This is a genomic window from Cellulomonas sp. P1_C4 (assembly GCF_056406355.1).
In genome coordinates this window covers 112,876-158,481 of the sequence record NZ_JBFUAI010000010.1, presented here as the reverse complement: position 1 = coordinate 158,481, position 45,606 = coordinate 112,876, and the positions used below count along the sequence as shown (strand labels likewise).

54 protein-coding genes (1 of these 54 only partly in view) are annotated in these 45,606 nt (G+C 73.0%); 19 read left to right on the top strand and 35 right to left on the bottom strand.

Annotation, left to right across the window (positions count from 1 at the left end; genetic code table 11):
* The 7 genes from AC1DYZ_RS10085 to AC1DYZ_RS10055 all read right to left on the bottom strand — a co-directional run.
* Positions 1 to 572 (bottom strand): YihY/virulence factor BrkB family protein (locus tag AC1DYZ_RS10085; RefSeq protein ID WP_477065063.1); only part of this gene is annotated, 572 nt, incomplete at its 3' end.
* A 77-nt stretch (positions 573 to 649) separates the two neighbouring features.
* The gene (locus tag AC1DYZ_RS10080) at positions 650 to 1,243 is read right to left on the bottom strand and encodes a DUF3618 domain-containing protein (protein WP_477065062.1); all 594 of its coding nucleotides are present in this window, start codon (positions 1,241 to 1,243) and stop codon (positions 650 to 652) included.
* Positions 1,240 to 1,650, bottom strand: a complete 411-nt coding sequence (locus tag AC1DYZ_RS10075) for a phage holin family protein (protein WP_477065061.1) — start codon at positions 1,648 to 1,650, stop codon at positions 1,240 to 1,242. The genes AC1DYZ_RS10080 and AC1DYZ_RS10075 overlap by 4 nt, the downstream gene beginning before the upstream one ends.
* A complete protein-coding gene (locus tag AC1DYZ_RS10070; RefSeq protein WP_477065060.1) occupies positions 1,647 to 2,318 on the bottom strand; it encodes a hypothetical protein in 672 nt (223 codons plus the stop codon). The genes AC1DYZ_RS10075 and AC1DYZ_RS10070 overlap by 4 nt, the downstream gene beginning before the upstream one ends.
* Before the next feature lie 317 nt (positions 2,319 to 2,635).
* Positions 2,636 to 3,400 carry a GAF and ANTAR domain-containing protein gene (locus AC1DYZ_RS10065; protein WP_477065059.1) on the bottom strand — a complete coding sequence of 255 codons (765 nt, stop codon included), beginning with the start codon at positions 3,398 to 3,400 and terminating at the stop codon, positions 2,636 to 2,638.
* Positions 3,397 to 4,077, bottom strand: a complete 681-nt coding sequence (locus AC1DYZ_RS10060; protein ID WP_477065058.1) for a GAF and ANTAR domain-containing protein — start codon at positions 4,075 to 4,077, stop codon at positions 3,397 to 3,399. The genes AC1DYZ_RS10065 and AC1DYZ_RS10060 overlap by 4 nt, the downstream gene beginning before the upstream one ends.
* Before the next feature lie 338 nt (positions 4,078 to 4,415).
* On the bottom strand, positions 4,416 to 5,114 hold the full coding sequence (locus tag AC1DYZ_RS10055) for a hypothetical protein (RefSeq protein ID WP_477065057.1): 699 nt from the start codon (positions 5,112 to 5,114) through the stop codon (positions 4,416 to 4,418).
* A gap of 193 nt (positions 5,115 to 5,307) precedes the next feature.
* Between AC1DYZ_RS10055 and AC1DYZ_RS10050 the strand changes: the two genes are divergently transcribed.
* Both AC1DYZ_RS10050 and AC1DYZ_RS10045 read left to right on the top strand, forming a co-directional pair.
* On the top strand, positions 5,308 to 6,429 hold the full coding sequence (locus AC1DYZ_RS10050) for a sensor histidine kinase (protein ID WP_477065056.1): 1,122 nt from the start codon (positions 5,308 to 5,310) through the stop codon (positions 6,427 to 6,429).
* Entirely contained in the window at positions 6,426 to 7,073 is a 648-nt protein-coding gene (locus AC1DYZ_RS10045) for a response regulator (RefSeq protein ID WP_477065055.1), read from the top strand. Before AC1DYZ_RS10050 ends, AC1DYZ_RS10045 begins: the two co-directional genes overlap by 4 nt.
* Positions 7,074 to 7,197: 124 nt before the next feature.
* Here the strand turns inward: AC1DYZ_RS10045 and AC1DYZ_RS10040 are convergent, their stop codons facing one another.
* Positions 7,198 to 7,947, bottom strand: a complete 750-nt coding sequence (locus AC1DYZ_RS10040; protein WP_477065054.1) for a VOC family protein — start codon at positions 7,945 to 7,947, stop codon at positions 7,198 to 7,200.
* 132 nt (positions 7,948 to 8,079) lie between these two features.
* On the opposite strand from AC1DYZ_RS10040, the gene AC1DYZ_RS10035 reads away from it, so the two are divergent.
* Positions 8,080 to 8,730, top strand: a complete 651-nt coding sequence (locus tag AC1DYZ_RS10035; RefSeq protein WP_477065053.1) for a dihydrofolate reductase family protein — start codon at positions 8,080 to 8,082, stop codon at positions 8,728 to 8,730.
* Here the strand turns inward: AC1DYZ_RS10035 and AC1DYZ_RS10030 are convergent.
* A complete protein-coding gene (locus AC1DYZ_RS10030) occupies positions 8,700 to 9,932 on the bottom strand; it encodes a PP2C family protein-serine/threonine phosphatase (RefSeq protein WP_477065052.1) in 1,233 nt (410 codons plus the stop codon). The two genes, AC1DYZ_RS10035 and AC1DYZ_RS10030, sit on opposite strands and share 31 nt — an antisense overlap.
* A 172-nt stretch (positions 9,933 to 10,104) precedes the next feature.
* Here AC1DYZ_RS10030 and AC1DYZ_RS10025 point away from each other — a divergent pair, with 172 nt between their 5' ends.
* Entirely contained in the window at positions 10,105 to 10,977 is an 873-nt protein-coding gene (locus AC1DYZ_RS10025) for a phosphotransferase enzyme family protein (protein ID WP_477065051.1), read from the top strand.
* 9 nt (positions 10,978 to 10,986) lie between these two features.
* Here AC1DYZ_RS10025 and AC1DYZ_RS10020 read toward each other — a convergent pair whose 3' ends face one another.
* Positions 10,987 to 11,352: a VOC family protein gene (locus AC1DYZ_RS10020; protein WP_477065050.1), complete on the bottom strand. Its 366-nt coding sequence runs from the start codon at positions 11,350 to 11,352 to the stop codon at positions 10,987 to 10,989.
* A gap of 33 nt (positions 11,353 to 11,385) precedes the next feature.
* The gene (locus tag AC1DYZ_RS10015; protein WP_477065049.1) at positions 11,386 to 12,072 is read right to left on the bottom strand and encodes a DNA alkylation repair protein; all 687 of its coding nucleotides are present in this window, start codon (positions 12,070 to 12,072) and stop codon (positions 11,386 to 11,388) included.
* A 132-nt stretch (positions 12,073 to 12,204) separates the two neighbouring features.
* Here AC1DYZ_RS10015 and AC1DYZ_RS10010 point away from each other — a divergent pair, with 132 nt between their 5' ends.
* The 4 genes from AC1DYZ_RS10010 (at position 12,205) to AC1DYZ_RS09995 (ending at position 15,152) form a co-directional block, all read left to right on the top strand.
* The gene (locus AC1DYZ_RS10010) at positions 12,205 to 12,684 is read left to right on the top strand and encodes a hypothetical protein (protein WP_477065048.1); all 480 of its coding nucleotides are present in this window, start codon (positions 12,205 to 12,207) and stop codon (positions 12,682 to 12,684) included.
* A gap of 76 nt (positions 12,685 to 12,760) precedes the next feature.
* Complete coding sequence (locus AC1DYZ_RS10005; protein ID WP_477065047.1) at positions 12,761 to 14,161, top strand: sensor histidine kinase; 1,401 nt, start codon at positions 12,761 to 12,763, stop codon at positions 14,159 to 14,161.
* Positions 14,154 to 14,786 (top strand): response regulator, encoded by a 633-nt coding sequence (locus tag AC1DYZ_RS10000; protein ID WP_477065046.1) that lies wholly within the window; start codon positions 14,154 to 14,156, stop codon positions 14,784 to 14,786. The genes AC1DYZ_RS10005 and AC1DYZ_RS10000 overlap by 8 nt, the downstream gene beginning before the upstream one ends.
* A gap of 99 nt (positions 14,787 to 14,885) precedes the next feature.
* Positions 14,886 to 15,152, top strand: coding sequence for a GlsB/YeaQ/YmgE family stress response membrane protein (locus AC1DYZ_RS09995; protein WP_477065045.1), 267 nt, complete (start codon positions 14,886 to 14,888; stop codon positions 15,150 to 15,152).
* A gap of 8 nt (positions 15,153 to 15,160) precedes the next feature.
* Here the strand turns inward: AC1DYZ_RS09995 and AC1DYZ_RS09990 are convergent, their stop codons facing one another.
* Together AC1DYZ_RS09990 and AC1DYZ_RS09985 are read right to left on the bottom strand one after the other, a co-directional pair.
* Positions 15,161 to 16,294 carry a DNA polymerase ligase N-terminal domain-containing protein gene (locus tag AC1DYZ_RS09990; protein WP_477065044.1) on the bottom strand — a complete coding sequence of 378 codons (1,134 nt, stop codon included), beginning with the start codon at positions 16,292 to 16,294 and terminating at the stop codon, positions 15,161 to 15,163.
* Between the two features lie 40 nt (positions 16,295 to 16,334).
* Positions 16,335 to 16,811: a PPOX class F420-dependent oxidoreductase gene (locus AC1DYZ_RS09985; RefSeq protein WP_477065043.1), complete on the bottom strand. Its 477-nt coding sequence runs from the start codon at positions 16,809 to 16,811 to the stop codon at positions 16,335 to 16,337.
* A 59-nt stretch (positions 16,812 to 16,870) separates the two neighbouring features.
* Between AC1DYZ_RS09985 and AC1DYZ_RS09980 the strand changes: the two genes are divergently transcribed.
* Positions 16,871 to 17,383 carry a tetratricopeptide repeat protein gene (locus AC1DYZ_RS09980; protein ID WP_477065042.1) on the top strand — a complete coding sequence of 171 codons (513 nt, stop codon included), beginning with the start codon at positions 16,871 to 16,873 and terminating at the stop codon, positions 17,381 to 17,383.
* Between the two features lies 1 nt (position 17,384).
* Here AC1DYZ_RS09980 and AC1DYZ_RS09975 read toward each other — a convergent pair whose 3' ends face one another.
* Positions 17,385 to 18,347: an EamA family transporter gene (locus AC1DYZ_RS09975; RefSeq protein ID WP_477065041.1), complete on the bottom strand. Its 963-nt coding sequence runs from the start codon at positions 18,345 to 18,347 to the stop codon at positions 17,385 to 17,387.
* Positions 18,348 to 18,429: 82 nt separating this feature from the next.
* Between AC1DYZ_RS09975 and AC1DYZ_RS09970 the strand changes: the two genes are divergently transcribed.
* The 3 genes from AC1DYZ_RS09970 to AC1DYZ_RS09960 are packed head-to-tail and all read left to right on the top strand — an operon-like array spanning position 18,430 to position 20,431.
* Positions 18,430 to 18,984, top strand: coding sequence for a CGNR zinc finger domain-containing protein (locus AC1DYZ_RS09970; RefSeq protein WP_477065040.1), 555 nt, complete (start codon positions 18,430 to 18,432; stop codon positions 18,982 to 18,984).
* The gene (locus tag AC1DYZ_RS09965) at positions 18,981 to 20,009 is read left to right on the top strand and encodes a LacI family DNA-binding transcriptional regulator (protein WP_477065039.1); all 1,029 of its coding nucleotides are present in this window, start codon (positions 18,981 to 18,983) and stop codon (positions 20,007 to 20,009) included. Before AC1DYZ_RS09970 ends, AC1DYZ_RS09965 begins: the two co-directional genes overlap by 4 nt.
* A gap of 8 nt (positions 20,010 to 20,017) precedes the next feature.
* A complete protein-coding gene (locus tag AC1DYZ_RS09960; RefSeq protein ID WP_477065038.1) occupies positions 20,018 to 20,431 on the top strand; it encodes a nitroreductase family deazaflavin-dependent oxidoreductase in 414 nt (137 codons plus the stop codon).
* 63 nt (positions 20,432 to 20,494) lie between these two features.
* On the opposite strand, the gene AC1DYZ_RS09955 is transcribed toward AC1DYZ_RS09960, so the two are convergent.
* The 5 genes from AC1DYZ_RS09955 to AC1DYZ_RS09935 all read right to left on the bottom strand — a co-directional run bounded on the left by AC1DYZ_RS09955 (position 20,495) and on the right by AC1DYZ_RS09935 (position 23,480).
* A complete protein-coding gene (locus AC1DYZ_RS09955) occupies positions 20,495 to 20,806 on the bottom strand; it encodes an SHOCT domain-containing protein (RefSeq protein WP_456824752.1) in 312 nt (103 codons plus the stop codon).
* Positions 20,807 to 20,840: 34 nt separating this feature from the next.
* Positions 20,841 to 21,290, bottom strand: a complete 450-nt coding sequence (locus AC1DYZ_RS09950; protein WP_456824751.1) for a DUF6325 family protein — start codon at positions 21,288 to 21,290, stop codon at positions 20,841 to 20,843.
* A gap of 271 nt (positions 21,291 to 21,561) precedes the next feature.
* Positions 21,562 to 22,005, bottom strand: a complete 444-nt coding sequence (locus AC1DYZ_RS09945; RefSeq protein WP_477065037.1) for a Rieske (2Fe-2S) protein — start codon at positions 22,003 to 22,005, stop codon at positions 21,562 to 21,564.
* Position 22,006: 1 nt separating this feature from the next.
* On the bottom strand, positions 22,007 to 22,573 hold the full coding sequence (locus AC1DYZ_RS09940; protein ID WP_477065036.1) for a DUF6529 family protein: 567 nt from the start codon (positions 22,571 to 22,573) through the stop codon (positions 22,007 to 22,009).
* A gap of 31 nt (positions 22,574 to 22,604) precedes the next feature.
* On the bottom strand, positions 22,605 to 23,480 hold the full coding sequence (locus AC1DYZ_RS09935; protein ID WP_477065035.1) for a sigma-70 family RNA polymerase sigma factor: 876 nt from the start codon (positions 23,478 to 23,480) through the stop codon (positions 22,605 to 22,607).
* A gap of 168 nt (positions 23,481 to 23,648) precedes the next feature.
* On the opposite strand from AC1DYZ_RS09935, the gene AC1DYZ_RS09930 reads away from it, so the two are divergent.
* A complete protein-coding gene (locus AC1DYZ_RS09930) occupies positions 23,649 to 24,038 on the top strand; it encodes a VOC family protein (protein ID WP_477065034.1) in 390 nt (129 codons plus the stop codon).
* Positions 24,039 to 24,082: 44 nt separating this feature from the next.
* Here the strand turns inward: AC1DYZ_RS09930 and AC1DYZ_RS09925 are convergent, their stop codons facing one another.
* A complete protein-coding gene (locus AC1DYZ_RS09925) occupies positions 24,083 to 24,598 on the bottom strand; it encodes a COG4315 family predicted lipoprotein (RefSeq protein ID WP_477065033.1) in 516 nt (171 codons plus the stop codon).
* A 149-nt stretch (positions 24,599 to 24,747) separates the two neighbouring features.
* Here AC1DYZ_RS09925 and AC1DYZ_RS09920 point away from each other — a divergent pair, with 149 nt between their 5' ends.
* Both AC1DYZ_RS09920 and AC1DYZ_RS09915 read left to right on the top strand, forming a co-directional pair.
* Positions 24,748 to 25,254, top strand: coding sequence for a sigma-70 family RNA polymerase sigma factor (locus tag AC1DYZ_RS09920; protein WP_456824745.1), 507 nt, complete (start codon positions 24,748 to 24,750; stop codon positions 25,252 to 25,254).
* Complete coding sequence (locus AC1DYZ_RS09915) at positions 25,251 to 25,985, top strand: anti-sigma factor family protein (RefSeq protein WP_477065032.1); 735 nt, start codon at positions 25,251 to 25,253, stop codon at positions 25,983 to 25,985. Before AC1DYZ_RS09920 ends, AC1DYZ_RS09915 begins: the two co-directional genes overlap by 4 nt.
* A gap of 1 nt (position 25,986) precedes the next feature.
* On the opposite strand, the gene AC1DYZ_RS09910 is transcribed toward AC1DYZ_RS09915, so the two are convergent.
* From AC1DYZ_RS09910 to AC1DYZ_RS09875, 8 genes are all read right to left on the bottom strand, one after another.
* Positions 25,987 to 27,537 (bottom strand): esterase/lipase family protein, encoded by a 1,551-nt coding sequence (locus AC1DYZ_RS09910; RefSeq protein ID WP_477065031.1) that lies wholly within the window; start codon positions 27,535 to 27,537, stop codon positions 25,987 to 25,989.
* A gap of 89 nt (positions 27,538 to 27,626) precedes the next feature.
* Positions 27,627 to 29,531 (bottom strand): SpoIIE family protein phosphatase, encoded by a 1,905-nt coding sequence (locus tag AC1DYZ_RS09905; RefSeq protein ID WP_477065030.1) that lies wholly within the window; start codon positions 29,529 to 29,531, stop codon positions 27,627 to 27,629.
* 13 nt (positions 29,532 to 29,544) lie between these two features.
* On the bottom strand, positions 29,545 to 30,564 hold the full coding sequence (locus tag AC1DYZ_RS09900; RefSeq protein WP_477065029.1) for an ANTAR domain-containing protein: 1,020 nt from the start codon (positions 30,562 to 30,564) through the stop codon (positions 29,545 to 29,547).
* Between the two features lie 145 nt (positions 30,565 to 30,709).
* A complete protein-coding gene (locus AC1DYZ_RS09895; protein ID WP_477065028.1) occupies positions 30,710 to 31,054 on the bottom strand; it encodes a UBP-type zinc finger domain-containing protein in 345 nt (114 codons plus the stop codon).
* Positions 31,051 to 32,538, bottom strand: a complete 1,488-nt coding sequence (locus AC1DYZ_RS09890) for an ATP-binding protein (protein WP_477065027.1) — start codon at positions 32,536 to 32,538, stop codon at positions 31,051 to 31,053. Before AC1DYZ_RS09890 ends, AC1DYZ_RS09895 begins: the two co-directional genes overlap by 4 nt.
* Positions 32,535 to 34,208 (bottom strand): NAD(P)/FAD-dependent oxidoreductase, encoded by a 1,674-nt coding sequence (locus AC1DYZ_RS09885; protein ID WP_477065026.1) that lies wholly within the window; start codon positions 34,206 to 34,208, stop codon positions 32,535 to 32,537. Before AC1DYZ_RS09885 ends, AC1DYZ_RS09890 begins: the two co-directional genes overlap by 4 nt.
* A gap of 72 nt (positions 34,209 to 34,280) precedes the next feature.
* On the bottom strand, positions 34,281 to 34,766 hold the full coding sequence (locus AC1DYZ_RS09880) for a YbaK/EbsC family protein (protein WP_477065025.1): 486 nt from the start codon (positions 34,764 to 34,766) through the stop codon (positions 34,281 to 34,283).
* Positions 34,763 to 35,737 carry a pirin family protein gene (locus AC1DYZ_RS09875; protein WP_477065024.1) on the bottom strand — a complete coding sequence of 325 codons (975 nt, stop codon included), beginning with the start codon at positions 35,735 to 35,737 and terminating at the stop codon, positions 34,763 to 34,765. Before AC1DYZ_RS09875 ends, AC1DYZ_RS09880 begins: the two co-directional genes overlap by 4 nt.
* Before the next feature lie 62 nt (positions 35,738 to 35,799).
* On the opposite strand from AC1DYZ_RS09875, the gene AC1DYZ_RS09870 reads away from it, so the two are divergent.
* The 3 genes from AC1DYZ_RS09870 to AC1DYZ_RS09860 are packed head-to-tail and all read left to right on the top strand — an operon-like array spanning position 35,800 to position 37,218.
* Positions 35,800 to 36,270: an RNA polymerase sigma factor gene (locus AC1DYZ_RS09870; RefSeq protein ID WP_477065023.1), complete on the top strand. Its 471-nt coding sequence runs from the start codon at positions 35,800 to 35,802 to the stop codon at positions 36,268 to 36,270.
* A complete protein-coding gene (locus tag AC1DYZ_RS09865) occupies positions 36,267 to 36,863 on the top strand; it encodes a methylated-DNA--[protein]-cysteine S-methyltransferase (RefSeq protein WP_477065022.1) in 597 nt (198 codons plus the stop codon). Before AC1DYZ_RS09870 ends, AC1DYZ_RS09865 begins: the two co-directional genes overlap by 4 nt.
* A 10-nt stretch (positions 36,864 to 36,873) precedes the next feature.
* Positions 36,874 to 37,218 carry a DUF2277 domain-containing protein gene (locus tag AC1DYZ_RS09860; RefSeq protein WP_477065021.1) on the top strand — a complete coding sequence of 115 codons (345 nt, stop codon included), beginning with the start codon at positions 36,874 to 36,876 and terminating at the stop codon, positions 37,216 to 37,218.
* Here AC1DYZ_RS09860 and AC1DYZ_RS09855 read toward each other — a convergent pair.
* The 3 genes from AC1DYZ_RS09855 to AC1DYZ_RS09845 form a co-directional block, all read right to left on the bottom strand.
* A complete protein-coding gene (locus AC1DYZ_RS09855) occupies positions 37,215 to 37,490 on the bottom strand; it encodes a hypothetical protein (RefSeq protein ID WP_477065020.1) in 276 nt (91 codons plus the stop codon). The two genes, AC1DYZ_RS09860 and AC1DYZ_RS09855, sit on opposite strands and share 4 nt — an antisense overlap.
* Before the next feature lie 23 nt (positions 37,491 to 37,513).
* Positions 37,514 to 38,998 carry a malate dehydrogenase (quinone) gene (gene mqo / locus AC1DYZ_RS09850; protein ID WP_477065019.1) on the bottom strand — a complete coding sequence of 495 codons (1,485 nt, stop codon included), beginning with the start codon at positions 38,996 to 38,998 and terminating at the stop codon, positions 37,514 to 37,516.
* A gap of 144 nt (positions 38,999 to 39,142) precedes the next feature.
* Positions 39,143 to 41,935 carry a cellulose binding domain-containing protein gene (locus tag AC1DYZ_RS09845; RefSeq protein WP_477065018.1) on the bottom strand — a complete coding sequence of 931 codons (2,793 nt, stop codon included), beginning with the start codon at positions 41,933 to 41,935 and terminating at the stop codon, positions 39,143 to 39,145.
* 207 nt (positions 41,936 to 42,142) lie between these two features.
* Between AC1DYZ_RS09845 and AC1DYZ_RS09840 the strand changes: the two genes are divergently transcribed.
* A complete protein-coding gene (locus AC1DYZ_RS09840; protein ID WP_477065017.1) occupies positions 42,143 to 42,349 on the top strand; it encodes a hypothetical protein in 207 nt (68 codons plus the stop codon).
* On the opposite strand, the gene AC1DYZ_RS09835 is transcribed toward AC1DYZ_RS09840, so the two are convergent.
* From AC1DYZ_RS09835 to ligD (AC1DYZ_RS09820), 4 genes are all read right to left on the bottom strand, one after another.
* Positions 42,346 to 43,512 carry an App1 family protein gene (locus tag AC1DYZ_RS09835; protein ID WP_477065016.1) on the bottom strand — a complete coding sequence of 389 codons (1,167 nt, stop codon included), beginning with the start codon at positions 43,510 to 43,512 and terminating at the stop codon, positions 42,346 to 42,348. The genes AC1DYZ_RS09840 and AC1DYZ_RS09835 overlap by 4 nt on opposite strands.
* Entirely contained in the window at positions 43,509 to 44,069 is a 561-nt protein-coding gene (locus AC1DYZ_RS09830; protein WP_477065015.1) for a Dps family protein, read from the bottom strand. Before AC1DYZ_RS09830 ends, AC1DYZ_RS09835 begins: the two co-directional genes overlap by 4 nt.
* An 89-nt stretch (positions 44,070 to 44,158) precedes the next feature.
* Positions 44,159 to 45,037, bottom strand: coding sequence for a non-homologous end-joining DNA ligase (ligD, locus tag AC1DYZ_RS09825; protein ID WP_477065014.1), 879 nt, complete (start codon positions 45,035 to 45,037; stop codon positions 44,159 to 44,161).
* Positions 45,034 to 45,606: the 3' portion of a non-homologous end-joining DNA ligase gene (gene ligD, locus AC1DYZ_RS09820; protein WP_477065066.1), read on the bottom strand. The gene runs 348 nt beyond the window's last position; only the last 573 of its 921 coding nucleotides appear in the window; its start codon lies off the right edge, out of view; the stop codon is at positions 45,034 to 45,036. The genes ligD (AC1DYZ_RS09825) and ligD (AC1DYZ_RS09820) overlap by 4 nt, the downstream gene beginning before the upstream one ends.

Sequence of the window (45,606 nt, the reverse complement as noted above, 5' to 3'; positions counted from 1 at the left end):
CGCGCGATGCCGCCGGACAGGACCACGGCCACGACGATCGCCACCGCGAGCACGACGAGGATCACGGTGACGAGGAGCAGGACGGGGCGCAGCTTCCAGATCGGGCGGCCCTCGTCGATCTCGTAGACCCGGTTCATGCCGCGGCTGAACGCGGCGACGTAGCCGGAGGCCGACCACAGCGCCAGCACCAGCCCCAGGATGAGCGCGAAGCCGGCCGCGGGCGCCTCGGTCAGCTGGGTCAGGATCGGCTTCAGGGTGTCGTCGACGGACGAGACGCCGACGTCGCCGGCGATCTTGAGCACGTCGCCGACCATCTTCTGCGGGTCGCCCACCAGGCCGAGGACCGAGATGACGGCCAGGAGGGCCGGGGCGATCGCGAGGACCGCGTAGTAGGTGAGCGCGGCGGCCAGGTCGGTGCACTGGTCGTGGCCGAACTCCCGCAGCGTCTTGCGGGTGACGTACTGCCAGGACCGCTTGGTGATGTCGTCGGGCGAGTCCGGCTTGCGCGGGTCCTCGGGCGCCGGGGCGGTGGCCTTCTCGGTGCTGCGCGTGCTGCGGGTGTCGTGAGTCATCGACGTGTCCTCCGCTCGTGGTCGGTGCACTGCGACCACGCGGCGGGGCACCGCGCTGTGCCCCGCCGCGAGGGTTCCTAGTAGCCGGTCTGGCCGCCGTCCGCCGCGTGGGTGCCGCGGACGGTGTCGGCCGCGTCTGTCGCGTCCGAGCGCAGGTCGGCCGCAGCAGACTTGCCCTCGTCGCGCAGGGTGGCGCCGGCCTCGGTCGCCCGGTCCTTGACCGCCGTTGCCGCCTCCTGGGCAGGCTGGCGGAGGTTGTCGGCCAGCTCCTGGGCCGCGTCCTTGGCCTCCTGCACCAGGGGAGCCGCCTGCTCCTTGGCCGTCTGCGCGAGCTGCTGCTCCTGGCGGGTGCTGGGGAGCAGGGACGAGAGCAGCCACCCGGCGCCGAAGGCGATCAGACCCGCGGCGAGAGGGTTGCCGCGGGTCTTGTCCTTGGCGGCGTGCGGCAGCTGCGCGGCCGCGTCGCCGACGCTGGAGGCGGCCGACCCGGCGGTGTCGGCGCCGCCCATGACGCGGTCCTTGGCGTCGGAGACGGCGGTGCGCACCTTGTCCGCCTGCCGCGCTGCGACCTGGGTGGGGCTCACCTTGTCGGTCAGGGCGTCGACGTCCGAGCTGAGCTCGGCGCGGGTGCGCTCGATGTCCTCGCGGATCTGGTCGGGGTCGGTGCTCATGAGTTCTTCTCCTCGTGTCCTTGCAGAGCATTCGGGATCTTCTTGACGGACTCGGTGGTCTGGGGCAGCCCGGCGACGCGCCGCGACTCCGCCTTGCCGCGCAGCGCGAGGACGGCGGCGACGACCGCCCAGACGGCGGCGACGATCACGGCCGACCAGGCCAACGAGTCCATGGCGTCGCCGAGCGCCCACCACAGGGCGATCGACAGGAACAGCAGGACGAAGTGCCCGGCCACCGCGGCACCCGCGAACATCGACCCGCCCTTGGCGGCCTGCTTCGCCGACTGCCGGACCTCGGCCTTGGCCAGCTCGACCTCCTGGCGCAGGAGCGTGGAGATGTCGCGCGTGACGTCACCCAGCAGGTCTCCGACCGACTGGCGCGGGGGAGCGCCCAGCGGCTCGGTCATCGCGGGTCCCAGGCGGGAGTGCGGACCACAGGGGCCGCGTCGTCGTCCGGGAGAACGGTCTGGTCGGCGAACCGCGGCTCGTCGATCGGGTCGGCGTACGCGGGCGGCGGCATCGTGGTCGACCGCGTCGGGATGGCGGGCGGGGTGTTCGTCGGCCGCGCGGACGGAGCGTCCTTGAGTCCGCGGGTGAGGCGTCCCAGGACGACGCCTGCGCCGGCGGCGATGACCAGGAAGGTCCCCGGCCGACGACGGGCGAAGACGCGGACCTCGTCGAGAGCCTCGTCGGGACCGTGGTCGTCCAGCCAGCGGCCGAGCGAGGTGACCCTGTCGCCGATCTCTCGAGCGATGTCGGTGGCGAGGTTCTGCTCGACCGGTGCCGACGCCATCTGGGTCAGCTGGCCGCCGACGGTCGTCAATCCGCCGGCGAGCCGGCTCTGCTGGGTGCTGACCTGGCCGGAGATCTCGTCGCGGGCCTGCGACCAGAGGTCGCCGAGCTGCCGGCGAGCCTCCTGGGTCACGGCGGCGGCCTCGTCCTTCGCCTCGCCGAGCAGGTGGCCGCCGGCGTCGGCGGCCTTGCCCTGGAGATTGCTGGCCTGCTCCTTCGCGGCGTCGGTCGTGCTGCGCGGCTCGCCGGTGCGGGGGTAGCTGCTGGTGTAGTCGTCAGTCATGGTGTCGCTCGCTTCGCATGGTCTGGCGGACGGAGACGTCGAGACCGACCTGCGACGCGAGGGCGCGACGAGGCCGAGAGGGGAGTCGAGGTCGTCGCGGGCCTTCTGCCACGCGACCGTCCGCATGGGTGATCGGGGCGCCCATGGCGCTCCCGGGGTTCCAGCTGTCCGCGGTGTGCGCGCAACGCGGCGCTGCACACCTAGTCCCATGTCCGGCGACGTGTCCTGTCCCGGGCGACGGTCTGCCGGCCGACGTTCGTCGACCAGCACCACGGACGTTAAGCCCGCTGTGTGAGGCCCGCCACCCGAGGCGGCCGCTACACCCGCTGCCGGAACGTGTCGTGCTCCCGGGGCGGGCTGCCGGTGACGGCCTCGACGATGACGGCCGCGACCTCGCGCAGCTTCACCTTGCGATGCCGGGACGCGCTGCGCAGGATGGTCATGGCCTCGTCAGAGGTGCAGCGGTTCTCCGCCATGACCACCCCGATGGCTTGGTCGATCACCGCCCGGGACACGAGCGCGGCGCGCAGGTCGGCGTTCATCTCGACCTGGTCCGTGCTGCGCAGGCACAGGGCCACGGTCCGCGCGATCTCGTCGGCGTACATGTCGGCGACGGCGATCGCTGCGTCGTCCCAGGCGTGCGCCTCAGTTGCGTACAGGTTGAGGGCGATGTGCACGCCGGGGCGCACGTTGCGGGGGAGCGCGGCCGCCGAGGCGTAGCCGTTGGCCCGCGCCGCGGCCCGCCACTGCGGCCATCGGGTGTCGAGCTCGATGTCCGGGACGTGCACGAGGTGACCGACGTCGATGGACGTCAGGCACGGTCCGTCGTCGGCGGCGTACTCGACCTCGTCGCACAGCGCGGCCGGCGGGTCGCTCGCCGCGACCAGTGTGGGGCGCCCGTCGCGGCGCAAGGTGATCGTGGCCGAGGTCGCGGTGCCGACGTTACGCGCGGCGGCCTGGGCGACGCCCTCCACGAACTCCTCGACGCCGGCGGTGCCCAGCAGCAAGGTCTGGAGCTCGGTGATCGCGTGGATCCGGGCGGTCTCGTTCATGGTCGACTCCTCCTCGCGGTTGTCAGTCATGCGCCCACCACGGTCCGGGCGACGTCGGCGTCCTGGAGCCCGGCCCGCGCGGCCGCGCTGTGCAAGACCGTCCGGGCCTCGTCGATGCCGATGCGTCGGGAGTGGGCGAGGATCCCGAGCGCCTGGTCGATCACGGCGAGCTCCTCCAGGTGCGCGGGCGCGACGACTGCGTCGTCCAGCGAGCGGAAGGCGAGGTCCGCGTTCGAGATGGCCTCGTGAGCGCTGGCCCCGACGATCGTGGCGAGCTGAGCCTCGTGGCCGCGGAACGCTCGCGGTCGTGCCGCGTAGAAGTTCACGGTGCCGATGAGCGTCCCGTGGTCCAGGACGGGCAGCGACAGCGAGCTGCGGACGCCGCGGCCGGCTGCGGTGGACGCGAACTGCTGCCACCGGTCCTCGTCGAGGATGTCGTCGATCCCGACGACGACGTCCTCGCGCCCCGCATGCAGGCACGGACCGTCGTCCAGGTACTGGGCGGAGTCCATGACGGCCGAGTCCTCGGCCGTCGCGACCACCGTGAAGGTGAGGTCCTCGGCGCCCAGGCAGTAGCTGAAACCGAGACACGACGGCACCTCGGCCGCGACTCGGTCACCCGCGTCGGCCACGACGGCGACGAGGTCGGTGTCCGACGACTCGCCGAGTCGTCGCAGAACCTCGATGGTCTGCGGCAGCAGCTGCATGGCACCTCGATAGGGCTCGCCATCGGCCAGTGCGGCTGCATCACGCTGGGCGATCGACGCTACGCCGCCCGTGCCGCGGTCGCTCGCCGACTCGCGACACCGCCCGCGATGGGGCGAGGCCCGCCATAGTGGGGCGATGAGCAGGTCGCGGACGGCTGGGTCGTCGTCGCAGCGTTGGTCGGCATCGCTGCCGCCCTCGTCGGCAACTGGTGGACTGTCGCTGCGATGGTCTTGCTGACTGCGGGCCAGGTCGCCAGCGAGCGACACGAACGTCGCCGCGCGTGATCTGCACCTGTGCAGATCACCGCGCTACCCCCGTCCTGGCCGCCGTGCGCCCCTTACACGGTCGGGCGGTGGCGCAGCCAGTGCCAGGCGAGCGCGCCGATCCACAGCTCGAACGCGATCGTGCTCAGGGCCAGCACGGGGAAGAGCCCTCCGACCGTCAGGGTCGCGCTGCCGACGAGGCTGACGGGGATCAGGGCGGCACCCGTGCGACGCAGCCAGGGCGCCGCGTTCTCGGCCCGCAGCCCGAGCACGATGGCGCCGATGAAGAACACGCGGGGCAAGACGGAGAAGGCGAGCGAGAACGGCGCGATCGCGTCCCAGCCGGCGAAGGTGCGCAGGTCCCCGCCGGCGGCGGCCGCCTCCAGCGTGACGTCGTGCAGCACGCCGGCGAGCGGCCAGATCAGGGCCAGCAGCGTGCCGGCCGCGACGCCGACGGTGGCGAGGACTCCCGTGCCGTCGGCCCGGCGCAGGCGCAGCTGCACCGCACCGAGGAAGCCGAGCAGGAGCATCCCGGAGATCATGAAGACGAAGTTGCCCACCTTGTAGGCCGTGTAGCCGTCGAGCATGTGGGCGCCGCGCTCGAGCGCCGGGCCGGTGGCTGAGCCGTTCGGGAGCACGAACAGGGCCATCGCGATCATGACGACGACCTGGCAGATGGGGAACGCGAGGCCGATCCGGGTGCTGATCCGGCCGACGTCGAGCGTGGCCCGGCGTGGCGTCACGGCGGTGGTGTCGTGGGTCAGGGTGGTCATCGGGGTGTCCTTCGGTCGGGCCCGGCTGGGCCGATAGTGGGTCCGGCGAGTCAGCCGGCACGGCCGACGCTAGGAATCCGCGAGCGGTCGCCACATCGACCCGTGGGCCGCTTCTGCGCTCAGCCCGGGACGACTCGGCGGTCAGCCCTCGGGGTGAGGCGCAGCGCCGCGACCTGCTCGTACGCTCACGGTTGTGAACAGCGCGCTGGACCGGTGGCTCGCCAAGGCGGGCACGACGCGGTTCGACGCTGCTCTCGCGGCCGCATTCGTCGTCACCGGGCTGGTGCAGACGATCGTCGCGCCGCTGACCGACGGTCCGCTCGGTGTCCTCTACGTCCTCGGGTCGATGCTCCCGCTCGCCTGGCGGCGCACCCGGCCGGTCGAGTCGGCGCTCGTCTCGAGTGCCTTCTGGTTCATCCCGCTCGACGGCTACCCGCTGCTCGGCTTCGTCGCGGTCCTCCTGCAGTTCTTCGCGCTCGGCACGCACGGGTCGCCGCGCCGGGCGGTCGTGCTCACCACCGTGTGGGCGGTGGTCGCGTCGGTCCTCGGCACGCTGCTCGGGCCCGAACCGCCCGTGGCGGCCGTCGGCGGTGTCCTCGCGGTGGTCGCACCCGTGCTCGTCGGGCAGGTGGTCGCGCGCCTGCGGGACCAGAACGCGCGCCTCGCGCGGCTCACCGACGAGCTGCGCGACGAGCGCCGGCGAGCCGAGGAGTCGGCGGTGGGCGCGGAGCGGGCCCGGATCGCGCAGGAGCTCCACGACGTCGTCGGGCACGAGGTCACGCTCATCGCCATCCAGGCCGAGGCGGCCCACGCGGCACTGCGGCTCGACCCGTCGCGCGCCGAGGCGCCCGTCGAGGCGATCCGGACGACGGCCCACCGCACGCTCACGGAGATCCGGGGCGTGCTCGGCGTCCTGTCACCCGACGGTGACCGCCGCGACGGTACCGAGGACGTGGCCGAGCTGTCCCGGCGGGCGGCCGACGCGGGAATCGCCCACACTCTGACCGTGCACGGGGAGCCGTGGCCCGACCAGTCACCGGCGACGGGTGCCGTGGCGCGGGTGGTCCGGGAGTGCCTGACCAACGCGGGCAGGCACGCCGCGGGGAACGCGGCCGCCATCACGGTGACCTGGATGCCCGACGAGGTCGCGGTCGAGTCCGTCAACGCGGGCGCTCCCGCGGGTGTGCCGGTCCCGGGTCGCGGGCTCACGGGGATGCGGCATCGCGCGGAGCTGCTCGGCGGCACGTTCGAGGCCGGGGTGGACAGCGGCGACTTCGTGGTGCGGATGGTCGTGCCGGCGGACGGTGCCCGGTGACCCGGGTCCTCGTCGTCGACGACCAGGACCTGGTCCGCCAGGGGCTGCGGATGATCCTCGAGCTCGCGGGGGTCGACGTCGTCGGGGAGGCGCGCGACGGCGAGGCGGCGGTGCAGGCCGCCGCGCGGCTGCGCCCGGACGTGGTGCTCATGGACCTGCGGATGCCGGGCACGGACGGCGTCGAGGCGACCCGTCGGATCGTCGCCGACGGAGGCGCGCGCGTCATCGCGCTCACCACGTTCGACGTCGACCAGAATGTGGTCGACGCGCTGCGCGCCGGAGCCGTCGGCTTCCTGCTCAAGGACGTGACGTCCGAGGGCCTCGTCGATGCGGTGCGCCGCGCCGAGGCGGGCGAGCCGGTCGTCGCGCCGGCTGTGCTGGCACGGATGATGGACCACTTCGCGGCGCGGCCGCCGGTCCCCGAGCGCCTGCCGCCGGGTCTCGCCGAGCTCAGCGAGCGGGAGCGAGAGGTCCTGGCCCTCATCGGTGCGGGCCGGTCCAACACCGAGATCGCGCACGCGCTGTTCATCAGCATGGCGACCGTCAAGACGCACGTGCGCCACGTCTTCGCCAAGCTCGAGCTGCGCGACCGCGCCCAGGCGGTGGTCGTCGCCCGCGACGCGGGGCTGACCGCGCCGAAGTAGTGCTCGAAACCGCCTCTGACCTGGGCTTTGGCACGCTGCACGTCCGCGGCGAGGCGGGCATCGGCAAGACGACCCTCCTCGATGCGGCCACGGACGGTCCGGCGGGCCGCCCCGAAGTGGTCCGTCAATGCAGGTCAGGGGGTCCCTGGGGAGATCCCAGGGGTCCCTCCCGCGCGACGCGCAGGCGGAACTCGGTGCCGTCGGGATCGGCCAGCTCGACCGCGCCGTCCTTGAGGGTGCTGAGTCGCGCGGCTCCGAGCGACGTGAGCCGGTCGACCTCCCCACCGAGGTCGGCGCCGACGAGGGCGAGATCGAACCGCTGGCGGCTCCTGACGTGCACCGGCGGCACGGGTTCACCGCCCCACGAGACCTTCGTGCCGCCGTGCGGCGACTGGACGGCGGTCTCCTCGTGCTGGTCCCACACGAGGGGCCAGCCCAGCACGTCGGCCCAGAAGAGGCCGACGTCCCGGGTGCCGTCGCAGGTGAGCTCGCCGAAGAACCCGCAGCCGGCGAGGAAGGCGTTGCCGGGCTCGATCACGCAGAGCTCGTTGCCCTCGGGGTCGGCCAGCACCACGTGCCCCTCGTCCGGGCGTTGCCCCACGTCGAGGTGGCTGGCACCGAGCCGGAGCAGGGCGTCGACCGTCGCCCGCTGGTCGGCGGGGCTGGTGCTGGTGAGGTGCAGGTGCATCCGGTTCCGACCGACCTTCGCCTCCCGGCTCGGGACGAACCGTAGGCCGAGCTGCGTCTCGGAGCCGGGCACCAGGGCTTCCCGACGGTCCCCGACCACGTCGCGTCCGAGCGCCGCGGCCCAGAAGTCGGCCAGGCGCGCGGGATCGAGGGCGTCGACGGTGAGGGCGGTCAGGCGGCACGGCACCCTCGAACGCTAGGCGCGGTCACGCGCCTGGGGCACGTCCAATTCCGGGGAGGGTGTCGGATCGGTGTGGTGCCGTTCGTGGTGCTGTTGGAAGGTGGTCATCGGGACCACCCGGGAGCTGAGGAGCATCCGATGACGAAGGTCGTGGCCATCATGTCCATGTCGCTGGACGGCTTCGTCGCCGACCCCGACGACGGAGTGTCCGAGGTGTTCGACTGGTACACCTCGGGGGACGTCGAGATCCGCACCGGTGGGTCGGAGCCCATGACGTTCACGGTGTCCGAGCCGAGCGCCGAGCACATCCGCGGTCTCACGTCCGGGCTGGGTGCCGTGCTCACCGGTCGACGCACGTTCGAGGTCGCCCAGGGCTGGGGCGGGAACCACTCGTGGGGGCCGGCGTTCGTCCTGACCCACGACATCCCGGCCGGGTGGCCGCGGCCCGACTCGACCGTCCACTTCGTCACCGACGGGCTCGAGAGCGCAGTGCGCCAGGCGAAGGACGCCGCCGCGGGGAAGAACGTCGGGGTGCACGGCGCCGACACCATCCAGCAGCTGCTCAACGCCGGTCTGCTCGACGAGATCTCCGTCGACATCGCCGCGCTGCTCCTGGGGTCCGGGGTGCGGCTCTTCGACCACCTGGCTGGCACGCCCGCCACCCTGGGCAGCCCGACGGTGATCCAGGGAGTGGGCGTGACGCACCTGCGCTATCCCGTCCGTGCGTCGGACGCCGCCCGTCGAGGGCGCACCGCGCCCTACTCGGGGGTCGGCTCGAGCGCCTTCTGACCGCTGGAGGTCCACTGGATCAGCAGCATGGTCGCGTCGTCCTGGAGGACACCGTTCTGGTGCTCCAGGATCCGACGCCCCACCCGTCGGACGATCTCGGGCAGGGGGACGCCGTCGGCGGCCTCCCGTTCGAGGAAGTCCACGAGCCGGTCGAGCCCGAAGAACTGGCGGTCCGCGTCACGGGCCTCGGTGATCCCGTCGGTGTACAGGACGAGGACGTCGTCGGGTTCGAGCCATTCCTCGGCGACGTCGGCGGCCACCCTGTCGAGACCCAGCAGGGCGCGACGCCCGGCTTCCAGGGTCTTGACCACGTGACCTCGCCGCAGCAGCAGGGGCGGTGGGTGGCCGGCCGCGACGTAGCGCAGCTCGCCCGTGTCGAGCTCGAGCGTGCCCATGACTCCGGTCGCGTAGGTCTGACCGGCGAACTCGGCAGCGACCGCTCGGTGGACCGCCTCGGTCTGCTCGAACAGCCCGTGGCCCTGGCGACGAGAGTTGCGGTACGCGGCGAGCGCGGTCGCGGCGGCGAGGCCCGAGCGCAGATCGTGGCCGGTGGCGTCGAAGATCGCGAAATGCGCCCGGGTGTCGGAGAACGCGTAGTCGAACACGTCCCCGCCGACCTCGGACGCGGGTTCCAGCCGACCGCTGATGACGACCTTGTCGGTCCCCGACGTCAGGGGCGGAAGCAGCTGCCAGATGAGCTCCGCGGAGACCGTCCTCGGCGTCTGACGACGCACCGCGTCGATGGCGTCGCCGTAGTCGTCGAGGACCGAGACCAGGTGGCCGAGCAGGTGCGCGAACGACCACAGGTCGTGCAGGAACGCGTCGTCGGCGGCCAAGCCCGGGTCCGGCACCGTGACTCGCAGGACCCCGAGGCGCTCGACCCCGTCGATGATCGGCATCCAGATCAGCGGCTCGCCGTCGACCACGGTGCTCTGCACGGTGAGCAGGCGGTACGCGCGCCCCGCGAGGGTGGAGTCGACGGCCAGCAGGTCGGGACGCGCGTGAGCGGCGCCCACCATGGGGACGAGCACCGTGTCGCTGTAGTCCGCGAGGAAGATCACGGCGTTCGCGTCGAGGTGGGAGAGCGCTGCGTCGGCCAAGTCCGGGAGCCGGTCGGGCGGTGCGAGGTGTGTGCGCTGCAGCAGGGACACCAGCGCGTCGACGATCGCGCCCCCTCGTGGATCGTCCGGCCCCGCGGTCATCACGTTGCCACCCAGATCGTCGACGACGTCCCGCCAGTCCTCACCCTAGCCAGCAGCCGCCGACAACGAATCTCGACGACTTCTCTTCTTGTCCAGCGCGGGAGCAGCCACGACGGGCAGGCTGGAGCCATGGATGCCGACGCACTCGCCACCGAGACGACGTTGCCCACGGATGTCGAGCGGGCCCGCCCGGGCCGGTGACGACGAGCTGACGATGGAGGCCTCCCAGGTTCGCCGTGCCGTGGCAGCGGCAACGTCGGTCGCATCGTCGCTCGGTCTGACGGTCGACGACGCGATCGTGCTCCACGACTCGAACAAGCTCACGCTGCGACTGGTGCCGTGCGACGTGCTGGCCCGGGTGGCGCCGGCCGCGCACCAGGTCGCTCAGCTCGAGATCGACCTTGCTCTGCAGCTCGCCGAGGCCGGCAGCCCCGTGGCTGCACTCGAGCCACGGGCCGAGCCGCTCGTCTACGAGCGCGACGGCTTCGTGGTCACGCTGTGGACGTACTACGAACCCGTGGCGCCCCGGGAGGTCGCGCCGGTCGACTACGCCCACGCCCTCGCGCGGCTCCATGMCGGGATGCGCACGGTCGACGTCGCCACGCCGCACTTCTCCGACAGGGTCGGGACGGCCCGGCGGCTCGTGGCGAGCCGCGACCGCACGCCCTCGCTCGGCGACGCGGACCGGGCGCTGCTCGCCTGGGCCCTGCGAACCCTGCGTCGCAGGATCGCCGAGCGCGGTCCCGCCGAGCAGCTGCTGCACGGCGAGCCGCACCCGGGCAACCTGCTGACGACGAAGGACAGTGTGCTGTTCATCGACCTCGAGACGTGCTGCCGCGGCCCGGTCGAGTTCGACCTCGCCCATGCGCCCGCCGAGGTGGCCGACCTCTACCCGGGCGTCGATCACGGGCTGCTGCGGGTGTGCCGCTCCCTGGTGCTGGCGATGATCACCGCGTGGCGCTGGGATCGCGACGACCAGTTCCCGGACGGGCGCGCGCTGGGGACGCAGTGGCTCGGTCAGCTCCGAGAGAGCCTGGGCCGCTGATCTCGGGGTTCACGGACCCCAGCAGAGGCAGAACGGGTGGCCGGCCGGGTCGGCGTAGACCTGGAAACCGTCGGGGGTGGAGAAGTCGTCCGCGGCCTTCAGCAGCACCGCGCCGACCGCGAGGGCGTGCTCGTGGGCGGCCTGGAAATCGTCGACGTACAGGTCGAGGTGGACCTGCTGCTGCTCGCCGTCCGGCCAGTCGGGCCGCACGTGGTTCGGGGCGAGCTGCACGTCGACCCGCGGCTCGCCGTCGACGATCACCGAGTGCCAGTCGTCCTCCACGATCACCGTGCCGCCCAGCAGCGCGGCCCAGAACGCGCTCTCGACGACGATGTCCGCCGCATCGAACACGACGACCTGCCGCCTGATCTTCATGCGGACATCGTGGACGCGAACCCCACCCGACGGCTACGCCTGCGCCTGGCGACGGACGATCTCGGTGATCCAGATCGGCGCGTAGGGGGAGGTGCAGCCGGGTGGCGTCGGGTAGTCCTTGAGGACCTCGAGGCTCTCGCCGATGCCGAGCGCGCGGGCGCGGAGCTCGGGGTGATGGATGCCGATGGTGGCCAGGCACTCGTTCATGGCCCACTGCAGGCGGTCCGGCGCGTCCTTCATCTGCGCCTCGACGAGGTCGAGGAGGGCGGGGAGGTCGAGCCCCTCCGGGGACCTCGCCACGCGGTCGCTGGTCAGCGCCCAGCCCGCGCTGGCGACCAGCGGGTCGGCGTCGGCGAACCACGCCGCGCGCAGGTCCTCGACGTGCGGGCTCTTCTTGACGACGTAGCTGATCAGCCAGTCGTGCACCTTGGGCACGCGGGCCGCGCGCAGCATGGCGTCCAGCTCAGCCGCCGTGTACTGCTTGGGCCGGCTGATGAGGATCGCGACCAGACGGGCCGCGGTGTCGCCGGTGGCCCACAGCTGCCCGGCCAGCTCGTGGTCGGTCTTGAGGCCCTTGGCGACCGCGCGCAGCCTGGTGAGGTTGACCCCGTGGTCGTCGCCGTGCCGTGCGTTCACCGCGCGGATCTTCGGGTCCTCCAGCGCGGCCAGGTCGGCGAGCACGTCGCCGACGGAGGCCTGGGTCACCGAACCGGTCGGCATGCGATCTCCCCTTGTCGTCGTCGGTGCCAGCCTAGATCCGGCGGCGGGTACTAGTACCAAGGTCCGATGGTGGGGCCGACCTCGGGTGCGGGAGAAAGGACTCCTCACCAGATGGCCGACCGAGGAGTTCTCATGAAGCGCCTGCTCTTGTTCACCGGGGCCGCGATGCTGGCCGTTGTCCCCGCGGCCGTGGGCCTCGCCGGCAACCCGAGCCTGAGCCCGTCCGTCCCGGTCGACCCGCCGAGCCAGGCCGTCGTGGTCGACGACGACGGCGGCGCGACGGACCGCGACCTGCGCACCGAGCCCGGCGACGACCGCGCGACCCAGGGCGGCGCGACGACGAGCCCGTCACCCGCCGCCGCGATCCCGACTCCGGCCGCCACGGTCGACGACCACGGCGGCCTCGTCGACCGGGACGACCGCACGGAGCCGGGCGACGACCGCGCCGCGAACGGGGGCGGTGCCGCGCCGGCACCGGCGCCCGCGGCCGACGACGACGGCTCCGGGCACGACGCCGGCGACGACCACGGAGGCTCCTCGGGCGGCGGTTCCGACGACGGCTCGGGGCACGACGCGGGCGACGACCACGGCGGACATGGCAGCGACGACTGAGCCGACCGAGCGACCTCGCGTGAGCCCCGGTGACCCTTCGCCGGGGCTCAGGGCGGGTGCCCCTAGGGTGGGCGGCGTGCCCCCGGCCGACGAGCGTCCCGACCCGACCTGGGTCACCCTCGGTCGCGGCGAGCGGGTCGTCGACGGCGGGGCTCAGCCGCCGGTGCGGACGTGGCGCGTGTTCGGTCAGCTCGTCGCGGCGGCGCTGGTGGTGCTGGCCGTCGTCGTGCTGCTCGGCCTGACGGCGAGCCGGCGGATCGCCGAGCAGGAGTCCGTGAACGACGCCGCGAGGCGCACGGACCTCGTCGCCGACGCGATCGTCCAGCCGGTGCTGCAGGACGGCATCGTCGCGTCGGACCCGGAGGCGGTCGCCGCCCTGGACGTGGCGGTGCACGACGCGGTGCTGGGGGACGCGGTCGTGCGGGTCAAGGTCTGGGACGCCGACGGCCGGATCGTGTACTCCGACGACGAGCGCCTGATGGGTCGCGTGTTCCCGCTGGGCGAGGACGAGGCGGCGGTGCTCGAGGAGCCGACCACCGAGGCGGAGGTGAGTGACCTCGACCGCCCGGAGAACGTGTACGAGCGCGGGCAGGGCAAGCTGCTCGAGGTGTACCGGCCCGTCTGGACGCCGGACGGCACGCCGCTGCTGTTCGAGACCTACAGCCGGTACGACGTGGTCACCGAGCGGTCCACCGCGCTGTGGCGAGGGTTCGCGGGGATCACCGTGACCAGCCTGCTCCTGTTCGTCGTGCTGATGCTCCCGGTGCTGTGGACGCTGGTCGACCGCCTGCGTCGGGCGCAGCAGAACCGCGAGGTCCTGCTGCAGCGCGCCGTCGAGGCGTCGGACGAGGAGCGCCGCCGGATCGCCGCGACGCTGCACGACGGCGTGGTCCAGGAGCTCGCAGCCTCCTCGTTCGCCCTGGCCGGGGCCGCGGAACGGGCCGAGCGGTCCAGCGCCCCCGAGCTGGCCGAGCCGCTGCGTGAGGCCGCCGCGACCGTGCGCGCGAGCATCAAGGGCCTGCGCTCGCTGCTGGTCGACATCTACCCCGCGAGCCTGCAGACCGCCGGCCTGGGTGCCGCGCTGACGGACCTTGTCGGCGGGCTCGCCGCGCGCGGCGTCGATGTCCGGCTGGAGCTCGCTCCGGACGGGACGAGCGATCTGTCGTCCGATCAGGAGCGCCTGATCTACCGCGTCGTGCAGGAGACGCTCCGCAACGCGCTCGCGCACGCCCACGCGTCGCAGGTGGTCGTGAGTCTCAGCCGGGAGCACGGCGCGGTCGTCCTGCAGGTCGAGGACGACGGCGTCGGCTTCGACGTGCCGACGGTGCTCGGGGAGCCGCCCGAGGGACACTTCGGTCTGCGCGTGCTCGCCGACCTCGCGGCGTCGTCGGGTGCGCACCTGGAGGTCGGCTCCGCTCCCGGCCGGGGGTGCCGATGGAGGCTGACGATGCACGGGACGGACGGGGCGCATGGCTGACGACGACGTCACGGTGCTGCTGGCCGACGACCATCACCTCGTCCGCTCGGGCCTGGCCGGGCTCGTCGACGGCGCCGAGGGGCTGCGGGTCGTCGGTCAGGCCGCCGACGGCCAGCAGGCCGTGGACCTGGCCGAGGCGCTCCACCCGGACGTCGTGCTCATGGACCTGTCGATGCCCGTGCTCGACGGCGTCGAGGCGACCCGTCGGATCGTCGCGACCCGACCGGACGCCGCCGTCGTCGTCCTCACCTCGTTCTCCGACACCGCACGGGTCGCCGACGCCCTCGCTGCGGGGGCCATCGGGTACCTGCTCAAGGACTGCGACCCGCGGGACCTGGTGGCGGCGGTGCGCTCCGCGGCCCTGGGCCACTCGCCGCTCGACCCCCGCGTCGCCCGGTCGCTGCTGCCGACGCGGACCGAGTCGCCCGCCGATCGCCTGAGCGCGCGCGAGCGCCAGGTGCTCCGGCTCCTCGGTCAGGGCATGGCCAACAAGCAGATCGGACGGGCGCTCGGGATCAGCGAGCGCACGGTCAAGGTGCACGTCGGGCACGTGTTCCGGCAGATCGGCGTGGCCGACCGGACCAGTGCGGCCCTGTGGGGCAAGGAGCACCTCAGCGACGAGTGACCGCTCGGCGTGCGCAGGTGCGTGCCGTGGTCCAGCATGCGAGTGTCCCGTCGAGCCCAGGCCGGCGCAGCTTCGTACGACTACTCGAGGAGAACGCTCATGACCCCCGCAGGCATCATCTCCGCCATCGTCATCGGCGCCATCATCGGCGCCCTGGGCCGCCTGCTGGTTCGCGGGCGCCAGAACATCTCCATCCTGGTGACGATCATCGTCGGCATCGTGGCGGCGCTCATCGGCACGTGGCTGGCCGGGCTGGTCGGCGTGCAGACCACGGACGGCATCGACTGGATCGAGCTCCTGTTCCAGGTCGTCCTCGCCGCGATCGGCGTCGCGATCGTCGCGGGAAGCGGGCGTCGGCGGGCCTGACGGCCCGGCTACCGCGTGCGTGCGTGGTCGACCGCGAGCCAGTCGGCTGAACGGGTGCCCGGGCGATACGGCGACGCTCGCCGCTTGACCAGGACGCCCGAGAGCCGGCCCTCGCGGCTCGCGGCCAGCACGTCGGCCCCGGGACCGTCGAAGGACGGGGGAGTCTGCCACGACGGGCCCGCCAGGCCGAGGCCCTCCAGGAGCCGACGCCGTTCGTCGTACGGCAGCGCGAGGGTGGAGCGCCCGTCGAGGTGGAGGACGTCGGCCACCAGGTAGACGACGGGGACGGTCCGGGCCAGGCGCCGTGCGGGGGCGGCGTCGCTGACGGCCGCGCGCTGCTGCAGGCGAGCGGCGTCGGGGGCGCCGCCGGCGTCGAGGGCGACGAGCTCGCCGTCGAGAACCACGGGCGTCGACCCGAGCTGCTCGCCCATGCCCGCGATCTCCGGGTAGGACCGCGTGACGTCGAGGTCGTCGCCGGACACGAGCCGCACGCGGCCGCCGTCGACGTACGCCACGGCGCGGCCCCCGTCCCAGCGCATCTCGTACGCCCAGCCGTCGTCGTCCGCCGGCAGGTCGCCCGGCACCGCGAGCATCGGCCGCACGCTGACCGGCAGCGGCTCCCAGTCGGGCTGGGTGGGCGGGTCCATGCGGTGCACCATCCAGGTCTTGCCGTCGTCCGGTGCGTCCGCGGCTTTGCCCCTCGGACGCGTGGCGAACAGGACGTACCGGCCCTGCACACGCTCGCCGTGCAGCACGACCTGGACCTCGCGGTCCGACCATTTCACCAGGTCGTAGGTGCCGTGGTCCCAGACGGTGACCTGCCCGCCGCCGTACTCCCCGGCGCCGATCCGACCCTCGAACGTCGCGTACTCGAGGGGGTGGTCCTCGGTGTGGACCGCGAGGTGGTTCGTCTTCTGGTCCTGCGGGAGCCCCTTGGGCACGGCCCACGAGACGAGGACGCCGTCGCGCTCCAGGCGGAAGTCCCAGTGCAGGGCGCGGGCGTGATGCTCCTGGATGACGAAGCTCCGGCCCTCGCCCGCGGGCGTGCCCGTCCCGGGTGCAGGGACGGGCTCGGGCGTGCGCGACGGGTCCCGCTTGGCGCGGTACTCCGCGAGGGGCTCCTCGGGCGTGGGATCGGGCACGTCCCGAGTCTCCCGCCGGACGTCCCGTCGGGCGAGGGCGTCAACCGTCGAGGCGAGCCGCGACGTCAGCAGGGAAGCCGCCGGTGGCGACAGGTCCCCAGCGCGTCGGCGTGATGCGGATCAACGACTTGCCCTGGACGCGCATCGCGGCGCGGTACTCCTGCCAGTCGGGGTGCTCGCCGGCGATGCACCGGTAGTAGTCCACCAGGGCGTCCTCGGCCTCCGGCATGTGCAGGACCTCGGCCTCGCCGTCGACCTGGACCCACGCGTCGCCGAAGTCGTCGGACAGCACGCAGACGCTCACCCGCGGGTCGCGCGCGGCGTTGACGGCCTTGGCCCGGCCGGGATAGGTCGAGACGACCAGGCGACCCTGGTCGTCCACGCCGCCGCTGACGGGCGACACCTGGGGTCGCCCGTCCGCACGGGTGGTGACCAGGACGAAGTGGTGCCGGTCTCGGACGAAGTCGAGCAGTCCGGCCAGGTCGACGGTGCGGGTGGTGGCGACGGTGCGGGGCATGACCCCACGCTAGGAGGTCTCCCGGTGCCGAGCACAGCCGAGGCTGGCACGATCCTCGCGTGGACCAACTCACGGACGACCTGCGGGACGCCATCGCCRCCGGGTACGCCGCCCGCGACCGCAGCGACATGGCGCCGACCATCGCGTACTTCGAGCGGCTGCTGGCCGCGCACCCGGACCACCCGGTCCTCGTGCTCGAGGTCGCCGGCGCGTACGACACGGCCGGACGCGAGGCCGAGGCGGCCGTCCGGTACGAGCGGGCTCTGGCGCTCGGTCTGGACGGCGACGACCTGCGGCGCTGCCTGTGCCAGTACGGCAGCACGCTGCGCTGGCTGGGCCGGCTCGACGAGTCCGTCGCGGTCCTGCAGGACGCCCGTGCGCGGTTCCCGGAGTCGGACTCGGTGCGCGTGTTCCTCGCCCTGACGCTCGCCGAGGCCGGTCGGACCGACGCCGCGGTGGCCCAGCTGCTGACGGTGATCACGGCCCACCCGGAGGCGACGGATCTGGGCCGCTACGCGGTCGGGCTCGGCGGCCTGGCGCGGTGGCTCGGGGACGGACGTCCGGACGAGTAGCTCAGACGACCGCGTCGACCACGGGTCGGGGAGCCGGGACGGCGGGCGCGGGCACGTCCGTCCCACGGCGGACCAGCGCGATCCCGGCGACGACGAGCACCATCCCGACGCCCTGCAGCGGGAGGGGCGCCTCCCCGACGAGGGCCCATGCGAGCAGGACTGCGACGAGCACCTCGGAGAGGGCCAGGAAGGACGCGAGGCGTTCACCGAGCAGCCGCACCGACACCGCGCTGACGCCGTACGCGAAGGCGGTCGGCACCGTCGCGACGATCAGGAGCGGCACGATCCAGTGGACCTGCGCGCCGAGCAGGTCGACGCGGACGTCGGGCGCGGCCACCGGCAGGATGCCGATGGCGACGACGAGCGCGACCGTGACCGCGCCGACGGCCATGCCGGCGCCGGCGAGGCTGATCGAGGGCAGCTCGGTGGGCTTGCCGGTGAGCGCGAAGTAGGCGGCGTTGCCGACCGCGGAGACCAGGGCGAACGCGAGCCCGATCGGGTCGAGCTCCAGGGTCCCCGTGAGGTCGAGGACGAGCACGAGACCGCCGGTCGCGAGCGCGGCGCCCACGAGGGTCGCGCGGGTCGGCGCCTGCCGCTCCCGCGCCCACCGCCAGCCCACCAGCAGCAGGGGCCCGGTGTACTCGATGAGCAGGGCGACGGCGACGGGCAGCCGGTCGACCGCGAGGTAGTACATGGTCGACGCGGTGGCCACGCCGAGCACCCCGAAGCCGAGCACCGTGCGCCACTCGTCGCGCAGCACGTACCAGCGGCCGCGCAGGGCCCACGCCGCGGGACCGGCCAGGAGCAGGGCGGCGACCGAGAGGCGTACCAGGATCGCGGCGCCGGGCGACCACCCGGCGACGAGCAGCGGCTTGACCACCGGACCGCTGGTGGCGAACGCCACGGCCGCGACGAGCCCCGCGGCGATGCCGGCGGTGCGGTTCGACGCGGTGGTCGTGGGCATCGCCGCTCTCCTGTCCGGGTATGTCATGAGTCAAGTCCGACTACACTCATGACAGTAGCCGCGGCCATCGACAGGAGTCAAAGTGGTATTCGCACCTGACACCGAGATGAACATCGCTGCGGCCGTCGAGCTGGTCAACACCGCTCGGCGCCGGGACGGGCACGACGCCATGGCGACGGTCGACGACGTGTCCGACTACTACGCGCGGTGGGGCTACACGGCGCGGCACGACGGCGACGCCGCGGAGCTGACGGGGGTCCGCGACGCCCGGGAGCAGATCTCGGTGCTCTGGGACGTGGACCGGGACGCGGCGGCCGGGCTGCTGAACGAGATGCTCGCGCGCGGGGGAGCGGTGCCCTCCCTCGCCCGCCACGACCAGTTCGACTGGCACCTGCACGGGACCGCGCCGAACGCCCCGCTCGCCACCGTGATCCTGGTGGAGACCGCGATGGCGATGGCCGACGTCGTGCGCAGCGACGAGTACGACCGCCTGCAGCACTGCGAGGCGGAGGACTGCGACGCTGTCCTCGTGGATCTCTCCCGCAACCGCTCGCGCAGGTTCTGCGACGTCAACGGCTGCGCGAACCGCGCGCACGTCGCCGCCTACCGCGCCCGCAGAGCGGAGTCGGCCTCGTGACCCACGAGCCGGGCACGACGCGTCCCGTCGTCGCGATGGATGTCGCCCGGGCCGCCGGGGTCTCGCAGAAGACGGTGTCGAGGGTCATCAACGGCGACGCGCACGTCAGGGCCGAGGTGCGCGACCGGGTGCACCGGGCGATCGCGGAGCTCGGGTACCGACCCAACCGCGCGGCCCGCAACCTGGTCCTCGGCCGCAGCCGGACCATCGGCGTGCTGTCCGTGGGGTCCACGGACTTCGGCCCGTCGGCGCTCATGGTGGGCGCCGAGCACGCAATCCGCAGCGCGCGGTACGCGATGTCGGTCATCAACACGTTCGAGGACGAGCCGGACGCGATCACGGGCGCGCTGCGCGAGCTGGTCGACCAGGGCGTCGACGGGATCGTGGTCAACGAGCCCGTCGGGCTGTTCACGCTCGCGCCGGGGGCCATCGGGAACCTGCCGGTGCTGAGCCTGTCGGGGGCATACGGCATCTCGTCGGCGGAGATCGTGGTCGATCCCGACCAGCGGGCCGGCGGCCGCCATGCGACCGAGCACCTGCTGCGTCTCGGCCACGGCACGGTGCACCACCTGTCCGGCCCGCTCGGGTGGCGTTCGGCGCGGCTCCGGCTCGACGGCTGGCGCGACGCCCTGGTCGCGGCCGGCGCCGACGTCCCCCGGGTGCTCCACGGGGACTGGAGCGCCCGGTCCGGGTACGAGCTCGCCACGACCCTGGCCGCGGACCCCGACGTCACGGCGATCTTCTGCGCCAACGACCAGATGGCCATCGGAGCGCTGCGTGCGCTGGCTGACGCGGGGCGGGACGTGCCCGGCGACGTGAGCGTGGTCGGCTTCGACGACCTCCCGGAGGCGTCGTACCTCACGCGGGCCCTCACCACCGTGCGTCAGGACCTCGCGCACGTGGCGACGTTCGGCATCCACCTGCTGATCGACGCCATCGAGAACCCGCGACCCCAGAACCGCCGCGAGCACGTCGCGGTCGAGCTCATGGTCAGAGAGACGACCGCGGCACCGCCCGGCCGCTGACACACCGATTGCGGGCGAGGTCCGTCGCGGCGCACAGTGAGCGCATGCCCGCGTCCGTCGACAGCGCCCTGCACCGCAGCCAGGTCATCGACCTGACGACCACAGGCCGTCACTCCGGTGTGCCTCGGCGGATCGAGATCTTCCTGCACGAGCTGGACGGGCAGCTGTTCATCTCCGGCCAGCCGTTCCCGCGCAAGCGCGCGTGGCTGCTCAACATCGAGGCGGACCCGCACGTCGTCGTGCATCTCAAGCGCGGCGTGACCGCCGACGTCCCGGCGACGGCTCGGGTGGTCGACGACCCGGGGGAGCGGCGTCGGCTCATCGAGGCGGCCGCCCGGCGATGGGGTAGGGACGACGTGGAGCTGATGATGGAACAGAGCCCGCTCATCGTGCTGACGGTGGCCAGGGTGCCGCCAGGCTGACTGACTCGGTACCGGAGGGCTGACCGCCCCGGGCCCGACACGCGGGCCCGGGGCAGTCTGCCGTCAGCTGGTGAGGATGCGGTTCTTCTGCACCTCGAACTCGATGTCGCTGAGGACGCCCGCGTCTCGGAGCGCGCCGAGCTGGGCGAGCTGCGCGAGCTTGGCGTCCATGTCGGCGGGCGCCGCAGCGGGTGCCGGGGCCGGGGGCGCCGCGACGTAGACGGGCTGGGGCTCGGCGTACTGCTGCTGGGGGGCCGCGGCCTCCTGCTGCGACTGCCAGCGGCCAGCCTGGCGGCGCGACACGCGGTTGGAGACGGCGGTGGCGGTTCCGGCGACGACCGCCGTGCGCGCGACGCCGCGGATCAGTCCTGGCATGTGATGCTCCTTGGTCGTGGTGGGTGGGGTCGGCTCAGCCGAGGGAGTCGGTGGCGTCCAGCGCGGCGATGACCGCCTGCACGGGGATGCGCCCGCCGGCCACCAGCTGCCCGCCTGTGCGGCGCAGCGCGACGGCGAACGGGGCGGCCCAGACGTTCTCGTAGACGAGCACGCCCGCTGCGTCACCGGGCTCGAGCGCGTTCGCGGCCTCGGCCAGGTCGTCCTCACCGAGCAGGCCGGACGAGACGCCCTCGAACACGGTCAGGTCGGCGCCGCCGTCCTCCAGCTGCTTGAGCTCGAGCGCGGAGACCGAGCCGTCGTCGTCCTTCTGGATGAACACGAGGTCGAGGATGCGGATGATCCCGCGGTCCACCAGGTCGACCAGGAGAGGGAACGCCTCACCGGTGAGCTTCGCGTGGGGGAATGCCACCACCAGGTAGTCGATCGGGCCCGTCTCCTCGAGTCCGGTCAGGTCATCGGTCATCGGCTGGTCCTCTCCCGTGCGGCACTGCTGCCGCTTCTGACGTGCGCTTCGAGGTGAACGTATCAGGGGCTTTGGGTGCCCGACAGTGGTGGTCCATCCGAATTGCGTGTCGGTCCTGAGCGGCGCCCTCGGGGTCCCGACGACGGCCCCGTGGCGCCTGGGTGCGCACGTCCGACAGGGGCTCAGCCGCGCAACGCCGCGAGGAGCGCACCCGCGGTCGCCGCGGCGCCGGCGATCCACACGAGCGTCGGCAGCCGCTGCCAGAACGTCCTCATGCGCGCACCACCTCACCGTTGGCGGTGACCTCGACGTCGACGGTCTCGAGCGGCTCGGTCGCGGGCCCCTGCACCACGGCGCCGGTCGCGGCGTCGAACCCGCTCCCGTGGCACGGGCAGCGGATCACGCCGCCGCTCACGCTGCCGACGAGGCAGCCCTGGTGCGTGCAGACGGCGTCGAAGCAGTGCACGGTCGCGCCGCTGCGGGTGAGCACGAGCTTCTCGTCGCGGAGCACCAGACCGCCACCGTCGGGGACGTCCGCGAGGGCGGCGAGGGGACCCGACCCCTTGCCGGAGCTGTCGTCGTCGCCGCCGTGGTCGTCGCCGGCGTCCGGCGGCGGGCCGAGGGCGACGAACCCCACGTACCCCGCCGCCCCGGCCACGAGAGCGACGCCCGTGCCCTCGAGCACCGCGCGGCGGCTGACCTCGGGAGCGGCCACGTCAGTAGCCCACGTACCCGGACTGGCCGAAGAACCAGTACGCGGAGCTGAACCACAGGACGACGAGCACGCCGGCGAGCAGCCCGCCCAGCACCGGCACGGTCGCGGACGGCAGCCCGCGGAGGCGCAGGGCCAGCATCTTCGCCGCGAAGACGCCGTAGAAGACGCAGCCCGCGACCGAGTGCACGAGCACCCGGGTCGACCCGTCCTCGAACCCGAGCGACCAGACGCAGTGGAAGACCACGGGGAGCGTGATCAGGAACGCGACGACGCCGGACCAGCGGTGCAGGCCGGTCACCCACCCGGGCGGGTCGGCGACGCCCGGCAGTCGCCCCCACATCGCGAGCGCGGAGAGCACCTGGACGACCACGAGCGCGGCGGCGGCCGTGGTGAGCCACGCCTTCATCTGCAGCATCCCGCTGAAGCCGAACGTCGTCAGCGCGGCGCCGTCGCCGGGGTGCACCTTCGCGTACGCCGCGAGCGCTGCGGCCACGGCCAGACCGACGGCCCCGAGCGCGGCCAGCCCCCACTGCGACGGCCGGTCGGCCGGGTGCGCGTCGGTACCCACCCGTCGATGGTGCTCCCTGACGCCCGTCCGGTCACCACCCCAGCGCGACGGGGTCGAGCTCCTGCAGGACGACCGGGTCCATGATCAGCCGGATCTCGACGATCAGGTCGTCGACGATGGTGAACGCGAACGCCGAGCGCGGGGTGCCCCCGGGTGCCCACATGGCGCCGACCGCGCCGCCCAGCAGCGCCAGCTCCGCGGTGTGCGCGCGGCCGGTGAAGTACCGGGCGACGGCGTCCGCACCGTCGGCGTCGGCGGCGTCGAACCGGGCGATGACCGCGTCGGCACGCAGCTCGACGTCGGGGTCGAGCATCGAGAGCAGCGCGTCGAAGTCACCACCACGGGAGGCGGCGAGGAACGCGTCCACGACGTCCCGCTGACGCGAGAGGTCGGTCTCGGGCGTCACGGGCGCGCCCTGGACCCGGCGCCGCGCGCGGCTGGCCAGCTGACGGGTGGCCTCGGGAGTGCGGCCGACGATGGGCGCGATCTCGTCGAACGGCAGCGCGAACATGTCGTGCAGCACGAAGGCCAGCCGCTCCGCGGGCGTCAGCGTCTCCAGGACGACGAGCATGGCGAGGCCCACCGACTCGGCGAGCACGACCTCGTGCTCGGGGTCCACCACGGCCAACTCGGCGCCGGCGCGCGGGTGCGGCACCTCGATGTCGAGCGCGTCCTCGCGGCGCGACGACCGGCTGCGCAACCGGTCGAGGCACAGTCGCGCGACGACCGTGGTCAGCCAGCCCGCGAGGTTGTCCACGCCGTCGGCGTCGGCACGGTCGAGCCGCAGCCAGGCGTCCTGCACCGCGTCCTCGGCCTCGCTGGTCGAGCCCAGCATGCGGTACGCGACCGCCCGCAGCCGGCCGCGGTTCGCCTCGAACCGCTGGGCCAGGTACTCGTCGTCGGTCATCGGGAGGTCCTTTCGCGGGGTCGTCATCATCGTGACGGATCCCGGCGGCGAGACGTGACGGGTGAGGTTGTGCACGGATGTGCAGGGCCCCTGGACGCCCGTCCGGCGGCGGCCTAGCGTCGTTGTGCCGGCCCGCCGACGGACGGCTGGCCCGCACAGGAGGCCTTCATGCTCTCCGACCACGCCGCCATGCCGGTCCTCGCCGTCAAAGACCTCGAGAAGGCACGCGCGTTCTACGAGGGGACGCTCGGGTTCACGAGCGTCGGTAACGCTCCCGAGGGCGTCGTCTACGGCACCTCGAACGGCGGGCTGCTCGTCTACCCGTCGGCCTACGCGGGCACCAACCAGGCGACCGGGATCTCGTTCCAGGTCTCCGAGGCGAGGTTCGCCGACGAGGTCGCGGCGCTGCGCAGCGCTGGCATCACGTTCCAGACGTTCGAGCTTCCTCCCGAGGCCGGCACGTGGACCGACGGGGTCCTCTCCGGCGGCGGGATGAGCGCGGTCTGGTTCGCTGACCCCGACGGCAACATCCTCAACGTCGAGGCGCACGCCGACTGACCGGGCACGGGCGGCGGCCCCCTCGGTCGCCGCCCGGCCGGTGGTCAGTCGCTGTCGATCTCCGTGCCGTCCGGGGCGATGACGTACCAGACGCTGTTGAGCCCCTGCCCGTTGACATCACCCGGGGCCTTGTCCTGGGCGAACGTGTAGATCGGCCGCCCGTCGATCGTGACCTGCATCTTGCCGTCCGTCCCGGTGATGGTGCCCACCTCGCCGGTCACGCCGGTGACGGTCGGGGTCGGGTTCTCCGTCGTGATGGCCGGCCACGCCGCCGCGCAGTCGCCCGAGCACGCGCTGGCGCCCGAGCCCTTGGTGTCCTTGAGGAAGTAGTACGCCGTCATGCCTTTGCCGTCCACGACGACGGTGCCCAGGCTCGTGTCGGCGGTGGCGAGGTCGGTCGAGGCAGCTGCCGCGGCCGGCGTCTTGGCGGCGCTGGACGCCTCGCTCGACGGTGTCGAGTCGCCGTAGCCCCCGCTGGTGTCGTTCCCTGAGCTCCCGCAGGCCGTCAGCGTGGCGGCAGCCACCAGCGCGGTGATCGAGAACAGGATGGTCCGTCTCACGATGATCTCCTCTGGTCGGTAGCGGGTCCGTGTGCCCCCGCTACCTGGACCACGGGGCCGGAGGGGTCGAGGTTCACCGTTCGATGAACCTGCGGGGGACTTGTGCCGTTGAGGGAGTAGGACGGACGAGGACGGCGGAGGGAGGCTGCGTGGGCGAGGAACCCGACGCGCTCCTGCGTGCCCTCCACCAGGCCTATGCGCGCCCGCTGCAGCACTACGTCGTGCGCCTCACGGGCGACCACGGGCTCGCGCAGGACGTCGTCCAGGAGGCGATGGTCCGCGCCTGGAAGCACCCCGACGTGCTGGCCCGCGACGAGGGTGCCACGCGGGCGTGGCTCTACACGGTGGTCCGCAACCTCGTGATCGACGACCGCCGCAGCGCCCGCCACGTGCGGGAACGCACCACGGACCAGGCGCCCGACTCACCGCAGCCCGACGCGTCGCAGGCGGTCCTCGACAGCTGGTTGGTGGCCGACGCGCTCGAGCAGCTCACGCCTGAGCACCGCGCCGTCGTGGTCGGCGCCTACTACGGCGGCAGGTCCGTCGCGGAGCTGGCGCGCGAGCACCAGATCCCCGAGGGCACCGTGAAGTCACGCATGCACTACGCGCTGCGCGCACTGCGCCTCGCACTGCAGGAGAGGGGAGTCTCGTCATGACCGGGCGGGAGGCCGACGAGCGGCGCGGCGACGACGCGTTCCGCGACTGGGACGCCGCGTACGTGCTCGGCGCGCTCGACCCCGAGGACCGACGGGCCTACGAGGAGCACCTGCGCGACTGCGCGTCGTGCCGCGCGGCCGTCGCCGAGCTGGCCGGGATGCCGGGCCTGCTGCGCATGGTCTCGCCGGACGACGCCGCGGCGCTCGGCACCGCTGCGGGCACCTCGGCGGGCGCCGAGGCGGAGGTCGTGGAGCTKGCGTCGGTGGCCCGGGCGGCCCATCGGTCCCGGCGGCGGCGGATGGTCGGGCTCGTGGCCGCGGCCGCCGCTCTGCTGGTGGTCGGCGGCGMCGCGGGGACGCTGGTCGACCGGCCCGCCGGCACGCCGCAGGCGACGGCGTCGTCCACCGCGCAGGTCACAGCGCTGCAGCTGGAACCCGTCGGCGACGTCGCGGTCAGCGCCGACCTCACGCTGGAGAAGAAGGGGTGGGGCACCCGGATCGACTGGGAGTGCCGCTACCCGGTCGCGGCGTGGCCCGACGGCGACGGCCCGACGTACGAGCTCGTGCTGGTCGACGCCGACGGGGACAGCACGGTCGTGGCGACGTGGCTGGCCCGCAACGTCGGCGCCCGGGGGCTCGGCGCGTCGTCGAGCATCGACACCGACACCATCCGCCGGGTGGAGATCCGCGTCGAGGGATCGGACGCGCCCCTCGCCGCCGCCCGGACCTAGCTCAAGCGGGCACGCGACCGTTCACCGAGATGGTGATCGCGGCCTGCTCCCCGAGCAGCTCACGCGCCGCGACCGGCAGCTGGATCCGGGCCAGCCAGCTCCCGGTGGCCGAGTCGAGGTCCTGGAGCTGCTGGTCGCTGGCCTGGTCGGGCACCCAGTCCCGGATCGCCGTGCGCAGCGACGAGTTCCAGACGGCCCACGAGCGGGGCGCGCCGCCGTCCGTCGGGAACGCGATGTCGACCACGAGCACGTCGGCCCAGTCCGCGGTCTGCTCGAGGTGGTCGAGGAAGGAGAGCAGATGGTCCTTCTTGCGCAGCGAGAGGAGCCGGAGCTGCAGGACGTGCCGCATCGTCGGGACGTCGGGGCGGGCGGCCTTCGTCGACAGGAACGTGCGCACCAGCGGCACTGGCGTGCTCGTGGTGTCGGGGGTCTTCGGCCGCTCCAGCTGGATGGGGCACAGGTGGGCGGTGCTCTGCTCGTGCAGCACCACGGGCAGGCCACGGATGGACAGGGACGCCTCCAGCTGCCACACGGTGTCGTCGTCGGGTGTGCCCGGCACCACGACGTCCGTGAGCTGAGCCCGCACCTCGACGTCGCCGAAGAGGAAGCGCTGGAGGTTCTGGTAGCCCTCCTCGGAGTTGACGATGCCGAACCGGCCGGAGTGGCTGCGGTGCACGAGCGCCCGGGGAGTGCCCCGCACGTAGGCGTTCTCGATCTGGACGAGGCCGTCGCTGCGCGCACCGACGGCCTTGGCGGACAGGCCGAGCGCCGAGGTGTAGTCGGTCGGGTTGGTCCCGACCAGGCAGAAGAACCGGTCCTTCGGGAACCCGTCGTCCGGCATCTCGGTGGCGTCCCAGCCGTCCGGCACGCGCCTCTTCGTCGAGGCCGTCGGCGTCAGGTACTGGTACATGCGGGCGGGGCCGAAGATGTCGGCCCCGGCCAGGCCGGTGAGGTCGCGCAGCTTCTCGAGGGCGCCGAAGCCGATGGCGAACTCGATCCCGCCGTGCGGCGTGGCGTACGTGAAGACCCGGTCGACGAACGCCTTGGCGGCGTCGGGCGACCCGTCGGTCTGCTCGGGTGCGACCTTCTGGATCATCGACCGCACGATCAGGCCGCCCATCGAGTGGGCGACCAGGAAGACCCGTGGCGCACCGGTCTTGCGCCGCACGAGCGTCACCAGGGCGAAGAGGCTCTCCGCGGCCCGCTCGATGCTGAAGGCGTTGGGGTCCTTGGCGAGGTTCGGCGCGAACTCGTCGTAGAACCGGTGGACCCAGATCGTCGCGGGGTCGATGGAGCTGTCGGGCCGCTGCTCGAGGTACGCACCCTGGTTGCCCTGCACGAGCAGCTGGTACCCGTGGTCGATCATCAGCCGCAGGAGCGGGCTCTCGAACTGGTGGAACGCGGGCCGGTCGGTGTCGTCGACGCGCACCTGCACCGATCCCTCGTTGAACCCGTAGAACGGGTCGTCCACGGCGGTGTTGATGCCGGAGGGTCCGCCTGCGAACCCGCGCACGTAGATCACCGGGAGCCTGCCGCCGGTCTCGTCACCCATCCGAGCACCTCCGCTCCGAGGGGCCCTCGCCCTCGCGACACTGCGAAGGAGGCGCCGGGACGCTCGTGGATACCGATCCTTCCAGCGGATCAGGCCTGTGACGAGAGGAACGGCGTGCCGGCCACCTCCAGCGTCTGCGCCGCGGGGGTCCCCGGCGGCGCGACGACCCGCAGCTGCCCGATGGTCCGCAGGAGCGACTCCAGGACGCGCACCCCGGCGCTGCCGAGGTGGATCACATCGCGCAGGTCGACCGTGACCGGGACCAGGCCGTTGCGGGACAGCCGCAGGATCTCGGCCTCGACCTGGGCTGCGGCGGCCCGGTGGTCGACGGCGCCGCCCACCCGGACCACGTGACCGTCGCTCGCGTCGGAGTGCAGCTCGAGCGGCGCGGCGGCCCGGGTCGCGGACTCGGAGACGGCGTCGGCCTGGTCGACGGGTGCCGGCCGACGAGCCGGGCACTCCAACGTCACGACGGTGCCGTCCGGTCCGGTCTCGACGGCGACCTGCAGGCCGGCGGAGGCCATCATGCTGAACCCGCGCCCGCGCTCCCCGGGATCGCGGTCGGGCTCGCGCCAGCGCCCGTGGTCGCGGACGACGACCTCGATCATGGCGTCGTCGCGGATGGTGGCGTGCACCTCCACGGCGCCGACCGGGTTGCCGTCGTTCTCGCGGTACGCGTGCTCCACGGCGTTCGCCATCACCTCGGACACGCCGAGGACGAGCGCGGAGCGGTCGCGCGAGCCCAGCCCGACCCCGAGCCCCCACGCGTCCACCGCGCCACGCACCCGCGCCAGCTGACCGGGGTCCGCGGACACGTGCAGGTCCAGAGGGGCCGGTGCTGGCCGGCGGTGGGCCGCGAGCACGGTCACGTCGTCGGTGAAGCCGTCGTCGATGAGCACCGCGGGCAGCTGCTGGCAGATCCGTCCCGCCACGGACGCGCCGGCCGACCCGTCGATGTACGCGTCGAACGCAGTGCGCTCCAGGGCGTCGAGCCCGTCGCGCAGCGGCCGGCGGATGTTCTCGACGAGCCCGTCGGTGAACAGCACGATCGCGTCCCCGTCGCGCAGGGTGGCGGTGGCGACCCGCCCCTCCGTGCGCGAGCCCAGCGGCCCGTCGCCGGTGGTCGGGAGCACCCGGGCGCCGTCGGGGCCGACGACGAGCGGTGCCGGGTGACCGCGGGTCGCGTACTCGAGCTCGCCGGTGTGCTGGTCGAGCAGCGCCACGCAGAGGGTCGCGGCGAAGGCGCCCGAGACCCGCCCGGCGAACGCCTCGACGGCCTCGAGGGCGCTCAGGATCCCGGCGCCCTCGAGGAGGCGGGCCGCGAGCACGGCCCGCAGCTGGCTCATGATCGCCGACGCCTCGACGCCGTGGCCCACCACGTCGCCGACGGTCAGCGACAGCCGTCCGTCGGGGAGCGTGGCCGAGTCGAACCAGTCGCCACCCGCGGCCTGCTCCAGGYCGGCCACGAGGTACGACGCCGCGACGTCCACGCGGGGCAGGAGGGGGACGGTCGAGGGGAGGAGCGCACCCTGCAGGCGCAGGACGACCTCACGGGCGCGCGCCAGCCGCTGGTCGGCCGTCGCGGCGCCGGCGCGCTCGAGCTGCGCGGCGCGCAGGCGCGTGGTGATGTCGATCCCCGCGGCGACGGCACCCACCAGGGTCCCGTCCGCGTCCCGCCAGGGGGTGACGGTCAGGTCGAGCCAGATCCCCGACGCCGGGTCGGACCAGTCGGCCACGAGCGACAGCTGGTCGTCGTGGAACACCCCGCCGGTGCGCACGGTCTCGGTCAGGGCCGTCACCACGCTCTGGAAGCCGGGGTCGCGCAGGTCGCGCAGGCTGACGTCGAGCAGTGTGCCCCGCTGGAAGGCGTCGCGGGCGCCGCGATTGGCCGCGACGATGCGGAGGTCGGGGGCACGCACGACGATCTGGATGCCGGGGGAGTCGTCGAAGGCTCGAAGGACGGCGTCGAGGTCGACGTACCCGTCGGACTCCATCGCGCCTCCTGTCTCAGCTCGTCGAGGCCGCCTGCCCGCGCGCGTCCCACGCGCCAGCTGCGTCCGTGTCCGAGGCCGGAGCGCTGATGACGTCCAGCCCGTGCGCTCCCGCGAGCCCGAGGCTCGCACCGGGACAGAGCACTATGCRCATCCTCACACCTGCGGACGCACTTCGCCGGTGTGCGGCGGTCAGAGCCGAGACCCCGACCGATCCCAGGTGGGAGACGTCGCGGAGATCGACGACCATCACGCCGACGGCGCGCGCGGTGATCATCAGCTGCATCACCGCGGCGGTGAGGTCGTGCGCGGTCGCGAGGTCGACCGGTCCCCGCACGCGGACGACGGGCACGTCGTCGACCGTGTCGAAGGTGATCTCGAGACCGGGGCCCGTCGGCGCGGGCACGGCCTCGGGCGCGGACGTGAGGCTGGCGAAGAAGAAGTCGTCGAGCCGCTGCCTGGTGTCGGAGCCCAGCCCGCCGCCCCCCTCGACGGCCGCGACGAGCCGCTCCGCGAGCGTCAGGAGCCGCACGTTGCGCTGCTGGGAGCCCCAGCGCAGCAGCTCGAAGGCCGCGTCACCGTCGATGCCGTAGCCGAGCATGAAGGCGCCCTTGGCCTGGTCGATCACGGCGTGCGACTTCAGCGCCTGGGTGAGCTCCTCGTTGACGCGGTGCGCCACGGCATCGCGCTGGGACGCCGTGACGTCGACCAGGAACCCGGAGACCGTACGCACGCCCTCGTCGCCCGTCTCTCCCGCGCCGGCGAGCGTGACGGACCGCTCCGCGCCGCCGAGGTCGAGGAGCCGGTACTGGCACCCGAACGGTTCCCCGTCGACGCCGCACTGTCCGAGGGCGTCCAGCACGCGCCCTCGGTCGGCGGGGTGCACGTGGCGCGACATGAGCGCGAGTGTGGGCACCACCTCGCCCGGCGCCATGCCGTGGATCCGGAACGTGCCGTCGGACCACCACCAGCGGCCCGTCGGAGCCGTGTAGCGGAACTGACCGACCTGCGCCGGGATGGGTGTGGGGGTGTGCACGACGTCCTCCGCGGTGCCCCCGTCGGGGCGGGAGCCGGCTCATGGGCTCGTGGCTGAACCCGGTGTGCGTCGAGCGGTCGTCGAGGCCGCCAACGTGCGACCCGCAGGATATGTCGGAAACGGGGGCGCAGCCCGTCGGGAGGGGTCAGTGCAGAAGTCGGCGCCAGTTGTCGGGAACTCGCCCGGCGGGGCCGGGGACGGTCTGCTCGACGGGACGGTGCTCCGGGGCGGCGAGCGGGGGACCGTCGATGTAGTCGTCGGCCGGGTAGTCCCAGAACCAGTCCTCGCCCGGCTCGAACGTCCGCACGATGGGGTGCCCGGTCTCACGGAAGTGCGCGGTCGCGTGCTGAGAGGGCGACGTGTCGCAGCACCCGACGTGTCCGCAGGTGGCACAGCGGCGCAGGTGGAACCACCAGCCCTGGGTCGCGTCGCACTCGAGGCACCCGGTGCCGCTGGGTGGCACCGACGGGTCGATGGCGGTCTCGGTCACGGCGTGGGTCCTTCCGTCGGGGAGTAGGGCAGGCGGACACGGAACTGCGTGTCGCCGGGCTCGGAGGTGACGGACAGGTCGCCGTGGTGCTTGCCGACGACGATCCGCCACGAGATGTCGAGCCCCAGACCGGTGCCGGAGCCGACGGGCTTGGTGGTGAAGAACGGCTCGAAGATGCGCCCGACGACGGCGTCGGGGATGCCCGGGCCGGTGTCCGCGACCACGACCTCGAGCCAGTCGTCGACCCGGTGGGTGCTCAGCGTGAGGGTGCCGTGGCCCTCCATCGCCTGCGCCGCGTTGTCGATGAGGTTGGTCCACACCTGGTTGAGCTCGGCGGCGAACACGTGGATCGGGGGGAGCGTGCGGTCGTAGTCGCGGACCACCGTGATCCCGTCGCCCAGCTGGCGCTCGAGCATGGTGAGCGTGCTGTCCAGCAGCTCGTGCACGTCGACCGTCTGGTCGGGCGCCCGGCCGATCTGCGAGTACTGCTTCGCGGCGCCGACCAGGTTGGAGATCCGCCCGGTGGCGTCCTCGACCTCGTTCATCAGCGACTCGGTCTCCAGCGTGTACGCCAGCCACCGGACGGCGCCCTCGAGCACCTCTTCGCCCACGCAGGACGCCACCATGTCGAGCCATGCCGGGCCGAGGTCCGCCGCGACGAAGCTGGGCGCCAGCTCCCAGCCGCCCGCGATGCGGTGGTCCTCCATCCAGTCGCCCAGCTCGTCCTCACGGTCGGACACCTCGAGGGGTGACGACACGGTCTCAGACCCGCGGGCCTTCGCCAGCGCGACGACGGCCTTCTCCTGCAGGTGGATGATCTGCGCCAGCTGCTCGCGGTCGTACGGGCCCGAGGCGATGAGCGCGAGCTTGTGCCGCATGCCCGCGACCCGCTCGCGCAGCGTGGCGGTGGCCCGCGTGGCCGCCGCGGCGGGGTTGTTCAGCTCGTGCGTCAGCCCGGCCGACAGGGAGCCCAGGGCGAGCAGCCGCTCGCGCTGGCCAATGGCCGCCTGCGAGCTCTGCTGCCCGAAGAACAGCCCCTCGAGCAGGTGGACCGCCATGGGGAACCAGTCGTTCATGAAGCCGGCGAAGTCGTCGGCGGACAGCACGTAGTAGCGCGACGGCTCGAGGACGCGCAGGGTCTGCGCGTACGTCTGCGGCACCCGGTCCGCGAGGTAGGCGGCCCATGCCCCGGCGTAGACGCCCACCTGCGAGGTGCGGGCGATCTCGACGTCGTCCACGCCCACCCGGCGGTACATCGCGAGCGAGCCCTCGAGCATGACGTAGAAGTCGGTCGCCGGGTCGCCCTCCCGGTACAGCACGCCCGGGTCGATGTGCTCGACGTGGCCGTGCCCGCAGAGCCAGAGGAGCTGCTCGTCGCTCAGGCGCTCGAACAGGAACATGGTCCGCAGCTCGTCGATGTCGCACGCCAGGTGGGTGCGGGTAGTGGTCGCGAGCGGTGCGGGGACGGGTTCGGTGGTGGTCACAGCTGCTCCAGGTAGCGGTGGACGAGCATCACGGCCATGGCACCCTCGCCGACGGCGGAGGCCACGCGCTTGGCGGACTCGGCACGCACGTCGCCGGCCGCGAAGACCCCGGGGACGCTCGTCTCCAGGTGGTACGGAGGCCGGTCGAGGGGCCAGGCGTCCGGCACCTTGCCCTCGACCAGCAGGTCGTGACCGGCACAGACGAACCCGTGCTGGTCACGTGTCACGGTGCCGTCCAGCCAGGTGGTCAGCGGGGCGGCCCCGATGAACACGAACAACCAACCGGTGTCGACGGATTCCTTCGCGCCGGTGTCGGCGTCGCGCAGGACGATCCGCTCGAGGTGGTCGTCGCCGACGGCCTCCACCACCTCGGACCGGGTGCGCACCCGGATCTTCTCGTTCTGCTCGACCTGCTCGATGAGGTAGCGGGACATCGACTGCTCCAGCGACGCGGCGCGCACGACGAGCGTCACCGACCGCGCGTGCCGCGACAGGTACATCGCGGCCTGGCCCGCGGAGTTCGCGCCGCCGACGACGTAGATGTCCTGGTCCAGGCACGCGGTCGCCTCGGTGAGCGCGGACCCGTAGTAGACGCCGCGGCCCGTCAGAGCGCCGATCCCGGGACCGTCGAGCTCGCGGTAGGCGACACCGCTGGCCACGATCACCGTGTGCGCGTCGACCGTGCTGCCGTCGTCGAACCGCACCGACCGGGCCGCTCCGTGGACCTCGAGCCCCACGGCGTCGCGGGTCATGACGATCTCGGCGCCGAACTTCAGCGCCTGCCGTCGCGCTCGGTCGGTGAGCTGCGCGCCCGAGACGCCGTCGGGGAAGCCGAGGTAGTTCTCGATGCGGGAGCTCTGCCCGGCCTGCCCACCGGTCGCGGTCCGCTCCACGAGGGCGGTGCGGAGGCCCTCCGACGCGCCGTACAGCGCGGCGCTCAGCCCCGCGGGTCCGCCGCCGATGACGACGAGGTCGTAGAACCGTTCCGACGGGCTCACGGAGAGCCCGACCTGCGCCGCCAGGTCCCCGTCGGTGGGCGCGACGAGGACGGTGCCGTCGGAGGTGACGACGACGGGCAGCGTGGCGTCGTCGGCGCCGGCGACGTCGAGCAGCACGCGGCCCTCGGGGCTGTCGCTGGCGTACCACCGGTACGGCACCTGGTTGCGGGCGAGGAACTCGCGGACCTCCGACGAGCGCGCCGACCATCGGTGGCCGACCACCTTCGTCTCGGCGACCGCCCGGGGTGGGTTCGCGGCCCACGCCTCGAGCTGCGCGTCGATCACCGGGTAGAACTTCTCCTCCGGCGGGTCCCACGGCTTGAGCAGGTAGTGGTCGAGGTCGACCACGTTCACGGCGTCGATCGCGACGTCCGTGTCGGCGTACGCGGTCAGCAGCACGCGCCGCGCCTGGGGGTAGATGTCCATGGCCTGCTCGAGGAACTCGATGCCCGTCATCGCCGGCATGCGGTGGTCCGCCAGCAGGACGGCCACCTGGTCGCCGCGCAGCTTGAGCTCGCGCAGGGCATCGAGCGCCTCGGGACCGGAGTCGGCGCGGACCACCCGGTACGCGTCGCCGTAGCGTCGACGCAGGTCACGGGCCACGGATCGCGAGACCGCCGGATCGTCGTCGACCGTCAGGAGCGCCGGCTTGCGCTCCGCCTCACCGTTCATCGGGACCTCTCCTGCGCCACGTGGTTCCCTCTCGTCGTGCCCAGTGTGTGCACTGTCCGGTTCCGACGCGCTTCAGTCGCCGACCATCAGCGCGACGCCGCCGGTGATCCGGACCAGCTCGTCGAAGGTCGTCGGGAACACCGTGTGCGGCGTCCCGCCGGCGGCCCAGACCTGCGGGTAGTCGCCCAGCGCGACATCGACGACCGTCTCCAGCGGCTGCGGGTGACCCAGCGGGGCGACGCCGCCGATCGCCTGCCCGGTCGCCGCCCGCACCTGGTCGGGCGTGGCGCGGCCGATGTGAGCCTTGCCCAGCAGCCGCGCGAGGGCGCCGGTGTCCACCCGGTGCCGCCCGCTGGTCAGCACGAGGAGCGGCCGGTCGTCGGCCCAGAAGACGAGGCTGTTGGCGATGGCGCCCACCTCGACGCCCACGGCCGCGGCGGCCTCGGCCGCGGTCCGCGCGGAGTCGGGCAGCTCCACGACCTCGCCGAGCACCCCGGCGTCCGTGAGGGCGGAGGCGACGACCCGAGAGCGGGTCGGCAGGTGGGAGAGGTCGGTCACGGGTTCTCCTTCGGCGGCAGCCGGCGACGCGGCTGGAGGCGGATGTTCGGCAGCTCAGGGGCGGGGATGCGGGCGCCGTCGTGGCCCGCGACCAGCCCGAAGCGTTCGGCGCGGCCGTCGGACTCCCAGTCGGCGCGGGCCTGGGCGATGTCGGCGTGGTTGCGGCCGACGAAGTTCCACCACATGACGAGGTCGTGCGCGAAGGGTGTACCGCCGAGCAGCATCAGTCGGGCGCCGTCGTGCGAGGTGAGCCGGACCGAGTCCCGGCCGTCGCCGAGGTACAGCAGCCCGCTCGTCGTGTGCGGCGTGCCCGCCACCTGCGCGGAGCCGCCCAGCAGCAGCACCGCGTGCTCGAAGCCGCGGACCAGCGGGATCTCGAGGTCGGCGTGCGCGTCGAGGACGATCTCGGCCCCGAGCAGCGGGGTGTGCACGCGGGCCGGGGACCAGGTGCCGTCGAGGTCGCCGATGAACACGGTGGCGCGCGCCCGCGGCCCCTCCCACACGGGCAGGTCGCCCACCTGGACGAACCCCGGCGGGCCGGCGGCCACCCCGTCGGGCAGCGCGACCCACAGCTGCACCGCGTGCAGCAGGGGCTCGACGCCGAGCGAGAACTCGGAGTGCGCGACCCCGTGCCCCGCCGTCATGAGGTTGAGCTGCCCGGGCCGGACCACCGCCTCGGACCCGACGCTGTCGCGATGCAGGATCTGTCCGGAGACCGGCCAGGTGACCGTCTGCAGGCCGGTGTGCGGGTGCGGGAGCACCTTCATGTCCACGTGCTGGGGACCGAACTCGTCGAGGAAGCACCACGCGCCGACCGTCGGCAGGGCCCGCTGGGGGAGCGTCCGCCGCACGCGCATCGCGCGCACCCCGCCGAGGGGCACGTCGCGCGCCTCGTGCAGCTCCACCACGGGTCCGTGCGAGGGCACGAGGTCGCACACTTCCGGCACGGGCCGCACCTCGAGGTTCGTCATGAGGCCACACTAGAAGTCGGACCTCACACGCGGGGGGCCTTGCGCGTCTGCACACTGTGAGCGTGAAGGAACCGTTCGAGCGGGTGGTCGTGGTCCACGGGCCCACGGTGCTGCGCGTGTGCCGTGCGGTGCTCGGCCCGGCCGACGCCGACGACGCGTGGTCGGAGACGTTCCTCGCCGCGCTCCGCGCCTACCCGTCGCTGCCCGCCGACGCCAACGTCGAGGCCTGGCTCGTGACGATCGCCCACCGCAAGGCGATCGACGTGGTGCGCCGCGCCGCCCGGCACGCCGTGCCGGTGGCGGACGTCCCGGACCGACCGGTGCGCCCCGACGGCCGCGACCTGGACCTGTGGGCAGCGCTGGCCGCGCTGCCGTCCAAGCAGCGCCAGGTGGTCGCGTACCACCACCTCGGCGGGCTGCCCTACGACGACGTCGCCGCGCTCGTCGGCGGCACGGCCGCGGCCGCGCGGCGAGCGGCGTCCGACGGTGTGGCCACCCTGCGCCGCACCGTGACCGACCAGGAGGGATCATGATCGAGATTCCCGACGTCAGCGCCGACGACCTCGCTCGCCTGCACCGCGACCTGGCGGCCCGGGCCGCCGCCGACGGGCTGCTCGACGTCGCCTACCGCACCGTCGACAGCCCCGTGGGCCGGTTGCTGCTGGCGCGCACGCCCGCGGGCCTGGTCCGGGTCGCCTTCGAGGTCCAGGACCACGACGCCGTGCTGTCCGCGCTGGCGTCCTCGGTGAGCCCCCGCGTCCTGGAGGCGCCGCAGCAGCTCGACGACGTCGCCCGCGAGCTCGACGAGTACTTCGCGGGCCGGCGCACCGCGTTCGACGTGCCGCTCGACCTGCAGCTGCTGCGCGGCTTCCGCCGGGACGTCGTCCTGCACCTGCCGGACATCGCCTACGGCCGGACCGCGAGCTATGCGGCGATGGCGACCCTCGCCGGCAGCCCGCGGGCGGTGCGGGCGGTCGGCACGGCCTGCGCGCTCAACCCCCTGCCACTCGTGCTGCCGTGCCACCGCGTGGTGCGCTCGGACGGCTCACCCGGCCAGTACGCCGGGGGAGCGGAGGCCAAGATGACGCTCCTCGAGCTCGAGACGCGTGTCGGTGTGGCGGCGTAGCGTCGTCGCCATGTGCCGGAACATCACCACGCTCCGAGGGCTCGAGCCACCCGCCACCTCGGAGGAGATCGAGGCCGCCGCGCGGCAGTACGTCCGCAAGGTGACGGGGGTCCAGTCGCTGAGCGACGCCACCCGGGAGCCCTTCGAGGACGCCGTCCGACAGGTCGCCGCCATCACGGCCCGCCTGCTCGACGAGCTGCCCGCCCGCCGGCAGCCGCCGACCACGGTGCCGCCGCTGCGACGCGCGGACGTGCAGGCGCGGATCGCCGCACGGGAGGCGCACGAGCGGGCGCACGAGCTGGGGCTGCCCCACGAGCACGAGGATGACCACGTGCACGAGCACGCCGGGGTCTAGAGGGGCCAGCGCACCAGGCGGGGGATGCCGTTCGGCGCGACGGCCGCGAGCGCCAGGAACCGGGCCTCGGCCCGGTGCAGGCGGATGTGCTCGTCGAGCGACCAGGTGGGTCCGTTGGTGAGCTCCATGCCGCACGCGCAGGCGATCGTCACCCGACCGTCGTCGGTCTGCGTCACCTGACCCACGGTCGTGTGCTCGGTGGCGGCGCGGACCTTGGCGTGGCGCATCTCGGCGCTCACGGGCTGGACGGGGTTCTCCACGGGTTCAGCCACGAGCCCATCCTGGCGCAGCAGGCTCAGTTCTCGGCCCGGATCTGCTCGTCGTCGACCAGCTGGTCGAGCTCGAACGACTCGTCCCACTCGCCGCCACCGAGGCTCGGCATCATCTCGCGCAGGCGCGGCCGCCACGCCTCGGCGTGCTCGGGGAAGCAGCGCTCGAGGAGGTCGAGCATGGTGGCGACGGCCGTCGACGCGCCCGGCGAGGCGCCCAGCAGGCCCGCGATGGAGCCGTCGGCGGACGTGATCAGCTCGGTGCCGAACTCCAGCACGCCGCCCTTGGCCTTGTCCTTCTTGATGACCTGGACGCGCTGACCGGCGGTGATGAGCTCCCAGTCGCGCGGGTGGGCCGTCGGCATGAACGCGCGGAGCGTGCGGAGGCGGTCGGTGTCCGTGGCGGTGACCTCCCCGACCAGGTACTTGACCAGGTCGAGGTTCCGGATGCCCACCGCGAGCATCGGGATGAGGTTGCTCGGCCGGATCGACCGGATGAGGTCCGTCCACGAGCCGTTCTTCAGGAACTTCATGCTCCAGCCCGCGTACGGGCCGAACAGGAGTGCCGTGCCGCCGTCCACCACGCGGGTGTCCAGGTGCGGCACCGACATCGGGGGAGCGCCGATGTCCGCCTTGCCGTAGACCTTCGCCTGGTGCCGGGCGACGATCTCGGGGTTCGTGGTCTTGAGGAACTGGCCGCTGATCGGGAAGCCTCCGAAGCCCTTGGCCTCGGGGATGCCAGAGCTCTGCAGCAGGGTCAGCGCGCCACCGCCGGCACCGATGAACACGAACCGGGCGGCGACCTTGCGGCTGCGCAGGTGGCCGTTCCAGCGGCGGTCGGCCATGCGCAGCGACCAGGTGCCGTCCTTCTTCTGGCGGAGCTTGGTGATCTCGGACTCGGTGTGCAGGCGCGCGCCGCGCTCGACGGCGTCGGCGACCATCGCGCGGGTCAGGCGTCCGAAGTCGACGTCGGTCCCCTCCGCGGCGCGCGTCGCCGCGACGGGCTCCGACGGGTCGCGGTCGTCGACGAGCAGCGGGGCCCACCGCGCGATCTGCGCGGGGTCGGTGCTGAACTCGAGGTCGGAGAACAGGGGGTGCTTGCGCAGCGTCTCGAACCGGCGGCGCAGGTAGTCGGCGTTGTCGGCGCCACGCACGAACGTCATGTGCGGGGTGGTCGACAGGAAGCCGTCGCCGCCGGGCAGGCGGTCGTGCGTCGACAGGTGGTTCCACAGCTCGCGCGACAGCTCGAACTGCTCGTTGATGGTCACGGCCTTCGAGATGTCGATCGTGCCGTCCGCGCGCTCGGGCGTGTAGTTGAGCTCGCAGAGGGCCGCGTGACCCGTGCCCGCGTTGTTCCACGCGTTGGAGCTCTCCTCGGCCAGCGCCGGGCGCCGCTCGTGGATCTCGACGGTCCACGTGGGCTCGAGGGTGGTGAGGAGCGCGGCGAGCGTGGCGCTCATGATCCCGCCCCCGACGAGGACGACGTCGACGATCTCTTCGCGTTCTGGCACGTTTTCGATCGTATGTTGACGTCGAGATACCCCCGGTCCCGAGAGCCTGTGATCTTGCACACGCGGGCCCGGAGCACGGGTGCTCCGGGCCCGCGTCAGCGGGGTGCGTGGTGGGTCCGTGTCACGCGCCACCCACCCCGCGGCTCATCCGTTGCCGCAGCGGGCCCCGTTGAGCGTGAACGCGGCCGGTGTGGCGTTGGTCCCGGTGTGGGACCCGTTGAAGCCGATGTCCACGCTGCCGCCGGCCGGGATCGAGCCGTTCCAGGCGGCGTTGGCCACCGTCACGGCCGCACCGGTCTGGCTGTACACGCCCGACCAGCCGTTGGTCACCTGCTGGCCGTTGGCGAACGTGAAGCCCAGCGTCCAGCCGTTGATCGCCGACGAGGAGCCGTTGGTGATCCTGACCGAGGCCGTGAAGCCCGTATTCCAGTCCGACGTCGTGTAGCGCACGGTGCAGGTGGCGGCCGGCGTCGTGGGGCTGACCGTCGGCGTGGGGCTGACCGTCGGCGTGGGGGTCACCGTGGGTGTGGGTGTGGGCGTGGGTGTCGGGGTCGGGGTGACCGTGGGCTTCGGGATCGTCGGCGTGGGTGTCGGCGTCGGCGACGTCGTCGGGTCCGTGCCCGTCAGGTTGCCGACGATGATGCCGCGGCCGTTCGTCGCGACGTAGACCCGGCCGTACACGTCGGGGTCGCCGATGACGTTCTCGCCGGTCCAGCCCCACTGGTGGGCGTCGTCGTTGATCCGCACCCATGTCGCACCGGCGTCGATCGAGCGGAAGATCCCGCGGACCCCGCCGATCTTCGACGACGTGTAGATCGCGGGGTAGGACGCGCCGGGCGCGGCCTTGCCGAACCCGACGGTGTCGCCCTGCTCGACGGCCGCGATCCTGGTGAACGTCGCGCCCGAGTCGGTCGAGTGCCACAGGCCGTAGGCGCCGCCCTTGTCGTCACCACCCGCCAGCCACACGTCGCCCTCCCGGCCGAAGACCGCGGAGAAGCGGGCGGGACCCGCCGCGGGCAGACCCGTGGCCTTCGACGCCGTGAACGTCACGCCGCCGTCCACCGAGGTCCAGAACGTGCCGGCCGAGAACGCGTAGAACTTCAGCGGGTTGACGCGGTCGGACTCGACGCGAGCGCCCGTCGGTACGCCCGTCGACCTCGTCCAGCTCGAGCCCAGCGTCGAGGACGTGTACACGCCGCCGCCGTCGGTGCTCCACACGATGCGGCTGCCGTCGGCGCTCATCGCGACCGTGCCCGGACCGGTCACGCCGGCCGGCTCCTGGCCCGCCCACCACGAGCTGCCGCCCGAGGTCGAGATGCCGATGCGCGGCACGCCCACGTCGCCCTTGCCCACCCGGACCATCGTCGCGGGCGTCTTCTCGGCGAAGTCCACGCCGGTGATCGAGCCGAGGGCCGGCGCGGTCGACGAGTACGCCGGCGGGACCTTGGTGATGTCGCTGTGCACGAAGCCGCCGATGTCACCGAGCCCGGAGATCAGCTGCGTCGCGCCCGGGGGAGAGGCCAGGTCGAGCACCGCCGTCTCCTCGAGCCCCTGCGCCTTGACGCCGATGGCGACCTTGCCGCCGGTGTCCCACGCGGTGAGGTTGGAGCCGCCGTAGACCGTGGCGCCCGTGCCGTAGAGGAACGAGTTCGAGTCGAACGGGTCGATCTCGAACGACTCGGTCATCCAGCCGAGCTTCGGGCTGGGCTCCGGGGGAGCGGCCCGCTTGCCGAAGTCGAGCCACGGCGCCCCCGAGATGTCGAGGGAGTACCGCAGGGTGCGGTCCGGGTACCCGTTCCAGTCCCAGATGCGGGACCACGTGGCGCCACGGTCGGTGGACCGGAACACCTGGATGTCCGGGAACCACGAGACCTGCGTGACGGCCATGATCGTGTTCGGGTGCTGGCGGTCGATCGTCAGGCCGCTGTAGCCGAAGTAGTTGTCCGTGCTGCTCGACGGCACCGGGCTGATCTGCGTCCACGCACCGGTGGCCGCGTCCAGCCGCCACAGGTCGCCGTGCCCGCCGTCGTACGGGCCGCCGGTGTCGCTGGTCGCGATGTAGAGCTGCTTGCCGACGGAGTCGAAGACGCCCTTGTGCGCGATGAGCCCGGTCGGCTGGCCGGCGATCCGCGACCACGTCGCGCCCGCGTCCGTCGACCGGTAGACGGTGTTGTCCTTGTCGGCCACGCCGACGTAGATCGTCTTCGTCGGCGACCCCGTGGTGCCGCTGGTGGGGTCGAACGTCACCCACACGACTCCCTGGTTGGTGGTGAGGTACCCGCTCGGGTCGCTCGGGTCCTGCGCGTAGTTGCCGACGTTGGTGAAGCTCGAGACCTTGGCCCAGGTGACGCCCGAGTCCGTGCTGCGCCACAGCCCGTTGCCGCCCTCGGTGCCGAAGTACAGGACGCGGTCGTCGTTGGGGTCCACCTGCAGCCGTTCGCCCATGCCGCGGCCGGGCATGTTGCCCCCGACCTTGAACGGCAGGGCGGTCTTCGACCACGTGGCACCGCGGTCCGACGAGCGCAGGATCGCGCCGTTGTTCGGGTCCCAGCTGTTCGTGTACATGCCGGCCGCGACGAACACCTTGTTCGGGTTCACCGGGTCGGTCGCCAGCGACAGGACGCCGTTGTGACCCCAGTCGCTCCAGCCGATGCTGTCGAGCAGCGGGATCCAGCGCTTGGTCGTCTGGTCCAGGCGGTACGCGCCGCCGATGTCGGTCCGGGCGTACACGAGCCCCTTCTCCGACTGGTTGTAGACGATCCCGGGGACGAACCCGCCGCCGACCACCTCGACGTTCCCCCACGTGTACGGGGTCGTCGCGGCGTGCGCGGGTTCCTGGGTGGCGACGGCGACGAACGCGCTGGCGACCAGKGCGCCCGTGGCGGCGACCGCCGCGAGCCTGGCGGGGGTGCGGGGTACGAGCGAGGGGGCGGGCATCCGCGGCACTCCTTCGTGAAGGCGGGAGGGCTCCGGGCGGCGTTGCCGGGGACCCTGAGGACCGCCGCTGGGCGACGACCGCCGCGACCGTAGCGAAGCGCTTCGAACCTCCAGCAGGGAGCGAATCGTTTAGCCCGGCACGGGACGCGGGCGACCACGGGCTGGTCCGCGCGTGCGGCGGGGGACCGCGGACGGTAGAACCGAACCATGAGCCGCAACCGCGACCTGACGTCCGACCCCTCCGCCGAGCACCTCGCCGATCGTGAGCACGCCCAGGCCGAGCTCGATGCCGCCGATGCCCGTTCCGGTGGCAACCCCGACCGCGGCCCGCGGTCGCTGACCGCCGTCGAGCTCGAGGCCGACGACGAGCCCATCTCCAGCAACGACGAGTGGGACGACCCCGAGCGTCTCTAGCTCAGGTCGAGCCCGTACTCGCGGGCTCGCCGCAGCAGCGTCTGGCCGTCGGGTCCCTGCAGCACGGTGATCCCGTCGGGCCGCCGCGCGGCCTGCTGCTCCGCGCGCAGCGCCTCGGTGGTGGGCGCGGGGACGCCGTGCGCCAGCACGTGCTCGGTGAACGTCAGCTGCCGGATGAGGATCGCCCGCACGTGGTCGCCGAACCGCTGCGCCGCGCCCGCGTAGATCTGCGGGTCGCGCTGACCGTCGTCGCCCACCAGCACCCATTGCACGTCGGGCAGCTCGGTGAAGAGCCGTCGCAGCTGGGCCACCTTGTGCTCGGGCCCGCTGCGGAACCAGCCGCTGTTGGTCGGTCCCCAGTCGGTGAGCAGCAGCGGTCCCGCCGGGTAGCGCCACCGGCGCAGGCACCGGGCGATCGTCGGCGCGGCGTTCCAGGCGCCGGTCGAGAGGTACACCACCGGGACGTCCGTACCACCGGACCGCAGCTCGGCGTACAGCCGCGCCATCCCGGGCACGGGCTCCCGGGCGTTCTCGTGGCGCACGAGCACGTTCCACGCGGCGACGAAGGGGCGAGGCAGGCGCGTGACCATCACCGTGTCGTCGATGTCGCTGACGATGCCGAACCGCGTCTCGGGCCCGATGACCTGGACGGGAGCGGTCGCGGTCCTACCGTCGGCCGTGGTCAGCCGCACGTCGTGCCAGCCGGGCGGAAGGTCGGACTCGAGGACCGCGTCGACGTAGCCGCCCCGGTCGGTCACCACGTCGTGGGTCCGGTCGCCCACCTGGACCGAGAGCTCGGCTCCCGAGACCTGCGCGGTGGCGAAGCTGCGCCAGCCGCGCACGGTGCTGGCCGACCGGGCGCCGGCCTGGGCGTCCGAGCCCGCACCGGGCAGGTCGTCGTCGCCGACGTGCGGCGCCGCAAGCACTGTCCGGGCCAGCACCCGGACCCACCCGGGTGCGCCGTATCCCGCGTACGGCTCGATCCGGACGGTCCACCCGCGAGCGCGGAGCCGGTGCGCGACGGCGCGGTCGAACTGGTCCTCGAGCCGGGCGGCGAGGTGTGTCCGCGGGACGGCCGACGCCGGCCCGGCGCGAGCCGTACGGAGCACCGGCCCGCCGCGGGACGAGCCGACGACGGGCCGGGCGATGGGGGATGCGCTCACGCGTTGTCCTTGACCGACGCCTTCCGCGCGGCGGTCTTCTCACTCTGCGCATTGCCGGTGGTCAGCGCTCCGCCGGCCGACTCCAGGTGGGCACGCACGAACCAGTGGAACAGCTCGAGCTCGTGCAGGTGCCCGATCAGCAGGTCGTTGGTGACGTCGTCGAGCTCCTCGACGTCCTTGGCAGCCTGGCGGTGGTTCTCGATGACGCCGATGTAGACGACGTCGAGCGCGCCGAGGTGGGCGATCGCGCTGTCCCGACCGAGGGAGTAGTCCTCCCAGCTGCGGTTGGCCACCAGCGCACCGGGCGTCCCGACGGGTGCGACGCCGAGGGTCGCGATGCGCTCGGCGATCGCGTCGACCATGAGCCGGACGGCGTCGACCTGCGGGTCGAGCATCTGGTGCACCGCGATGAAGTGCGGACCGACCACGTTCCAGTGGATGTGCTTGAGCGTCAGCGCGAGGTCGTTGAGCGCGTCGAGACGCTGCTGCAGGATCGCGGCGACCTCGGCGCCTTCCTTCGGGGTGAGCGACGGGACGGTGTACTTCGGCAGCGCCATGACGGCTCCTTCTGTGCAGTCCGCGGGGTGTTCTTCCCGGCGGGTGACCACGCTGCCAAAGGTGGGGACACCTCGCCATCCGAGATGCCTCAGGCGAACGGATCTCCTCGCTCGGCGTAACGTGCGGCCACCTCGTCGGGCCCCAGCTGCGTCAGACCCGGGCCGATCTCGTCCCACCAGCGCGGCGCCGCGACGTGCGGGTCGTCCCGGCCGCGCAGCGAGTACGGGGTGATCGTCGTCTTCGCGGGGTGGTTCTGCGACCAGTCGATGAGGACCTTGCCCCCGCGGAGGTCCTTCTTCATGACGGCGACCACCAGCCGGGAGTTCGCGGCGGCGATCTCGTAGGCGACGTCGCGCGCGTACTGCCGGATCTCCATCACCGTCTGGGTCCCGGGCAGGGGTGCGTACAGCTGCATCCCCTTGCTCCCCGACGTCACGGGCACCGTGGTCTCGATGCCGTCCTGGCGCAGCCGGTCCGCGACGAGGTGCGCCACCTCCGCACACTCGGCCAGCCCCGCGGGTGCGCCGGGGTCGAGGTCGACCACCAGCCGGTCGGGCTTGTGGATCTTGCCGCGCGGGCCCACCCGCCACTGGGGTGTGTGCAGCTCGAGCGCCCCCTGGTTCGCCGCCCACACGAGCCCGGCCAGGTCGTCGAGGAACGGCAGCTCCAGCTCGGCGCCCTCGTCCTCGGCACCGGGCGCCGCCCGCAGCGTCTGCCGGCGCACCCAGTCCGGGGCGCCGCGCGGCGTGTTCTTCTCGAAGAACTTCTCGCCGGCCACCCCGTCGGGCCACCGGATCCGGGTGACCGGCCGGTCCTTGAGCTGGGCCAGGAGCGCGGGCGCCACCTGCACGAGGTAGTTCATGACCTCGGCCTTGGTGGTCCCGGTCGACGGATACATGACCTTCTCGAGGTGGCTGACCCGTACCTGCCGGCCCTCGACGTCGACCATCTGTCGCTCGGGCGTCATGGCTGCTCCCAGGGATCGGCGTCGGTGTCCGTGCGCACGCCCCGCACCACCGGCTGACGCAGCCGGCCCGTGGGCGTCCGGGTCAGGTAGAGGGTGTCGACGACCACCGTGGGCTCCACCCACCGCGTCCCGCGCGCGTCGACGGCCGGCACCTCGTCGTCGAACGGCGAGTCCACCCGCGGCTGGAGCAGTCGCTGCAGCTCGGTGGCCCGCTTGCCCGTCAGGCCGCTGCCGGCCCGCCCGAGGTAGCGCAGCGCACCATCGGCGTCGCGGGCGCCGAAGAGCACCGCGCCGAGCCGGCCGGACCCGTTGGTCTCCTCGCGCCAGCCGCCGACGAGCGCCGCGCGCGTGGTCCGGTGCGGCGCCTTCACCCAGTCCGGCGACCGTCGGCCCGGCTGGTAGGTCGACGACCGCCGCTTGGCGACGACGCCCTCGAGGCCGAGCTGCTTGGTGATCTCCCACAGGTCTGCGCCGTCCGGGTACACCGGGGAGAGCTCGACGCGGTCGGGCAGGTCGAGCCGCGACAGCGTGTCCCGGCGCTCGTCGTACGTGCTCCGCGTGAGGTCGAC

Excerpts from the sequence above, each read along its gene's own strand:
- AC1DYZ_RS10080 (WP_477065062.1), bottom strand. The coding sequence starts at position 1,243 with ATGAGCACCGACCCCGACCAGATCCGCGAGGACATCGAGCGCACCCGC.
- AC1DYZ_RS10075 (WP_477065061.1), bottom strand. The coding sequence starts at position 1,650 with ATGACCGAGCCGCTGGGCGCTCCCCCGCGCCAGTCGGTCGGAGACCTG.
- AC1DYZ_RS10070 (WP_477065060.1), bottom strand. The coding sequence starts at position 2,318 with ATGACTGACGACTACACCAGCAGCTACCCCCGCACCGGCGAGCCGCGC.
- AC1DYZ_RS10065 (WP_477065059.1), bottom strand. The coding sequence starts at position 3,400 with ATGACTGACAACCGCGAGGAGGAGTCGACCATGAACGAGACCGCCCGG.
- AC1DYZ_RS10060 (WP_477065058.1), bottom strand. The coding sequence starts at position 4,077 with ATGCAGCTGCTGCCGCAGACCATCGAGGTTCTGCGACGACTCGGCGAG.
- AC1DYZ_RS10055 (WP_477065057.1), bottom strand. The coding sequence starts at position 5,114 with ATGACCACCCTGACCCACGACACCACCGCCGTGACGCCACGCCGGGCC.
- AC1DYZ_RS10035 (WP_477065053.1), top strand. The coding sequence starts at position 8,080 with ATGACGAAGGTCGTGGCCATCATGTCCATGTCGCTGGACGGCTTCGTC.
- AC1DYZ_RS10030 (WP_477065052.1), bottom strand. The coding sequence starts at position 9,932 with ATGACCGCGGGGCCGGACGATCCACGAGGGGGCGCGATCGTCGACGCG.
- AC1DYZ_RS10020 (WP_477065050.1), bottom strand. The coding sequence starts at position 11,352 with ATGAAGATCAGGCGGCAGGTCGTCGTGTTCGATGCGGCGGACATCGTC.
- AC1DYZ_RS10015 (WP_477065049.1), bottom strand. The coding sequence starts at position 12,072 with ATGCCGACCGGTTCGGTGACCCAGGCCTCCGTCGGCGACGTGCTCGCC.
- AC1DYZ_RS10010 (WP_477065048.1), top strand. The coding sequence starts at position 12,205 with ATGAAGCGCCTGCTCTTGTTCACCGGGGCCGCGATGCTGGCCGTTGTC.
- AC1DYZ_RS10000 (WP_477065046.1), top strand. The coding sequence starts at position 14,154 with ATGGCTGACGACGACGTCACGGTGCTGCTGGCCGACGACCATCACCTC.
- AC1DYZ_RS09995 (WP_477065045.1), top strand. The coding sequence starts at position 14,886 with ATGACCCCCGCAGGCATCATCTCCGCCATCGTCATCGGCGCCATCATC.
- AC1DYZ_RS09985 (WP_477065043.1), bottom strand. The coding sequence starts at position 16,811 with ATGCCCCGCACCGTCGCCACCACCCGCACCGTCGACCTGGCCGGACTG.
- AC1DYZ_RS09975 (WP_477065041.1), bottom strand. The coding sequence starts at position 18,347 with ATGCCCACGACCACCGCGTCGAACCGCACCGCCGGCATCGCCGCGGGG.
- AC1DYZ_RS09955 (WP_456824752.1), bottom strand. The coding sequence starts at position 20,806 with ATGCCAGGACTGATCCGCGGCGTCGCGCGCACGGCGGTCGTCGCCGGA.
- AC1DYZ_RS09950 (WP_456824751.1), bottom strand. The coding sequence starts at position 21,290 with ATGACCGATGACCTGACCGGACTCGAGGAGACGGGCCCGATCGACTAC.
- AC1DYZ_RS09935 (WP_477065035.1), bottom strand. The coding sequence starts at position 23,480 with ATGACCGACGACGAGTACCTGGCCCAGCGGTTCGAGGCGAACCGCGGC.
- AC1DYZ_RS09930 (WP_477065034.1), top strand. The coding sequence starts at position 23,649 with ATGCTCTCCGACCACGCCGCCATGCCGGTCCTCGCCGTCAAAGACCTC.
- AC1DYZ_RS09910 (WP_477065031.1), bottom strand. The coding sequence starts at position 27,537 with ATGGGTGACGAGACCGGCGGCAGGCTCCCGGTGATCTACGTGCGCGGG.
- AC1DYZ_RS09885 (WP_477065026.1), bottom strand. The coding sequence starts at position 34,208 with ATGAACGGTGAGGCGGAGCGCAAGCCGGCGCTCCTGACGGTCGACGAC.
- AC1DYZ_RS09875 (WP_477065024.1), bottom strand. The coding sequence starts at position 35,737 with ATGACGAACCTCGAGGTGCGGCCCGTGCCGGAAGTGTGCGACCTCGTG.
- AC1DYZ_RS09865 (WP_477065022.1), top strand. The coding sequence starts at position 36,267 with ATGATCGAGATTCCCGACGTCAGCGCCGACGACCTCGCTCGCCTGCAC.
- AC1DYZ_RS09860 (WP_477065021.1), top strand. The coding sequence starts at position 36,874 with ATGTGCCGGAACATCACCACGCTCCGAGGGCTCGAGCCACCCGCCACC.
- AC1DYZ_RS09840 (WP_477065017.1), top strand. The coding sequence starts at position 42,143 with ATGAGCCGCAACCGCGACCTGACGTCCGACCCCTCCGCCGAGCACCTC.
- AC1DYZ_RS09830 (WP_477065015.1), bottom strand. The coding sequence starts at position 44,069 with ATGGCGCTGCCGAAGTACACCGTCCCGTCGCTCACCCCGAAGGAAGGC.
- ligD (WP_477065014.1), bottom strand. The coding sequence starts at position 45,037 with ATGACGCCCGAGCGACAGATGGTCGACGTCGAGGGCCGGCAGGTACGG.